At 56.6% G+C, this 54,635-nt stretch carries 40 protein-coding genes and 1 pseudogene; 12 read left to right on the forward strand and 29 right to left on the reverse strand.

Features of this window, described 5'->3' with window-relative positions; translation table 11 throughout:
• Window positions 1-86: 86 nt before the first annotated feature.
• The 3 genes from dxs to QMX98_RS09050 all read right to left on the reverse strand — a co-directional run bounded on the left by dxs (window position 87) and on the right by QMX98_RS09050 (window position 3,219).
• Window positions 87-1,985: a 1-deoxy-D-xylulose-5-phosphate synthase gene (gene dxs / locus QMX98_RS09040; protein ID WP_282410593.1), complete on the reverse strand. Its 1,899-nt coding sequence runs from the start codon at window positions 1,983-1,985 to the stop codon at window positions 87-89.
• 92 nt (window positions 1,986-2,077) lie between these two features.
• Window positions 2,078-2,980, reverse strand: coding sequence for a farnesyl diphosphate synthase (locus tag QMX98_RS09045; RefSeq protein WP_010467332.1), 903 nt, complete (start codon window positions 2,978-2,980; stop codon window positions 2,078-2,080).
• Window positions 2,977-3,219 (reverse strand): exodeoxyribonuclease VII small subunit, encoded by a 243-nt coding sequence (locus QMX98_RS09050; protein ID WP_007894317.1) that lies wholly within the window; start codon window positions 3,217-3,219, stop codon window positions 2,977-2,979. The genes QMX98_RS09045 and QMX98_RS09050 overlap by 4 nt, the downstream gene beginning before the upstream one ends.
• Window positions 3,220-3,727: 508 nt before the next feature.
• Between QMX98_RS09050 and QMX98_RS09055 the strand changes: the two genes are divergently transcribed.
• Genes QMX98_RS09055 through QMX98_RS09080 form a run of 6 tightly spaced genes read left to right on the forward strand, consistent with a single transcriptional unit; the run spans window position 3,728 to window position 13,906 of the window.
• Window positions 3,728-4,519: a DUF2135 domain-containing protein gene (locus QMX98_RS09055; protein WP_102593818.1), complete on the forward strand. Its 792-nt coding sequence runs from the start codon at window positions 3,728-3,730 to the stop codon at window positions 4,517-4,519.
• 37 nt (window positions 4,520-4,556) lie between these two features.
• Window positions 4,557-6,269, forward strand: coding sequence for a DUF2138 domain-containing protein (locus QMX98_RS09060; protein WP_282410594.1), 1,713 nt, complete (start codon window positions 4,557-4,559; stop codon window positions 6,267-6,269).
• 32 nt (window positions 6,270-6,301) lie between these two features.
• Window positions 6,302-6,904 (forward strand): DUF1175 family protein, encoded by a 603-nt coding sequence (locus tag QMX98_RS09065; RefSeq protein WP_186353740.1) that lies wholly within the window; start codon window positions 6,302-6,304, stop codon window positions 6,902-6,904.
• The gene (locus tag QMX98_RS09070; protein ID WP_282410621.1) at window positions 6,901-11,466 is read left to right on the forward strand and encodes an alpha-2-macroglobulin; all 4,566 of its coding nucleotides are present in this window, start codon (window positions 6,901-6,903) and stop codon (window positions 11,464-11,466) included. Before QMX98_RS09065 ends, QMX98_RS09070 begins: the two co-directional genes overlap by 4 nt.
• A gap of 1 nt (window position 11,467) precedes the next feature.
• Window positions 11,468-13,087 (forward strand): DUF2300 domain-containing protein, encoded by a 1,620-nt coding sequence (locus QMX98_RS09075; protein ID WP_282410595.1) that lies wholly within the window; start codon window positions 11,468-11,470, stop codon window positions 13,085-13,087.
• A 3-nt stretch (window positions 13,088-13,090) separates the two neighbouring features.
• Window positions 13,091-13,906 carry a DUF2135 domain-containing protein gene (locus tag QMX98_RS09080; protein ID WP_282410596.1) on the forward strand — a complete coding sequence of 272 codons (816 nt, stop codon included), beginning with the start codon at window positions 13,091-13,093 and terminating at the stop codon, window positions 13,904-13,906.
• A gap of 219 nt (window positions 13,907-14,125) precedes the next feature.
• On the opposite strand, the pseudogene QMX98_RS09085 reads toward QMX98_RS09080, so the two are convergent.
• Window positions 14,126-14,389, reverse strand: a pseudogene (locus QMX98_RS09085) (transposase domain-containing protein); the annotation flags it as partial.
• Between the two features lie 359 nt (window positions 14,390-14,748).
• Between QMX98_RS09085 and QMX98_RS09090 the strand changes: the two are divergent.
• Together QMX98_RS09090 and QMX98_RS09095 are read left to right on the forward strand one after the other, a co-directional pair.
• The gene (locus tag QMX98_RS09090) at window positions 14,749-17,568 is read left to right on the forward strand and encodes an AAA family ATPase (protein WP_282410597.1); all 2,820 of its coding nucleotides are present in this window, start codon (window positions 14,749-14,751) and stop codon (window positions 17,566-17,568) included.
• Complete coding sequence (locus QMX98_RS09095; RefSeq protein ID WP_282410598.1) at window positions 17,565-19,460, forward strand: hypothetical protein; 1,896 nt, start codon at window positions 17,565-17,567, stop codon at window positions 19,458-19,460. The genes QMX98_RS09090 and QMX98_RS09095 overlap by 4 nt, the downstream gene beginning before the upstream one ends.
• A gap of 243 nt (window positions 19,461-19,703) precedes the next feature.
• Here the strand turns inward: QMX98_RS09095 and QMX98_RS09100 are convergent, their stop codons facing one another.
• From QMX98_RS09100 to QMX98_RS09165, 14 genes are all read right to left on the reverse strand, one after another.
• The gene (locus QMX98_RS09100) at window positions 19,704-21,482 is read right to left on the reverse strand and encodes an Hsp70 family protein (protein ID WP_282410599.1); all 1,779 of its coding nucleotides are present in this window, start codon (window positions 21,480-21,482) and stop codon (window positions 19,704-19,706) included.
• A complete protein-coding gene (locus tag QMX98_RS09105; protein ID WP_282410600.1) occupies window positions 21,467-22,096 on the reverse strand; it encodes a hypothetical protein in 630 nt (209 codons plus the stop codon). Before QMX98_RS09105 ends, QMX98_RS09100 begins: the two co-directional genes overlap by 16 nt.
• A 230-nt stretch (window positions 22,097-22,326) precedes the next feature.
• The gene (locus tag QMX98_RS09110) at window positions 22,327-22,659 is read right to left on the reverse strand and encodes a hypothetical protein (RefSeq protein ID WP_282410601.1); all 333 of its coding nucleotides are present in this window, start codon (window positions 22,657-22,659) and stop codon (window positions 22,327-22,329) included.
• A gap of 3 nt (window positions 22,660-22,662) precedes the next feature.
• Window positions 22,663-23,730 (reverse strand): hypothetical protein, encoded by a 1,068-nt coding sequence (locus QMX98_RS09115; RefSeq protein ID WP_282410602.1) that lies wholly within the window; start codon window positions 23,728-23,730, stop codon window positions 22,663-22,665.
• A 191-nt stretch (window positions 23,731-23,921) separates the two neighbouring features.
• On the reverse strand, window positions 23,922-27,200 hold the full coding sequence (locus QMX98_RS09120; RefSeq protein WP_282410603.1) for a DEAD/DEAH box helicase family protein: 3,279 nt from the start codon (window positions 27,198-27,200) through the stop codon (window positions 23,922-23,924).
• 1 nt (window position 27,201) lies between these two features.
• Entirely contained in the window at window positions 27,202-30,561 is a 3,360-nt protein-coding gene (locus QMX98_RS09125) for a DNA methyltransferase (RefSeq protein ID WP_282410604.1), read from the reverse strand.
• A gap of 20 nt (window positions 30,562-30,581) precedes the next feature.
• Window positions 30,582-31,703 carry a Fic family protein gene (locus QMX98_RS09130; RefSeq protein ID WP_282410605.1) on the reverse strand — a complete coding sequence of 374 codons (1,122 nt, stop codon included), beginning with the start codon at window positions 31,701-31,703 and terminating at the stop codon, window positions 30,582-30,584.
• A 195-nt stretch (window positions 31,704-31,898) separates the two neighbouring features.
• On the reverse strand, window positions 31,899-34,799 hold the full coding sequence (locus QMX98_RS09135; RefSeq protein WP_282410606.1) for an SNF2-related protein: 2,901 nt from the start codon (window positions 34,797-34,799) through the stop codon (window positions 31,899-31,901).
• Window positions 34,800-34,874: 75 nt separating this feature from the next.
• Window positions 34,875-35,177, reverse strand: coding sequence for a hypothetical protein (locus QMX98_RS09140; RefSeq protein ID WP_282410607.1), 303 nt, complete (start codon window positions 35,175-35,177; stop codon window positions 34,875-34,877).
• Between the two features lie 204 nt (window positions 35,178-35,381).
• Window positions 35,382-35,879, reverse strand: coding sequence for a JAB domain-containing protein (locus QMX98_RS09145; RefSeq protein WP_282410608.1), 498 nt, complete (start codon window positions 35,877-35,879; stop codon window positions 35,382-35,384).
• A gap of 49 nt (window positions 35,880-35,928) precedes the next feature.
• Window positions 35,929-36,846, reverse strand: coding sequence for a hydrolase or metal-binding protein (locus QMX98_RS09150; RefSeq protein WP_282410609.1), 918 nt, complete (start codon window positions 36,844-36,846; stop codon window positions 35,929-35,931).
• Between the two features lie 103 nt (window positions 36,847-36,949).
• On the reverse strand, window positions 36,950-37,954 hold the full coding sequence (locus QMX98_RS09155; RefSeq protein ID WP_282410610.1) for a lambda-exonuclease family protein: 1,005 nt from the start codon (window positions 37,952-37,954) through the stop codon (window positions 36,950-36,952).
• Between the two features lie 81 nt (window positions 37,955-38,035).
• The gene (locus QMX98_RS09160) at window positions 38,036-39,004 is read right to left on the reverse strand and encodes a DUF932 domain-containing protein (RefSeq protein WP_282410611.1); all 969 of its coding nucleotides are present in this window, start codon (window positions 39,002-39,004) and stop codon (window positions 38,036-38,038) included.
• Window positions 39,005-39,075: 71 nt separating this feature from the next.
• Window positions 39,076-39,405: a hypothetical protein gene (locus QMX98_RS09165; protein WP_282410612.1), complete on the reverse strand. Its 330-nt coding sequence runs from the start codon at window positions 39,403-39,405 to the stop codon at window positions 39,076-39,078.
• 696 nt (window positions 39,406-40,101) lie between these two features.
• Here QMX98_RS09165 and QMX98_RS09170 point away from each other — a divergent pair.
• The 4 genes from QMX98_RS09170 to QMX98_RS09185 all read left to right on the forward strand — a co-directional run bounded on the left by QMX98_RS09170 (window position 40,102) and on the right by QMX98_RS09185 (window position 43,293).
• Window positions 40,102-40,794: an inovirus-type Gp2 protein gene (locus QMX98_RS09170; RefSeq protein ID WP_282410613.1), complete on the forward strand. Its 693-nt coding sequence runs from the start codon at window positions 40,102-40,104 to the stop codon at window positions 40,792-40,794.
• Window positions 40,795-40,877: 83 nt separating this feature from the next.
• Window positions 40,878-41,288: a helix-turn-helix domain-containing protein gene (locus QMX98_RS09175; RefSeq protein ID WP_282410614.1), complete on the forward strand. Its 411-nt coding sequence runs from the start codon at window positions 40,878-40,880 to the stop codon at window positions 41,286-41,288.
• A gap of 310 nt (window positions 41,289-41,598) precedes the next feature.
• Window positions 41,599-41,802 carry an AlpA family phage regulatory protein gene (locus tag QMX98_RS09180; RefSeq protein WP_282410622.1) on the forward strand — a complete coding sequence of 68 codons (204 nt, stop codon included), beginning with the start codon at window positions 41,599-41,601 and terminating at the stop codon, window positions 41,800-41,802.
• Between the two features lie 12 nt (window positions 41,803-41,814).
• Window positions 41,815-43,293, forward strand: coding sequence for a YfjI family protein (locus tag QMX98_RS09185; RefSeq protein WP_282410615.1), 1,479 nt, complete (start codon window positions 41,815-41,817; stop codon window positions 43,291-43,293).
• A gap of 186 nt (window positions 43,294-43,479) precedes the next feature.
• On the opposite strand, the gene QMX98_RS09190 is transcribed toward QMX98_RS09185, so the two are convergent.
• The 11 genes from QMX98_RS09190 to QMX98_RS09240 form a co-directional block, all read right to left on the reverse strand.
• The gene (locus QMX98_RS09190; RefSeq protein WP_282410616.1) at window positions 43,480-44,427 is read right to left on the reverse strand and encodes a hypothetical protein; all 948 of its coding nucleotides are present in this window, start codon (window positions 44,425-44,427) and stop codon (window positions 43,480-43,482) included.
• A 239-nt stretch (window positions 44,428-44,666) separates the two neighbouring features.
• Entirely contained in the window at window positions 44,667-45,890 is a 1,224-nt protein-coding gene (locus tag QMX98_RS09195) for a site-specific integrase (RefSeq protein ID WP_282410617.1), read from the reverse strand.
• Window positions 45,891-46,415: 525 nt separating this feature from the next.
• Complete coding sequence (locus tag QMX98_RS09200) at window positions 46,416-47,162, reverse strand: S24 family peptidase (protein WP_154914156.1); 747 nt, start codon at window positions 47,160-47,162, stop codon at window positions 46,416-46,418.
• A 230-nt stretch (window positions 47,163-47,392) separates the two neighbouring features.
• Window positions 47,393-47,920, reverse strand: coding sequence for an inorganic diphosphatase (gene ppa / locus QMX98_RS09205; RefSeq protein WP_008052339.1), 528 nt, complete (start codon window positions 47,918-47,920; stop codon window positions 47,393-47,395).
• 273 nt (window positions 47,921-48,193) lie between these two features.
• Entirely contained in the window at window positions 48,194-49,006 is an 813-nt protein-coding gene (locus QMX98_RS09210) for a zinc-dependent peptidase (RefSeq protein WP_282410618.1), read from the reverse strand.
• Between the two features lie 6 nt (window positions 49,007-49,012).
• Window positions 49,013-49,669, reverse strand: a complete 657-nt coding sequence (locus QMX98_RS09215; protein ID WP_010467341.1) for a DedA family protein — start codon at window positions 49,667-49,669, stop codon at window positions 49,013-49,015.
• A gap of 238 nt (window positions 49,670-49,907) precedes the next feature.
• Window positions 49,908-50,366, reverse strand: coding sequence for a GNAT family N-acetyltransferase (locus tag QMX98_RS09220; protein WP_010467342.1), 459 nt, complete (start codon window positions 50,364-50,366; stop codon window positions 49,908-49,910).
• A 120-nt stretch (window positions 50,367-50,486) separates the two neighbouring features.
• Window positions 50,487-51,311: an ethanolamine ammonia-lyase subunit EutC gene (gene eutC, locus QMX98_RS09225; protein WP_177346247.1), complete on the reverse strand. Its 825-nt coding sequence runs from the start codon at window positions 51,309-51,311 to the stop codon at window positions 50,487-50,489.
• Window positions 51,312-51,319: 8 nt separating this feature from the next.
• Window positions 51,320-52,714 (reverse strand): ethanolamine ammonia-lyase subunit EutB, encoded by a 1,395-nt coding sequence (locus QMX98_RS09230; protein WP_282410619.1) that lies wholly within the window; start codon window positions 52,712-52,714, stop codon window positions 51,320-51,322.
• A gap of 51 nt (window positions 52,715-52,765) precedes the next feature.
• Entirely contained in the window at window positions 52,766-54,214 is a 1,449-nt protein-coding gene (eat, locus tag QMX98_RS09235) for an ethanolamine permease (protein WP_077749222.1), read from the reverse strand.
• Window positions 54,215-54,327: 113 nt separating this feature from the next.
• Window positions 54,328-54,635: aldehyde dehydrogenase family protein (locus QMX98_RS09240; RefSeq protein WP_282410620.1), on the reverse strand; the 308-nt coding region annotated here is incomplete at its 5' end.

Consider the following 54,635-nt stretch of genomic DNA (forward strand, 5'->3'; position numbering starts at 1 on the left):
CGATGAGGGTGTGTCAGTCAAAGAAGAGGTGACTGGCAGACCGCTATCGCGAGCAGGCTCGCTCCCACAAGGGGTTTTGCATTTGTTCAGATGTTGAGTAGTTGCAGACGCTCACGAACCGAAGCCTCGATCCCGGCCTCATCCAGCCCGCACTCGGCCAGCATCTGCGCAGGCTTCGCGTGCTCGACGTAACTGTCCGGCAAGCCCAGATGCAGCATCGACTTGAGGATGTTTTCACGTGCCAGGAACTCGCTGACCGCGCCACCGGCGCCGCCCATGATCGCGTTCTCTTCGATCGTCACCAGTAACTCATGGCTGCCGGTAATGTCGCGAACCAGGTCTTCATCCAGCGGTTTGACGAAACGCATGTCGACCACGGTTGCATCCAGCGTCTCGGCGACTTTCAGCGCCTCGGCCAGTTGCACGCCGAACACCAGCAGGGCGACTTTGCTGCCCTGGCGACGAACCACGCCTTTGCCGATTTCAATCGGCTGCAAGTCTTTCTCGATCGTTGCATTCGGGCCGGTGCCGCGCGGATAACGCACCGCCGCCGGGCCGTTGAACAGGTGACCGGTGGTGAGCATTTTGCGCAATTCGTTTTCGTCGCTCGGGGTCATCACCAGCATGCCGGGGATGCAACGCAGGAACGACAGGTCGAAGCTGCCCGCATGGGTCGGGCCGTCTTCACCCACCAGCCCTGCGCGGTCGATGGCGAACAGCACGTCGAGGTTTTGTACCGCGACGTCATGGATCAGTTGATCGTAACCGCGTTGCAGGAAGGTCGAATAAATCGCCACAACAGGTTTCGCGCCTTCGCAGGCCATGCCGGCGGCGAGGGTCACGGCGTGTTGCTCGGCAATCGCCACGTCGAAGTAACGCAGCGGGAAACGCTCGCTGAACGCCACCAGATCGGAGCCTTCTTTCATCGCCGGGGTGATGCCCACCAAGCGCGGATCAGAGGCGGCCATGTCGCATAGCCATTCGCCGAACACACCGGAATACTTCGGCCCACCGGATTTCTTCGGTGCAGCGGCCGGCGCATCAACGGGCTCAAGCTTGGTGATGGCGTGGTAACCGATCGGGTCGATTTCCGCCGGGGCGAAGCCTTTGCCTTTCTTGGTGACGACGTGCAGAAACTGCGGGCCTTTCAGATCGCGCATGTTGCGCAGGGTGGCGATCAGGGTCGGCAGGTCGTGGCCATCGATCGGGCCGATGTAGTTCCAGCCCAGCTCTTCGAACAGCGTGCCGGGAACCAGCATGCCTTTGGCATATTCTTCGGTGCGACGGGCGATTTCCCAGGCGCCGGGCAGGCGCGACAGGACCTTTTTGCTGCCTTCACGCATGCTGGCGTAAGTGCGACTGGAAAGGATCTTCGCCAGGTAGTTCGACAGCCCGCCGACGTTGCGCGAGATCGACATGTCGTTGTCGTTGAGGATCACCAGCATGTTGGCGTTCACTTCCGGCGCATGGTTCAGCGCCTCGAAGGCCATGCCCGCGGTCAATGCGCCGTCGCCGATCACGGCAATGGCCTTGCGATCACTGTTCTGCAGGCGGGCGGCAATCGCCATGCCCAGCGCTGCGCTGATCGAAGTGCTGGAGTGGCCGACGCCAAAGGTGTCGTACTCGCTCTCGGAACGACGCGGGAAGGCTGCGACGCCGTCCTTTTGGCGCAGGGTGGCCATGCGCTCGCGACGGCCGGTGAGGATTTTGTGCGGATAGGCCTGATGACCCACGTCCCACACCAGCCGGTCGTCCGGGGTGTCGAAGACGTAATGCAACGCGATGGTCAGCTCGATGACGCCCAGGCCGGCACCGAAATGCCCGCCGGTCTGACCGACCGTGTAGAGCAATTCCAGGCGCAACTCATCGGCCAGGGTTTCCAGCTCGGCTTCGCCTAACCGGCGCAGGCCGTCCGGCGTGTTGGCACGGTCGAGCAGGGGCGTGGTCGGGCGATTGCGGGGAATCTCATGAAACGTCGTGGGCATCAGGCGAATCGTTATAGGTATAAAAGATGCGGCAGTTTACCTGATGCATCGCCCCCTGCCCACGCGTTGCTTTTAACTTGGCGGATACGCCGTCAGCTGCGCCGCTCGACGATGTAGCGGGCCAGATCGCGCAACGGCTCGGCTGCCGCGTCAAACGGTCGCAGTGCGTGCAGGGCCTGATCGCGCAGTTCCAGGGCGTAGGCCTTGGCCGCGTCGAGGCCGAGCAGGGCCGGGTAGGTCGGTTTGTCGCGCGCGATGTCGGCACCTTGGCGTTTGCCGAGGGTTTCGGTATCGCTTTCGACGTCGAGAATGTCGTCCTGCACCTGGAACGCCAGGCCGATGGCCTGTGCATAAGTCTGCAAGGACTTCAGTTCGTCCTTCTCGGCACGGCCGCTGGCCAGGGCGCCGAGTTTGACGCTGACCTCGATCAGCGCGCCGGTCTTGTGCCGGTGCATGGTTTCGAGGGCTTTTTGGTCAAGTTTCAGACCGACCGAACCAAGGTCGATGGCCTGACCGCCGACCATGCCGGCCGGGCCTGCCGCCAATGCCAGGGCGCTGACCATCTGCAGGCGGAGGTGATCTGAGGTGAGAGCCGCGTCCGACGTGCTCAGGCGCGGGTCGAGCAGGGCGCTGAACGCCAGGCTCTGCAAGCCGTCACCGGCAAGGATCGCGCAGGCTTCATCGAATTTTTTGTGAGTGGTCGGCTGGCCGCGACGCAGATCGTCGTCGTCCATGGCTGGCAGGTCGTCGTGTACCAGGGAATACGCGTGAATCAGCTCCACCGCGCAGGCCGCGCCGTTGGCTTGCTCAGCCTTGCCACCGAGCGCTTCGCACGCGGCGTAGGCCAGGAGCGGGCGAACCCGTTTGCCACCATTCATCACGCTGTAGCGCATGGCTTCGTACAACCGCGCGAGCTCAGGGCTCGGCGCGTTGAACAGGGTTTCCAGTGCAGCGTTGACGCGGGCCTGGCTGGTCGCCGAATACGCAGCAATCATTCCGGCTGATCCGCGTCGAAGGGTTCCTCGGCCAGCTCGCCATCACGCTCGAGCAGCACTTGAACCTTTTGCTCGGCCTGGGCCAGCGCCGCCTGGCAATCGCGGGTCAGACCGATGCCTTGCTCGAAAGCCGTCAGCGAGTCTTCCAGCGACAATTCGCCGTTCTCCAGTCGCTCCACCAGCGTTTGCAGGTCAGCGAGGGATTGTTCGAAATCCAGTGCAGCTTTTTTGCGGGCCATGGCGGCTATTTCCGGTTGACGTTAAACCGGCGCGACACTAGCAGACATGGGGGTTATGGGCAAATGAGGGCGGGTTTTTGAGCCTTGATCCCAAGTTGAAAACACCCCTTGTGGCGAGGGAGCTTGCTCCCGCTGGGTCGCGCAGCAGCCCCAAAACCATTTACCCAGGGTTTTCAGGAAGACCGCATTCAGCCATTTACGGCTGCTGCGCAGCCGAGCGGGAGCAGGCTCCCTCGCCACAAAGGAATGTCGCTTCTGTGAGTGATGGGGATTATTCGGCTCATCTCGTGAGCCGAATAAACTCGCTATTCGGCTCACGGACTCAAATGAGCGTGATTCCTACCGCAAATATAGATGTATCCGATTGTTAAAAAACCGCCAAATGGCTAACCTTCGCGCCTTCTACGACCCAATAGTCACGGGTCTTTCTGACGAAACGCAGTTTTAGGATCTGTAACGCGCCGAGGATCGGGTGCAAGGTTTCGTTATGCATGGCAGGAGGCGTCACATGCGTTCATTTCTTCTGGTGCTGATGGCGTTGGTCTTCGCGACCGCTGCCTGGGCCGAGCCGACGGCTGAGTTGTCGGAGCCGGTGGGCGGCTGGCGCTTCAACGGCCTGCTGGACCGCAGCGAATATCCTCAAGTCGCCTATCCGACGCCGCCCATCGACCGGGGCGTGCAGCGCAATCGCACGATGATCCAAGGCCAGCTCAAGGCCATCGGCACGCAACGCGGGCCTCATACGCTGGCCGTCAACGGCAATCCCCTGAATCTGTACACCGACGACCAGGGGCGATTCGCCCGGCCGTATGCGTTCGGCGCCGGTTCCAACAGCGTCGAAGTGCGCAGCTCTGAAGGCAAATCGCTCAAGCGCGTTCAATTCTATGAAGCCAACAACCTGCGCACCCCGGCGCGGATTCGCGTGGTGCTGGGTTGGGATGACCCGAAAGCCGAACTCGATCTGCACATCATTACCCCCGACGGCCAACACGCGTTCTGGGCTCGCCCGGCGATGAGCAATGGCGGCGGGTTGGATCCGGACGGCGTCGATGGCCCCGGCCCGGAAATGTTCACCATGACCGCGCCGATGCATGGCACCTATCTGGTTTACGTGAACTATTGGGGCAACTTCGGCAGCGGCGGCTATAACTTCGAGGAGACCAGCAACCAGAACGAGGTGATCACCTCGCAGATCAACCTGGTGCTCAACGAAAATACCGTCGACGAAAAACGCGAGACCTTCATCGTGCCCCTGCGGGCCATCGGTGACCTGCTGCTGGTCAAGACTTTCAACTATTAAGCATCCCGCTCCACGGATGACATCGGGTTTTGTGAACATGAGCGATAACACTGTTTCTCCGGCCGCCGAAACGCCAGCTGCCAAAACTCCTCGCCGCTGGCCGGCCGTTGTGATCGGGCTGTGTCTGGTCGCCGGCGTCGCGGCCGGCTTGGGCTGGTTCATGCACAAACCCAAGACGCCACCGGCCGAACTGGCCAGCGACAAACTGGGCATGAGCCGCCCGGACGGTCTGCTCGAAACCCATTCCCTGAGCCAATTGCCCAAAGACTTGCTGGCGGTGCCGTTCCTCAAGGAAACCCTGACCGAGGATTTCGTCTTCTATTACGAAGCGCATGCGGATCGCCTCGGCCTGATCGGCAGTCTGCGGCGGATCATTTACGAACATGACCTGAAGTTGCAGGACAGTTTGATCGAGCAGCTCTTCGATCAACCGGCGGATGTGGCGTTGTGGCGCGGGGCGGACGGCCGGCTGAAAGACTTTTTGTTGGTGATGGATCGCGGTGGGCTGGCCAAGGTGCTGGAGCCGCTGGCGAAAGTGGCGCTGGATGATTCGCAGCTGACCACCGTCGCCACAGTGAAAGTCGGCACCGACGATGTGACGCTTTATCAACTCACTTACAACGCCAGCAAGGCGCTGCTGTTCGCCTCCCATGGCGACAAACTGGTGGTGCTGTCCACCCCGACCAAACTCTACGATTCAGAAGGCGGAGCTTCGGAAGAACCGGGCAGCGTCTCGACCCAGTCCATCGCCGCCTTGCTCAACGGTGACAAACTGTTCCCCGAAGCCTTCGGCCTGCCACCGCGTGCGCCCGAGGTGAAACAACGCCTGTCGGTCAACGCGAGCGTCCTGGCCATGGGTTACCAGCGTTTCATCCCGAATTTCGCCGGCCTGCGCTTCGACATGGACGACAAGGGCTGGCACAGCTTCCTCGCCATGGACGAACTGGACAACCAGCCGGACTTCGATTTCAAACCGATCTGGCAAGCCATGCCAATGGGCGCCAGCGCTTGCGTGGCCCTGCCGCTCGCCGCCGAACAGCAGAAACCGCTGCTGGTGAAACTCGGCGCCGAAGAATCCGTCGCCCAGGCGCTGACCGAACACATGGCCGGGGCCGCCGGGCTGTGCTGGTACGCCGATTCGCGGTTGTACACGCCGTTGCTGGTGGCCAGCCTGAATGACGACGACAGCGCCAAACTCGACGGTGACTTGGGCAACCTGTTCGGCTCGATGGTTGGCGCCTATGAAGGCAACGTCGAAGAACACGCGTTCCCGGTGGTCGAGAAACAGGAAGGCCAAAGCCATCAGTGGCAGCGTCAGGTCAGCTCCAACTTCGGTCCCTACAAAGCCAAGGACGCCGAGAACCCTGACGCGATCACCGGCAAGGCGTTCATGAAAGTCAGCCTGGCGCGTCACGGTTCGACGTTGCTGTTCTCCCTCGATGACAAGCTCGTGGACAAGGCCCTCGGCACCCTCGACAAACGTTTCCCGCCGATGGCTGATGTGGTACCGAAAGACCTGCTGATGCCGGTCTACTTCGGCCCGGAATCCATGGCGCAACTGATGCAGCAGGAAACCCTCGACAGCCTGCCGCAGGACATGGAGCCGGTGTTCTACAACGCCGCGCAAACCTACTTGATCCCGAAACTGCGCAAGCTCGGCGGCTACGGCAAGTACGCCCTGACTTTGCCCGAAGGCAGCGAGCCTGACGGCCATTGGCAGTGGCTGCCGCTGGAGTGGAACGCGCTGTGACCGCACTTATCCGAGGCCTCGGCCTGCTGGCGATGTTGCTGGGCAGTCGCGCGTTTGCTGGAGAAGCCGCAGCGCTGGATCCGCAGCAGTCCCAGGTGTTTCGCGCTTGGTTCGTGCGCATCGCCCAGGAGCAGCTGACCCAAGGCCCCAGCCCGCGCTGGTATCAGCAGGACTGCGCCGGACTGGTGCGCTTCGCCGCCAACGAAGCGCTGAAAGTCCATGACGACAAATGGCTGCGCAGCAATGGCCTGAGCAACCGCTACCTGCCGCCGGAGCTGCAATTGAGCGAGGCCCAACGCAGCCTCGCCCAGCAGTGGCAGCAGGGCGGCGGCAAGGTCGGGCCCTACGTCAACGCGATCAAGTTGATTCAGTTCAACAGCCATCTGGTCGGTCGCGATCTGGCGCAAGCCCGACCCGGCGACCTGATGTTTTTCGATCAGGGCGACGACCAGCACCTGATGATCTGGATGGGCCGCTTCATTGCCTATCACACCGGCACCACCACCCCCACTGACAACGGCATGCGTTCCGCGAGCCTGCAGCAACTCATGACATGGAAGGACACCCGATGGATACCCGACGCAGCCAACCCCAACTTCATCGGCGTCTATCGACTGAACTTTCTCTCCCAATGATCGGTGCCCGCATGTTGCGTTTCCTGCCTCTGCTGTTGGTTTTGGTGCTGCCGTTTACGGCGGTCAACGCCGAAGACACCGTCGAGCCGAGCGGCTACACGCCGGTGGCCGGTGAAAGCTTTTTCCTGCTGGCGGACAGCAGTTTCGCCAGTGATGAACAGGCGATGGTGCGTCTCGAAGCGCCGGGACGCGATTACCGTCGGTTCCGCATGGAGCCTTACGGCGGCGCCGACATTCGCGTGTATCGGATCGACAAGCCGCTGGATTTCCTCAAGCGCCAGAAGAACCTGCACCGCGTGGTCAGCGACGGCCAGTTCAAGGGGGAAGGACTGTCGAATACGCTCGCGTACCTGTGGGACAACTGGTACCGCAAATCCCGTCGGGTGATGCAGCGGGCGTTTTCCTACGAGTCCCGTAAACAAGTCACCGAGGAAGTGCCGGAACTGAAGATGGGCTCCGCTATTGCCGCGCCAACGCCCTACGACGCTCAGCCGCAATTCGCGCTGATTCCGGGTTTGCCGGTGGTCAGCCAGTTCCGTTATCCGCTGTGGCAAGCCAAACCGATCCAGCCGCCAACCGGTGTGAATCTGGCCGGTTCTTCCAGTGAGTTCGTCAGCGTCGCGCCGGGCAACGTTTACATTCCGCTGGGCAATTTGAAACCCGGTCTGTACCTGGTGGAAGCGCTGATCGGCAAGTACCGTGCGACCACCATGGTGTTCGTTTCCAACACTGTGGCCGTGAGCAAGATTGCCGGTGATGAACTGGTGGTCTGGGCTGCGCGCAAGCACGAAGGCAGTTCGGTGCCGAAGGTCAATGTGCTGTGGACCGATGGCCTTGGCGTGATGAGCAGCGGCGCCACGGATGCCGATGGTTTGCTGCGCCTGAAACACGTCAGCCCCGAGCGTTCGTTCGTGATTGGCGAGGACGAAGAGGGTGGGGTGTTTGTCTCCGAGAACTTCTATTACGACAGTGAAATTTACGACACCAAACTCTATGCCTTCACCGATCGGCCGCTGTATCGGCCGGGGGATTGGGTGTCGCTGAAAATCGTCGGTCGCGAGTTCAAGAACGCCCGGGATTCCGTGGCACCGACCGCTGCCGACGTCAACGTGACGGTACTCGATGCCACCGGCACGGCACTGCAATCGCTGGCGCTGAAGCTTGATTCCAAGGCAGGCACCCAAGGCCGATTCCAGTTGCCGGATAACGCCGTGGCCGGCGGTTATGAACTGCGTTTCAGCTACAAGGACCAGGCCTACAGCAGCGCCTTCCGCGTGGCCGAATACATCAAGCCGCATTTCGAAATCTCGCTGAACCTGGCCAAGCAGGATTACCGAACCGGCGAACCGGTCAAGGGTAGCCTGGTGCTGCTGTACCCGGACGGCAAGCCGGTGGCGAACGCAAAATTGAGCCTGAGTCTGCGCGCCCAGCAACTGTCGATGGTCGACAACGAACTGCAATACCTCGGGCAATTCCCGGTGGAGCTGACCAGCACCGAACTGACCACCGACAGCAAAGGCAACGCGACCCTCGACCTGCCGGCCGCCGAGAAACCGAGCCGTTACATGCTCACCGTGTTTGCCAGCGATGGCGCGGCGTACCGGGTCAAGACCACCAAGGAAATCCTCATCGACCGTGGCGCCGCGAGTTTCCGCTTGAGTGCACCGCAGCGCTTCAGCGCAGTGGGTGACAAGGTTGCGTTCAGCTATTTGAATGAGGGTGGCAGCGAGCAGGCCAAAGCCGTCATGCCGGGCAGCTACAGTTGGGTGCGCCTTGAAGACCAGAGCACTGGCGAAGGCAAACTCGCCGCGACGGATAAAAGCTTCACCTTGGCCTTCGACCGTCCAGGCACCTACAACCTGACGTTGAAGGATGACCATGGCCGAGTCGTCGGCGCCACCGGCCATTCGGTGACCGGCGATGGCGTCAAAGCCGTGCCCGGCACCGTGGAAATCGTTCTCGACAAACCCGAGTACAAGGCGGGCGACGAAGCCCTGGCGTTGATCACTTTCCCTGAGCCCGTCAGCGATGCATTGCTGTCGCTGGAGCGTGACAAGGTCGAGTCCACGGCGTTGCTGTCCAAGGGCGGCGACTGGCTGAAGATGGAAAAACTCAGCGACACCCAATACCGCGCGCGCATCCCGGTGAAGGACACCTTCGCGCCGAACCTGACCTTCTCGGTGCTGTACACCAAGGGTGGTCAGTACAGCTTCCAGAACGCCGGGATCAAGGTGATCGCGCCGCAGATCGACGTGGCCATTGCCACCGATAAAGAGGCGTATCAGCCGGGCGATACCGTGTCGGTGGACCTGACTACCCAGTTCGCCGGCAAGCCGATTCCGGCACACCTGACGGTCAGCGTGGTCGATGAAATGGTCTACGCGCTGCAACCGGAAGTCGCGCCGACCATCGACCAATTCTTCTATCACCCACGCCGCAACAACGTGCGCACCAGCGCCAGCCTGTCGTTCATCAGCTACGACGTTGCGTTGCCGGGCAGCCCTGGCGCACCGGGTAAAGCCAACCGCAGCGAGCGCGGGGTGAAAGTGCTGGAGCGGCCGCGCCGGGAAGACGTCGACACCGCCGCGTGGGAACCTGAGTTGATCACCGACGCCAACGGCAAAACCCGCTTCACCTTCAAGATGCCGGACTCGCTGACCCGCTGGCGCATCACTGCCCGAGCCATTGCCGATGACGGCCAGGTCGGGCAGAAGAAGCAATTCCTGCGCTCGGAGAAACCGCTGTACTTGAAGTGGAGCGGACCGACCCAATTCCGCAATGGTGACAAACCGGATCTCGGTGTGTTCGCCTTCAGCCAGGCGGAAAAACCGGTCAAGGCCGAGTTGGTGATCCATTACGGCGGCGCCGAACAGCGCGTGCCGGTGACCCTGAACAACGGCATCAACTACATCGCGCTGCCGGCGTTCACGTTGACCTCCGGCGAGTGGACCGCCGAACTGGTGCAGGACGGCAAAACCGCCGACGCCCTCGCCGTGCGCCTGACCGCGACCGGCGAAGGCTGGCAGGTCACGCAAAGCCAAAGCCTGGACGTGGCCAGCGGTGACACGCCGTTGACCTTGCCGGTGGACGCGACGGATATTCGCCTGCGTCTGGATGACAGTCCGCAAGCGCTGTTCCGCTCGGCGCTCGATGATTTGCTGAGCTATCCGTACGGTGGCGTCGAACAAACCGCCAGCCGTTTGCTGCCATTGAGCATTGCGTACCCGACCTTGTCGTCGAACCCGCAGATCCGCGATCGCTTGCGCCTGATCATGCAAAACAGCCGTCTGCGCCTGGTGCAAATGGCCGGGCCGTCGGCGAGTTTCACCTGGTGGGGCATGGCCGGCGAGCCGGATGCGTTCCTCACTGCCTACGCCTATTACGCCGACTGGCACGCCAGCAAAGCGCTGGAACTGAGCCTGCCGCCGGAGCATTGGCAGCGGGTGCTGGAGGTGTATTCCAAGCAGGCGAAAAACACGCCGTTGCTGCAGCGTGCGCTGATTCTTTCGTTCGCCAGGCAGATGCAATTGCCGGTCAACACCTTGCTCAGTGGGTTGATGGATGACCTGGCGAAAGCAGGCGAGGGCAGCGCGGCGAATCTGATGGAAGATGGCGAGGACAGCCTTGTCATGAGCGATCCTGATTCGGCGCTTGGCTTGGCGACTGCTCGTGCGCTGACTGCCTCGTTGGCGAAGCAATCGAAGGTGACTCTGCCGGACGCATTCAATCGTCAACTGCCGGATGCCCAGCAGCGTTTGGCGGTCAGTTCTCAGCCATTTGCCGAAGCCTTGAACCTGTCGCTACAGCCCTTCGATCAGGCTCGTGCGCAAGCGTTGTTGCAGCGTTTGCTGCCGCAGCAATCGACCCTGGAGCGCGCTTTGGCGCTGACCTGGTTGCAACGCAGCATCGAGCAGGCCTCGCCCACCATCGCACTGGCGCCGGGTGAAGGCTGGAAAAAACAACACGGTGCTACCGGTGAAATGTACTGGACGTGGCAGGGCGCTTCACCCGTACCGGCGGTGTTGTCGCTGACCGGGACGCAAGAACGTCCGTTGCGAGCGGCATTGAGCTTCCAGACCAAACAACCACCGGTCGATCCGATGGCCGTGACCATCACCCGTCGCCTGTCGCGTCTGGTGCCGGGTGACGAAGCCTTCACCTTCAAACTGGAAGCCGTCGGCACCCAGCCGTTGTCCAGCGACAGCCTGTACCTGGACGAAGTGATCATCACCAGCAAAGCCGCCAAACCGCTGCGCTACGGCATGCTCGAAGTGCCGCTGCCACCGGGCGCCGATGTCGAACGCACGACGTGGGGCATCAAGTTGATGGGCAAGGCCGGCACGGAAGCTACCGCGTTGGAGAAAGCGCGTTTCGAGCCGGGCCAGATGGCTTATGCGATTCCGGTCGATGCCTTGAGCGGCGAACTGCGCCTGCGTCATCTGGTGCGCTTCTCGCAGAAAGGCCAATTCAACCTGCCGCCGGTGCGTTTCACTCAGGTCTACGCGCCGCAGCATCAAGCCCAGGAACAGAAACCGGCCCTCGGCCAGGCCACGGTCAACTGACATGACCCGACCGCTGGTCTGGTGGCTGCTGTGTTTGATCCCTGCGCTGGCGACAGCGCAGGAGGAGCCGCTGCGTCTGGGCTTCAAGGGTGAGTTGATTTCGTTAAGCCAGACTCAAGTGATTTCACGTGAGCCATTGCCTGCTGATGTGCAGGCACCGCTCGGCAGTTTGTGGAAGTTGTTTGTGTACGGCTGGCTGGTGGACACCGGCGCTCGTGAGCCCGCTTACGAGTGTCGCGGGCAGTCGAAAGAGGAAGTGTATTGCTGCGCTGCTGGCGGCAAGATCGAGCGCGATCAGGCGTTGGTGAAGTCATGTGGCTTGTACTTTGAGCCTGCGCGATTGGGTATTTCTGAGGCTGGCTGGCGGGATTATTGGCAAGCACGGCAGGCGCCGGAATGGTTGCTGAACCTACCTTCGTTGCAGCCTTCTACGCGAGTTTCCGTGGCTGAATTGCTGAAAGTGCTGGCCGTGATGCCGGCGCAGGATCAGGCGCGGCGGGTGTTGCTCGATGTGGTGCTAAGCGCCGCTGACGGCAATGTTGTCGGCGAACTCGGTGGCCGGTTGCGGGTGAAAACCTGGAGCTGGTTGGGCGATCAGGACCCTGCGTCGCGTCAGGGCGGGTTTGCCGGATGGACGGCGGACGGTACGCCGATCTGGGCGGGTGGCCGGGGGACCAGTCAAATGGTCTTGCGTCACTACGGAGGGGTGTTGGCTTCTGTGTTGCCGGTTGAGTGGCCTTTGGATGCGGGACGTTGCGTCGAAGTCGGTCTGTTTTCCCGTTATCCGATCGGGCGTGTTCTTGCGGGGGATCAGGTTGTTTCTTCCGGGGCTCTGCAGGGCGACTATCGCGTCGAATTCGCCAATGGCAATCAACTGGATATCCACAGCGACGGCGAACTGTTTTTGCTGAAGGGCAAACTCGTCGCTCGACTCGACCGTGAAGAATACGTCGCCCGCGTCCTGCAAAGGGAAGCCAAACCCGAACCCATTGAAGCCGCCAAAGCCCTGGCTGTCGCGATCAGAACCTATCTGCTACAAAACGCCACCCGCCACGGCGACTGCCTGAGCATCGACGACAGCAGCAACCGCCAACGCGTCGCCCCACGCCCGGCCACCGCCGAGTCACGTCACATCGCCGCCTGGACCAGCGACCTCGTCCTCGCCGGCACCAGCGTCACCTATCACTCCGACCAACCCGGCCCGGACAAACTCTCCTGGCAGCACGCCATCGAACAAGCCAACGCCGGCCAGCGCTACGACGCCATCCTGCTGCACGCCTACCCACGCGCCAGCCTCAGCCGCTGGGACAACCCCGTCGCCTCCTGCGAAGCTCTGCCCGCCGCGCAAGACTGGCTACTAAAGCAACGCCGCGGCTGGCGTGCGCAGTTGGAAAGCGAGGTCGGCTACAACGACGTCAGCACTTTCGCCGTCTGCCGCCTGGCCTTCGGGCGCCCCTACGTCGACCGCGAACGCCAGCGCATCTACGTGCGCGGCGTGCTGTCACTGCAAGACCGTCTCGACCTGACCCACGAATACCTGCACCTGGCCTTCGAAGCACACCCCAACGGCCAGGATGAAACCTACATCGAAGGGCTCGCCCGCCACCTCTTGCTGGAATAGGCCATGAAACTCCGTTATCCACAGGTCTTCCTGTTCCTTTGTTCTTTTTGTGTATTGCCCGCAGTTTTTGCGGCTGAGAGTGGCGTGAAACTCAATACGCCCGTTGGTGGTTGGCGCACTGGCGCGTCCGAAGGTGAAGGTGAAAACTTTCGTCAAACCGTTAACTATCCAGCCTCCTCGGTGAACACGCCGGTCGGCCAAGCCAATACCGCCCGTATCACCGGGCAGATCAACGCCACGCCAAAGTCCAGAGAACCTGGGCGGTTGATCGTCAACGGCGTCAGCATGCCGCTGAAGATTGATCCGTCTGGGCGTTTTGATCGACCGTTCTCGTTTCCCAATGGCAGCAACAGCGTTGAAGTTCGCAGCCCTGATGGGCAGCAACGGGCTCGGACGCAGTTTCTTAATGTCAGTGGTGGGGCTACGCCGGCCAAGTTGCGCGTGCTGCTGGCGTGGGACAGTGATGGGACGGATCTGGACCTGCACCTCATCACGCCTGATGGCGCCCACATCTGGTACGGCGACCGCGCTGTTCCCAATGGCGCTGCGCTCGATGTCGACGTGACGACGGGATACGGCCCGGAAATCTTCGCCATGCCGGCGCCAATCAAAGGCCAATACCTCGTCTATGTGAATTACTTCGGGGGTGGGTATCGGAGTGATGAGGACGGGCAGGAAGAGGCGGTTCAAGCGCTGACGACGGCGCAGGTGACGGTGATTACGGAGGAAGGGACGCCGAATGAGAAGATGGAGACGTTCCTGGTGCCGATGCGGGCGGTGGGGGAGTTGACGTTGGTTAAGGGGTTTAGTTATCCGTGAGGAATTGTGCAGCAGCTTGCTGCACTATTTACTTTTTCCGGGCATTAAAAAGCCGGCTTGTGGGCGGCGTTATTTTTGCGTTTCAGCCTTATTTTATTGACAATGTTAGCTTTCATTATTTTTGTCCCCCCATTTGTCCCCCCAGCCTGAATGCGCGTTTACTATCTCTCGGTTAGTACAGATTGCTACGTATGCGTCCGGCCATCACACCTTGCGTGACTAGACCGTTTGCCACGTATGCGGCAGCAATTGGTCGACTTCACTCACCAGCTGCGTCGGCAGGCGCGTGGGAACATTTTTCAGATACTCGTCCGGATCATGTCCATCCAGTAGAGCAGACTGGATCAAACTCATAATCGCAGCCGCCCGTTTGCCGCTGTGCAACGAACCTGCAAAGAGCCAGTTCTTGAGCCAAAGTGCCCACGGTCTAATTTGGTCCACCGCCCAATTATTATCAATGGGTACGGCTCCACCATCGAGGTAGTGCTGGATGATCATTCAGGCATGCAGTGTACTCATCACCGTTGCGGACACCATGCCCTTAATGCTGGAGTACGAAAGGTCTTTCCCAGTACTCTTTCGATATTTTTAGGTTACGCTTCGCACCATACTGCACCAAAGAAAAAACTGGACTAGCCGGCTTGTTTCTGAACCACAAGGCAGAGCGCAACATGACTCTGTAGGCGACCGCAGGTTGGTGAGACCAGCACCACGAAATGGTGAGATTATGGGTGAATGGCGAATAGTTTTACTGAGCTGCAACCCGCAAAACTGACACAGCAGCCTCCTATTCGCACAAAATCATGGATGTCCTTAAGGTTGTAGACGGATCAATACAACAAATGAATTCGAATAATTTTCATCCTCTAAAAGCTCACTGGCCCCTGTTGTATCAACATGCATCGTTTGCCGAACACTACGTGTTTTCAGACCCGCACACGGCCGCCATCAAACTGCGCTGTTTCGCTGAAGTTCTGGTTGGCACTCTCTACAGTGAGCTCAGGCTTCAGAGCGAACCGACCGATGGCTTTTATGAAAAGCTCAAATCGCCGGCATTCCGGGAGGTTGTCGGCGACGCCGTCCTCGAAAAACTCCACGCCCTTCGGATGCTTGGCAACAAAGCCGCCCACGGCAACTCGATGGGTGCGGATGTCGCCGTTCTGCTGATTGAGGAGGCGTACCTGATCGGCCAGTGGTTCTACAAGACCTACAGCGGGGAATGTCTCGACGGGTATCCGCCCTACACTGCTCCGACCAAACCCTCGGAGCCTCTGGCAGAACCAGGCAAGACAGGCGAAAACCTTGCCAAACAGTTGGCCGCTGCAAAAGAGGAATTGCGCCTTTTGGAGGCTGCGGAGAAAGCCACCCAAATCGCAACCCTACATCAGACGGTTGACGAGGCTAAACTCCGCGATTTCAAAAACTCAGCCGCGCGGATCAGCGAAACCATCGATTTCAAATCCTCGCGCACGCGCAGGCTGATAAGCATTAACGACGCCTTCGCTGGGTATTCATTGACAGACGGGCAAACGGAGCTGGTTAGCCGGCTGGAACGATTCCTCGACAACAATGAGCAAAGCGTGTTCCTCCTCAAAGGCTACGCGGGCACCGGAAAAACCTTCGTCACCAAGGGTTTGACCGAGTACTTTCGGGCGATAGGCCGAAACTACGTGCTTGCCGCCCCGACCGGCAAGGCGTCCAAAGTAATCGCCAGCAAGACAAAGTCGCCCGCTTACACGATGCACAAGACCATCTACTCGTTCGACGATATTTCCGAGTACCGCGACGCCGACATGGACGGAACCGAGACGTTCAAGTTCTACGCTAAAGTGGCGGTGAACAGCCTTTCAGCCGATACGGTCTACATAGTGGATGAGGCGTCCATGATTGCGGATGTCTACCAAGAGGCAGAATTCTTTCGTTTCGGCACGGGATACCTGCTGGCCGACTTCCTCAAGTTCGTGAACCTGGACCACAACGACCACAGCAAAAAGGTGATCTTCATCGGTGATGACGCGCAGTTGCCACCGGTGGGCATGAGCTTCTCGCCTGCTCTGGACGCGGATTACCTATTGCGAATGCATCACACGCGTTCGACCGGGTACGAACTGTCAGAGGTGGTTCGGCAAAAATCGGAAAGTGGCGTAATCGCAAACGCGATACCCATTCGAAAGTCTTTGCAAGCCAAGGTTTTCAATCAACTGAAGATCGATTTCGACCATCCCGACGTCCAGAAGGTGGAACACCAGGATCTGATGTTGCGCTACATCGAGTCCTGCGGGGGCAAGATCAACGGGGAATCCATAGTCATCGCGCATTCAAACTCCGATGTTGGGGACTACAACCGCCAAATCCGGGAGCATTTTTTTCCAGGCTGTCCGCAGATTATGCCCGGGGACAAGGTCATGGCCGTCTCCAACAGCGACGCCTGCGGGGTATTCATCTCCAACGGTGATTTCGGCTTGATCCGCCAGGTGCTTTCGTCCCCTGAGACACGAACCGTTAAGCTTAAAAGGAAAGCCCCTGACTCGGGAAAAGTCGAGGAAATACCGGTTGCGCTAACGTTTCGCGATGTAGTGGTCGGCTTTAAAGACCTGGAAGGCGTTGCCCGTTTTTTCCAGATAAAAATCCTGGAGGATCTGCTTTACAGCAAGGAGCCCGGCCTCTCGTCCGATCAGAACAAGGCACTCTATCTGGACTTCTGCATTCGCAATGATCGCATTGAGAGGAACAGCGCCGAGTTCAAACACAAACTGAAAACCGATCCATATTTCAACGCACTGAGACTCAAGTTCGGTTACGCGATCACCTGCCACAAAGCGCAAGGCAGCGAATGGAATCATGTGTTTGTGAAATCCAGGAGCCACCAAAACCAGCTGACAGCAGACTATTTCCGCTGGTTCTACACCGCCATCACGCGCACGGCAAAGAACCTTTATTTGCTCGATCCGCCGAACCTGCAACCGTGGAGCGGCATTAAAATCGTTTCGAATCCTGCTTTGGAGTTACTTCAAGCCCCGAACCCGCTGAAGGATTCTCTTGCCATGCCCGCCAGCCCACAGCAGCCGTCTGTGGCCCTTGCTCTGCAGGACTGCGACACATTTGGCATTCCCCCGACGGCGTCGTTTCTGCTCTCGTTGCTGGCCGAGGTCCTCAAGCTGATCGACGGCCATGGCATCGCCATTGAAGAGGTGCTCCACAATCAATACCAAGAGGTTTACCACTTCAAGCGAGAAGCAGAGTTTGCCCGGATAGACATCGCCTACAACGGCAAGAACAAGGTTACCGGCGTCGCTGCCCCCCGCCTTACGGATTTGGGCGCCGAGCTGACAGCTCTACTCGCTCCGCTCAAAGGCAAGCCGCTGTTTGCGGGCACAGACTCTCCGATTGTCGAGATGCGTTTCGCCAAGCCATTCCTGAACGATTTCCACGAGAAAGTTCTCAGCCTGTGCGGCGAGAGCGGCATTACCGTTCAGAAGGTTGTAGAGCAGCAATGGTGCCAGCGATACAGTTTTGCCAAAGATGGCGCGGTCGCCGTTTACGATGTCTGGTACAGCGCGAAAGACCAATTCACCATATGCCAGCCACTGATCAGCGCCTGCTCGCCAGGCTCGTTGGTCGGTGACGTCGGCTTACTTCTTACAAAAGGAATGCAGGGGTGATTACAAACAAGGAGGTTTTCGCCAAACGCAAAGAAGGTGCGATCGATGAAGCATATCGAATGGCACTGGAACTGATGGGGGCACCCCAGGTTGATGACTGGGATCGGAAAGCATTCTGCTGGACCCTGATCGACCTCATCAAGCGGGACGCCAAAAGCGGGAACCAAGAGGACCTGCCCCACTACCGCAAACAACTGGAAGACAGCAAAGTCTCCCTCTCAGACGAAGTGCTCGCCAAGGGGATTCGTAATGCCCTGGCGCTGTGCAATTCCCACGGGCAGCAGATCAGCCAGGCGAAAGCCTTCAGCAAGGAAGGCCAGCATGCGCAAGCAGCTGCCGTTTATCGCACGGTGTGGGCCGACGGCGCCGCCGACAAGGAAACCCAAACTGACCTTGGATGGGCGTTGTTCAAGCACTCCAAGGAGTTGATGGCGGCCGACAGCGTTAACCTCGCAGCCGTCAAGCGCAACCTGCACGACTATCTCAAGCTGGATATTGAAAAGCCTTCGCTGCTGCACACGTGCGTACTTCAACTTGCCGCGAAACTCGCAGGGCAGGACAAATTGAGCATGCTTGGCTTTTCGCGCCTGTGGAAATTGGAAAATCTGCGTGCGGAGGATTTCGAGCGCTACCGAGCGGAGGACGGCAAGGAATATCCGTCCTTGGCGGAGAAGGTCATCCAGCAGGCAGGTAAGGAGGCCAGCGCCTCAACCAACGCCGAAGACCAGAATTACATGATTCCCCATATCAACGCGGCAATCGAACGATTCCCCGACAACCTGTGGCTGAAACTCGACAAAGCGAAAGTGCTCTTGTCCTTGGGCGCGCATGACGAGGCCTTAACCTTCGGGCTCCAAGTCGCCAAGGCCAAGGCAAACGACTACTGGGCTTGGGGGTTGCTGGGGGATATCGTTTCTCGCAACGACCAGCAAGCGGCGCTCGGCTGTTACTGCAAGGCACTGTCCTGCCCCGCCGATGACAAATTCACGGGAAAAATCAGGCTCAAAGTCGCTCAACGAATGCTGGAATCCAATGACTTGTCCGCCGCCAAGCGCGAAATCGAGACGGTTATCGCTTCCAAGGAGAATGAGGGCTACAAAATCCCCGAAACCGCGGCTCAACTCGCTTCTCAGCCATGGTTTGCCGAAACGCAGGCCAGCGCTTCAAATCGCGCCTTCTATCAAACCCATGCGGCTGCTGGCGAAAGTCTGCTGTTCAGCAACTTGCCTTGGCTTGATGCCAACATTGGCGAAAAATTTACGGTTCCAGGCAAAGAGGACAAGCCAAAGCGCAGGTTATACCTCAAGACCACCTCTATCCCGACAGAGGTGACCATTTCCGAATCCAAGGTTGGACGCAAGAAGCTGGCTCCGGGCACTGCGGTGAGGATCAAAGGCGAGTTTGACGACAATCAGAGGTTCAGGTTTTTCGTGCTGGAAGACAGGCCATCCGAAACGCTTTGGGATATTTTTCCGGAAAAAACAGGTGTGATCGACCACGTCAATAAAGACAAACAAGTCCTGCACTTCATCGTCGACCGTGAGATAGAGGGTGTAATCCCTTTTTGCGAACTGTCCGGTTCTTTCGTCGAAGGAGACTCGATAGGTCTAAGGCTATCCCGATATACGTCAAAAAAAGGCCAGGGGTTTCGTGTGCATCAGGCTTGGTCGACCGACAAACAGCCAGATGCACATGTCAAAAAGACATTCTGTGAGCTGGTACGCGTATCCAACGGCATGGGTTTCACCGAATCCGACGTCTTCGTTGCACCCCCACTCGTGACAGAGCACGGAGTCGAGGATGGCCAGAAAATATCTGGCAGAGCCGTGCTGAGCTACAACAAGAAGCGGGCTTGCTGGGGGTGGAAAGCCGTTTCGATTGACGCGGAATGACTAGTCCGTTGCTGGGAAACTGCCAAAAGTTTAACTCGAGTCTCAGCTTTGTTAGTGGCCAATTGTCCCTGTATGTCGATTCCAGCCCCCACGTCAGTCGGTAGGTCCGGGAACTCCTGAGCTTCCCTTTTTCCCATCGAACTCATTTGGCGTCCTGCCGGTAAGCGTCTGCCTAACACACCTTGCGTGATTAAACGGCACACACCTGCGTGGCAACAGCTCGGCAATGCCATTACTGTTTCATCAACCCCGACAGCACTTTTCCGACCACTGCGCGCCGCAGTTGGAGCATGGCTGATATCTGACGTCTTCCTCCTTCTGCAGGGGTGTGAATTGTTTGCGCAGATAAATATGCTGATCGTTATAGGTCTTTAGTAACTCACCAGGAACGGTATCCCAGCGCTCGCAGTCATTGGTCACATTGGCCTGAACCACGAGTTGCTTTGGGCCTTTGATATCAATGCGCAGGTTCACGCGGTTTTTTTTTTGCTCCGCATTGGCGGGCTGTTCATTGACCACCAGCGAGAACTCAAGATCGTAGAACTGAGTCTCGACCGTATCCTTCTGGTCGTTGGAAATCGCGCGCGTATGCAGGATCAGGTTGTCGTCAATAGTCACGGTCAGCTCGATGCGCTCACCCAACGGCGGGAACGCCGGATTTACTTCCACTACCAGACTGCCATAGGTGGTTCTGGGGTCTGCAGCCGCAGACTTCTGGACCATTTGGGGGCGCTTGAAGGTAAAGATGGCCTTACCGTCACGCGGGTCAGAACAGTACATCGACTGCCTCTTCTGAATGGACTCACCGCGCAGTGGTAAGCGTGTTCCTTCATGAATGATGGTCAACAAAGAGTTCCTTGCCTCGACCAGTTCGAAGGGTTTTGCCAGTGCCAATTGCAGGTTGTCATGGGCGATCCAGGCGGCACCTTCTGAGATGATACGGTCGCCTTTTTCGGAAATGTGCAGGGCAGAAACACCGAAAATTTCTGTCAGCTTGCTCTTTATAAGCGGCATGTTGACTAGGCCGCCAGTCGCAAGGCAGAGCGATAGGGTTTGTGGGTCGACATCGGCCTTGTCAGGTGCGAGCAGGGCATCGATCTCATTGATGCCCTGGTTGATCAATCTGGTGCAGACTTTTTCAAGCTCATAGCGCGTGAGCCAGATATCGATTTCGGTTTCTTCGGCGCTCTCGCCTTGATAGTAATCTGGCAGAAAAATATGTGTTTTTTCACGCGTGGAGAGTGTGATCTTGGCACGTTCGCACTGGGTGAGCAGTTTGGCGCGCATTCCAGGGTTGACCGACAGCTTTTCCTCGGCGGTCCAACCAAATTTGGCCGCATGTTGATCGGTGACGTAGGAGAGGATGGCATCATCCAGATAGTCACCGCCAACCGAATTGTTGCCCCGGTTGAGGATCTGCACCAGAGCACCATTAACTACTTTGCACAATGTGAGATCCAGTGTTCCGCCACCCCAGTCAAATACTAGGATCATCCTGTCCTCATAGAAAGACAGGGCGTCGTGAGTGTTATCCAGATCCTTGAAATAGCCATACAGGGCCGCAAGCGGCTCATGTACAAAGGTATCGACATGCACGCCCGCCTGCAGCAGCGCTTCGCGCAAGTCCTGACGACCTCGTCCATCCAAGGCTACCGGGATGGTCACGACTGCGCGGGTAAGGTCGGCTACCTGCTCTTCGTCCGATGCGCGGGCATGTTCAATCAGGTGATTGATGTAGTCGGCAATCACGCCAACAGGTGTCATCACCCGTCCATCGACGTTCACATGCTCCTTACCCAGCAGTTTTTTCGGGCCGCGCACGGTATTACCCAGAACACCTATGCCCAGATGCTCTAGCTTGTCGCGTGCACGCCGGCCACAGATTACCTGGTCGCCCTCGTAACGCACTACCGAGGGATGCGGGCGCCCCGTGTCATCAAACGAGGAGATCTTGCTTTCGCGGGTAACGACAGAAATTAGGCTGTTGGTGGTGCCGAAGTCGATGCCTATTCTTTGAACCATTTGATATCCCTTTCGATGCTTTCTACAGCCAGTTCAATATGATGCGCGGCAACTTCCGTTTTCGGCTTTTCGCGTTGCAAGGCCGAGAGTGAGAGCTTAAGCGGTTCTAGCACATCTTCAGTCAGCAGGTTGAAAGCTCTTGCTTTGACCTGCCCAGTGTTGTCGCGCAAGTGGGTGCGTTTGGCCCGCTCGTCCAACTGCTGCTCCTCAAGCATGTGCTGCAGTTGGCTGATTTCCGCCTCCATTGCAGAAATTCGCTGAGCTTGCTCTGCAGTCGTCCGCTTATGTTCAGTTAGTCGCGTCCTGAGCCGCGCAGCTTCTTGCTCGCTATGCTCAAGTGCAGACTGCAGGCGTTTGCCATCGGTAATCTGCTCGTTTGCCCGTTGCTTGAAGTAGTCGAGCGTGTCGGCCAGCAAGCTCTCGTGCTTGGCATACCGCTCAGCTAGATAAAGGGCAACGTCACGATTGCTCCTATTACGTGATTGGCGTTTCTCAAGCAGCTCTGTGAAAAACACGATCGCCTGAGAGGGATCGCTTTTGCCGTTGGCAAGCAGCCAAAGCCCACCGATCAGTAGCAGATTGTCGCGCTGAATGGCTAGTTCGGTCGGGGTCAAGATTGTCGAACCAGCAAGGGTGTCTGTTGCGCTGTCTGTCAGCAGTGGTACAACTGGCAGGGCCCGCACATGTTCGATCCGCCTGCTGTATAGCGCTGTAATGGCATTGCACAGGAACCGTTGCGGGGTGGAGTCGAGACCCTTATCTCCGTCCAAAATATCCTGAAACAGGTCATGCGACTCACGATGCCAGTTGATCCACAGAACGCTGGCAAGCCGAACACAAAAAGTCAGTAAAACATGACGCTGTGCGCCGTCACGACATTTGCTGGTAGCGCCAGCGCATTGAGTTGCGGGTCAGTTTTCCTCGCATCCTGAGCCACTTTATCCGCCAGATGAGCATCTAGTTCAGCGGCGGCTTGGCAACTGACTATGGCTCTGAAGTCGGCCTGGCTCAGGATAGCTGGCTTGATGTTCTTATCTTTGTCCACGCTGATTGCGAAGATCTGCGAAATAATCTCTGCGATCGGTTTGGCCTCTGTAGCTGGCTTCTTTTTTCTAGCCGGCTTGGCCTCAGCTGCCTGCTGTTGTGGCAATGCAGTATCTGATTCATGTCCGGTCATGGATCATTTCTCTCCAGTAAGGGTGTTGAACACGTCATCATGCCTGAGCTTTTTGCGGTACTTTTCGACCGAGGCCATGTCCTCGACCACCACCGCTTTACGGAAACACAGGTAGTTGAGCTTGCTGGTATCCTGCAGCGACCGGTACTTGGCGGGTAACCAAGTGATTCGTTCCTCGATATCTGCCAGCGTCGAATCGGAAAAGGATGGAATCAGATTCGCAAGAATGAACTCAGAGGACTGATCCACAGGCAGTTGCGCATCTGGCGATGCGAATGTACTACTGACTAAATCGTCACCGCAGAAAAAGGCGATAGTCCTGTCCAGATCTGGTAGACCTGAGGCTCTCTGCATCAAACTGAAGTCGTTTCTATTGAAACGGATCACGGCGCGCACAGCCGCTGCAAGCGGCGTAGTGTAATCTCTCAGAGAATCCAGTGCCTGATTGAAGCGTTTGTCGAAATCTTCGAACGTGGTGATGTCAGATAGGTGGTCTTTGGCTTTCAAACCGTGGAGGTAGCGCACCAGTCCGTCTACGTATCGGCTGACGGTGTCGCAGTATTTGACGGAGGCAGTGAATGCCTCGAGCAAAGGATCGGCAATACTGCCGGTAGAAAATTGCGCCCTGAAGGCCTGATCAACCTCAGCCAGTTGCTGAGGGTCGGCAATGCACACTTCAATCTTGAGGCTCTTTTCCAGCGTCTCATTGGCATAGGTGACACTAAAAAAGCCCCTACTTACTGACTTCAAAGCCTGAGTCAGTTCAGTGATAGAGCCAAGTGGCTGGCCGTTGAGTTCAATCTTGCTAACATTGCGTGCACCAATGTCGCCAAGCTGGATCGGTGCATTGATCAGCAGGCGTGTGGCGCCGAGCTCACGGTCACGATAGAACATGGTTGGATTGAGCAGTGGGTGCTCAAGTTCGTGCTGTTCGCGTACGGCAATCGACTTGAAAACCTGGTTGCAATAACGGCATGTATAGCGAGTCGGCAAGGCCGAGGAGCCTGGCTCAGTGCCTCTTTCCCATAATCGGTCCAGACCTGTTTCCTGAATCCATCCCAACGTTGGCATACCGGCTCCTTGATTCGCGAGTGCATCTGTCGTAGACCCAACTCCGAGATTAGGCAAAATGCCATCGTTCTGTCCATGACTGTTAGCTGGTTAGCCCTCTTAACAGACAGCCTGGAACCATCGAATGAGTACGGTCACTCATCGAAGTGATGGGCCAGAAATGCCCATCACTTCAAGAAAGAGATAGGGGATTAAGGTCGCACCAACGCCATCACCTTGCTGATGTAGTCTTGCTCGCCAATGAAGAAAACATGCAGAGCGTTCAAATCAGGTACCGGTAGCCCTTGTTGGCTCCACAGGTGCTCGATTCGCATGCGGTTTGTATTCGGCGACAGGATGATCGACTCCAGCTTAACGTCTGGGTCACTCAAGCGCGCTTCCAGATCCTTAATGTTCTGCGAGAGCTGAATTTTGTCGCTGCCGGGACCTTCGTGTTCTAGCCCATGAGGATCAATGAAACAGATGCGTTGGCTGCCATCCGCCTTCATGCACCAGAGTATGAAGTCAGGATAAAAATTACCGGCCTCAAAGAAGCCAACGCCCTGCTTGACCAGGTTGCGCAGCAGGAAAATACGTTCGCCGCGTTCGGCAAGGTTTGCTTCGTGGGCTTCCAGCCAGAGGCGCAAATCGTCGACGAATTGGAACTCGGACTTATTGAGGGCGACGGGTTGGATCTTCACTTTCTCACTGGAAAGCAGTGGCTCGTAAAGGTGCGCTGCAAGCTTCAGGCCTTGTACATGCCCATGATCACGCCAGCCAACCTGCGCTAGCTCTTCCTTCAGTGCCTTGATATCGTCGATAAGGTATTGCTCTGTTGCCTCGACGATCAGTTGGTAGTTAATGTCGTCGGCCGGCAGGTTGGCGTTGTCGCGTGCCAGCAGAACCAGCTCCATACGCGGATCGAGATATTTGCGCTTTTGGTGATTGAAGCAGCGCTCCAGCGCGCCGCTGAGCAGTTCGAAGGCTATCGACTGCCAGTGGCGCAGGTTTGCCATCGAGGGTGCCCACCAATGCGCTGGCACTAGGATGCGATACCAATCCGGTGTCTCCAGCAGAGGGCGTAGTGCTTCAGCTTTTACGATTACGTTATCCAGGTGTCGCTGGCGACGGAAGCGCTCAAGGTCAAACCACAGTTTGTCCCAGTCGAGCATTGAAAGGCGTAGGGCATCGAAGTTGCGATATGGGTTTACAACCGCTTCGGGCGACTGGCCTGCTATTTCTGCAGCCTGGATCATCTGCAGTCGAGGAAAACGATCAACTACAAATGGCATCCCGCCCTTGATCAAACCAGGAGGGAGGGCATCTATGCTGATATTCACGATAGGGCCGTGCTTCCGGAAATCGTATTGCTCTTGGGTATCTTTGCGGAACTTGGAGCGGAGAATCTTCAGCTTTTTGCCAAAATCATGGGTGACGTTAAGGGTGATTTCCTCGACATGAGGCGCATCGTTCGGCGGTAGACCTTCGCTTTCGAGGAAATCACGGAAGGTCGCCATAAAGTCAGCCTGCACACCGAACACGTTCAGCGTTTCCAGGAAGTGAATATCCCGTGGTGGGTTCACTTGCTGATAGCGGCTGGTACGCATCAGGCTCATCTCTTTGCCTTTCAAACGCACGCCGCGCCCGAACAGCTGAATGATTTGTGCTCCTTCACTTTGGCCCATGCGCATAAGGCCGAGGCTGGATACCCGCCAGCAGTCCCAGCCTTCGATGAACTTCTTTGAGCCGACCAGCATGTGAATTGGGGAGGTTGGTTTATGTACATCGCCGAACACTGGCTCGCCAAATTCACTGGGTCGTACCTCGGCCAGGGAGTGCTTGTGTTCCAGTTCGTCCTGCACATGCTTGGCCAGCGCCGCCGCATCGCCGACGTTGATGACGCCAAAGGGTTGATCGGCTTCACCAACCTTCAGCAGCAACTCGCCGCTGTCGCCTTTAACGCGCTCGACCACTAGGTGACCGCCGCCAGGGGCATGGAACAGACGCTGGCAGATGTCGGAATAGAACTGTGCTGCGCTTTGCTTCAAGCCCTTCAGGTAAGGGAAGGACTGCACGAAGATGTCGCGGCCTTGAGCATCGAGCAGGCCGGTCTGCTGGCTGTTGCCATTGAGCACGGTATGGATGAGAGTGGTAAAGGCTTCACGGTGGGCGAGGAAGCGCGCCAGGAAATCGAGAATCTGCGCCACATCGGATGGCGATACGCTTTCCTCATCGACCTTGCGCCCGGTGACGCTGGCACCGACAAAGACCCACAACGGCTTTTCCAGGTTGTAGCCGGTGTAGCGATTACCCGCCTCGGTGAACATGCGTAGCTGCTGATAAAACCCCAACAGGGCAGCGGTCAGATAGGTGTCCTTGTGAGCCAGCTCATCCCTAGGCAGGTTGAAGATGCGGTAGTCCTTGCCGTAGCCGTCCGCATAGAAATAGCGGTAGCTGTAATCGAACAGCACTGCTTTGGCGTAGCTTTCAGCCAACACGCGGTCGTTGGCTGCCTTGACTGCCTGCTTGAAGGTGGCGGAATACTCAAAGGTGAAGCCCTTGGCCGCCAACTTGTCGCGCTTACTTTTCCAGTCGCTGCCGCTCATGCCACGATGGCCTTCGTCCACTAGCAGCAGGTTGCCATCGCCAAAGCTGTCGACGGCCATTTGTTTGACCTTTTGTTCGTCCGCCAGTTTGGTGATTTCAGTCAGCAGCGGCACGTCGAGGGCGCTTTGCCCGCGTGAGATCAGGTCGCTTTCCTGGCGGAGTGGCTCCGGGTAAAAACCGTTCTCGCGCAGCTCTCGCTCGTGCTGCTCGGACAAGCGTTCGTTCGGCGACAGCACAATGACCCGGCTGAAAGCATCGGCCTGCCCGGTCGCCCGCGCATGCTGGGCAAACTGCAGTAAATTCACATGCATGAGCAGCGTCTTGCCGCTGCCCGTGGCGTTTTGCAGGCAGAGCTTGTTCAGGTCTTCAATAGCGTACGCGCCGATGCCCGTTTCGCGACCTTGGCCTTGGTGATGCAGGTTGAAACGCTCGATAAACTCATTTAGTACCGCACAGAGGCCCTGGCGGTCGTTGAAATAACGGTCGAGGTAGATTTCAACAAACAACAGAGTCAGCCACTGAAAGTACTTCCAGGCGATTTCTCCTTTGTGCTTACGCCGGGCATTGATGGCTCGCGTATGCGCTACCAGGTTGGCGTCATAACGCTCCAGCTCGACCGGGGTCAATGTCGCATTGGCAGGCAGGTGCGAAATCAGCTTCGCCAGAAAGCGGTGCTTGCCGTCCGGGCCGATGCCCGGCTCGGCGGTACGCAGTGATTTAGCGATTATCTCCAGTGGCCGCACAGTGCGGCCTTCATCCTTGTGAGTCACCAGCGGGTCGATACCAAACAGGCTTATGAGGTACTGATTGAGTACCAACGCATCCTGAAAGTGACTGGCTACCAGTGGTGGCTGAACTTTGTTTTTACGCGGGGCGCGGGCCATCTCAAGCGTCCTCCCACATGCGCTGGGCGAAGGCTTCTTCGATCAGACGCACGCGTGTGGCGGCATCGCCATCGCTGGGCAGAGCATGATTGCCACTGATGTAGATATAGGCGTATTCACTTTCACGCGGGTTGATGCCGCGCTTGTTCAGCCATGCTTCCAGCGCGGCTTGATCGCGACCGGAGTCGCCAGTCAGCTTACGCCAGATCACCAGCACACGCTCCCGCGACAAATCGTCTCCCGGTACGCGGAGGATGTGGCCTTCCACAGCACGGAACCAGAACTCGCCATCGTCTCGTTCCTTGATGGAGCTGGAACGCCAGCGCGTATCCTGGTCTTTGGGTAGCTCCGGGTCAGTTTCACGAACCAGTTCAATGGCATAGCGGCGCGGTTGGTCGAGGTGGGCGACATGCAGACCAATCAGCCAGTTGAAGGTTTCCACCAAGTCGATGGTTTTCTCCACTTGGGCATCGCTGCCAGGCTGCTTGACCTTGAGTTTGTAGGACGTGGGATCAGTAAACTCACGCACATTGAGCAGGCTTGGGCTGCCGGCGGTTTCAAATTCCAGCCAGTACTTGAGCAGATATTCGCGTGCCATCTCAACGGAATCAGGTGCGCTGATATTCAGGCGCGGAGTGTCTGGCAGTTGCAGATTGTTTAGCGTGTCCTCGAAAGACTCTAAGCGAATATACTTCAGGCAATGGCTAATACCTTCCCGAGACACGGGTTTTCCTTCGCTCCAGTCTTTGGAGTAGGCCGCTTTCTGAATGCGAGGTTTTAACACCGTGTCGAAATAGGCCCCCATCTCAACTAGGACATACTTTCGATTGCCGCCATCTTCTCTGTTGAGATTTATTACGGCATGCCCAGTTGTCCCTGAACCGCCAAAATAATCGAGTGCAAATTGCGAGCTGCCTAAGCCTGATACACGCAAACAATCCTCTACGGCATATATTGACTTAGGGTATGTAAACGGGGTTGCACCAACAAAAAAATGTTTTAGAACGCCTGTTCCATGCTCAGTGGCCGAGTACTTTGCATCAATCCAGTTGGTGGGGGGGAGTACACCATCTGAGCCTGGGCGAAATTTATAGTAAATAGTAATGCTGCCATCATCGTTAGTTTTTGCCTTATAGTTTTCGGGTGTTCCTTTGACATTGCTGGGCTTTCCTCTCCAAGTCCTTTCACCGCCTGAGTCGTCAATCGGGAAGACAGCTACTTCACCTTGTTTTGGCGATTCTATGTCAGTCCATATTCTTTTGTCTTCATCCCAGCTCATATTGGGGGCGCGAATAGACTCCCCCATCACGTATAAGGGATAGAAAAGAGATGGTCGGTCTTTTCGCTCTGAGTTTGATCCCCTTTTTCTAAAGAGCTCCCACATAAAATTGCCATTTTCATCTTCCTGCTTGTAGCGTGCTGACTGCTTTTCGCTACGAGGAAGCTTTTCCAGTTCGCCTACAGAAGTATTTCTGGCGAAAATTGCGTACTCATGTGCTTGCGCTAAACCACTCGGAACGGGACGGCCAGACGGGTTGATACGGACGGCAATAGTACCGAGCAGGTTATCCTGACCGAATTGCTGCTCAATAAGGTAGCTGAGCTCACGTTGCTGATAATCATCAATTGTGGCGCACAAAACACCGTCGATGCTCATCAGGGCTGGAGTAATGGCAAGCCGATCTGCCATAAGTGAGCACCAAGAGGAGCTGCGATAGCCGTTCTTGTATGCAATAGGCCCAGCATCTGTATTGTAGGGCGGGTCGATATAAACGGCTTTTATCTGCTTGTTTAATCGGGTTTGTACAAGATTAAGAGCCTGGAAGTTATCGCCGTGTAATAAAATTCCGTTGCAGCTCTCATCAATATCTACCAAGCTCGCAAGCAGCTGTGCTTTTTTATCTTCGCCAAGAAAGCGGGTGTCGATACTCAAAAATGGGTTGGCTTTCAAAAAGTCCACAGTGAGAGGCTCACTGTACCCGGGTTGTGCCATGTCTGCCTTGATTTCATCAATGGCAAATAATTTCACCCACTCTTCCCGCTGCTGTTCATTGATTGCAATTTCTGGATAGAAACTTTCCGGGATGCGATCCAGGGTGATACAGTACTGGGACTCGATAACGAATTTTTTCTTGAGCCAGAGCTTTTTCTGAAAGTCTTCGAGTTGTGCGAGAAAGTCGACAATGCGACGTGCAATCTTGCGCAGCACGCGTAGCTTTTTCAGGTATTCATCCACGCGCGGAGCATCGGCTGCCTCGATGTCGTCGAGGCGAATGATCTCGTTCTTTATATAGAAGTCCAGTTCGCGGCGCAGGAAGCCACCTAGGTTTTTATGGATGAAGTAGTCCATGGTGTTGCGCGCCGTGAACTGGCCCAGATACTTGGCTAGTAAGGTGCGTGTTGGCTGCTTATCGGTGGGGGCTGGCGCAAATAGCGGCTCTTCAAAGGCGCGAAGCTCAGGGTGTTTGAAAACTAGATTGGCGAGTTGCTCACCTACTACCTGTTCGGCCTCCGCCAGACGTTTCTGTTGCCAAGTGCTGGCTTGGCCAGACTTCGTGCTGTCAGGGCGGTAGTCGAACTGCACGACGAGCTCCGGTAGACCTCTATCGTTGGTTTCCAGCTTCAGCGGTCCTGCCGCGTGGATTATAAAGAAGCGCTCCTCGCCTTCCTTGACGTTGTTGTGTTCACCCTCTGCTGCTGCGGCCAGGCGGAAATGCACCTTCAGCGGGGTTGTGGCTGCTGGTTGGAATTCGAAGCCGCTTTGCGGGCCTTGTTCCTTGGCCTGGGCTGCGATGAGGTCAAAGGTGAAATTGCTGAGCGCTTCGCTCGATTTGATGTAGTACTGGTCTTTGTTGGCCCAGTGCAACATGACTTCGCGGCCATCGTAGGGCACGGCATAGGGTGCGGCGCGGCTGTCGTTTTCGGCAACGAAGTAGCGCTTCGACATGAAGTCGCCCTTGTCGTAATAGCGGCTGAAGAATCGGTACAAGTGTTCGTACACTTGGGCATCGTCAGCCAGTACGCCACCACCATCGCGTGCGTGCTGCTGGGCAAGCTCGTATTCTTTACCGACCTTGGTACCGCGATATTCAGGCTTCATTTCACCCGTGGGTAGGAAGGCGTCTTCTCCCAGCGTCTCGGTGACTTTTACGCGGGCGGCTTCAAGGGTGTCATGGGCGTTGTTTTGCGATTGGCTGGCAAAGTGGGCGTCTATCTCGCTGCCCAGTTCGTTATCGATAAAGCTTTTGATCTGCGCGCTACGGGCGTGAAGGATGCGGTACAGACCGAAGTCGAGCTCTGGTTGATTCAGTTGGAAGAGATCACCCAGCAGGGCGATAAATTGGTCTTTGTGCTTGCTCATATGTACTTCTCAAAAATGGGTCAGGCGTAGTGCTTGAAGTCGTTGCTGTCGCGAATCAGAAGTTGCATTAGCTTGGGATGGATAAAGAGCTTTTCCTTACCGACCTGCACTTCTTGCAGAACACCGATGGCGACCAGCTCTTTGAGGTAGCGAGAGGCGGCCTGGCGCTGGGCAATCTGTTTGTCGACGACGTTGCTGATGCGGCAGTAGGGTTGCTCGAAAATCACGTCCACCAGCTCGCGGGAATAGGTTTTTGGCAGCTGTTCCCGAACGAATTGGGTGGTGTGTTCGGATAGGCTGCGGATGGCGGCAATTTTGGCGCTGGTCCAGCGAGCAGTTTCTTCCACGGCGCTGAGCATGTACAGCAGCCAGGGTTCCCAAGCTTGCTCACAGGTTACATCGAGCAGCAGACGGTAGTATTCGGCTCGGTGGGCGATGATGTAACGGCTAAGGTAGAGAATCGGCAGATTCAGCAAACCTTCCTGGATCAGGTACAGGGTGTTGAGCACCCGCCCGGTACGGCCATTGCCGTCGGTGAACGGGTGAATGGCTTCGAACTGATAATGGCCGACGGCCATGCGCACCAGTGGGTCCAGGTCAGTCTCGTTGTGCAGGAAACGCTCCCAGTTGGCGAGCAGGTCACGCAAGCGATCTTCGCCCTCCGGTGGGGTGTAGATGATCTCTCCGGTACGGTCATTGGCCAATTGGGTACCTGGCACCCGGCGTATATCCATGTTCACGCCTTTGAGCGTGCGACAAATCTCGACTGCCGTGCCGGTGGAGAGTGGGCGCTCGGCCAGCGACTGGTAGCCATGTTGCAGGGCCTTGCGGTAGCGCAAGGCTTCCTTGGTTGCGGGGTCGGCATGGTTGTCGCCATCTTGGGCGTGCTGGAAGATCAAATCCGTGGTGGTGACGATACTTTCGATCTCCGAGCTGTCCTTGGCTTCCAGCAGCGGGATGGTGTTGATCAGCATTGTCTGGTTAGGGATCAACTCGGCCGCCTGTTTCAATTCGGCCAAGGCTGTGCGCGCCTTAATGCAGAGTTTGAGCACTGCGCGGGTTTCAAGCTCAGCTGCCGGCGGCAAGGGCGGAAGCTGGTTATAGGGCTTGTCGGCCTGCCAAGGGAAGTGGGATGCAGTCATGGATTGGAGCCTAGTCCTTGGGATATCCATCTAAAAGCAAGGGCGCTCTGATGAGCGCCCTTTTCGTGGCGTCAGTGTAAACATGTGTGCTTTACGTGTCGCTAATTTTTGATTTCTGCGACATGTTTTGTTCTTGGGTCGCTAGTGGCGACATGTTTGCGAAACGTGTTCTTGAAATTGAGTTTTAGCGACATATCAGGCGACTGCCCAGCGAATGGTAAAGAGCGCTTGAGAACGGCTGGAACGGTGCAAGCGTTTCTCAAGTGCTTCGATGAGTGCATCACGACGTGCTTCGATCTCGTCCTCCACGGAGAAGATTTCTTGGCGCTGGCGGCGTTGTTCGCCTTCCACTTTGCGAATGTCGTCCTGGAGACGGCGTGCCTCGTCCATACTCTGGGCGGTACGGGCTTGCCGCTTTAGGCCTTTCAACTTGAGCTTGGTGTCTTGTAGTGCCTGCTCGGCAGAAAAGATGCGGTCTTCGGCCCAGGCATCCAGTTTTTCACGCTCCTGCTGGAAAAATTTGTCGTTTTGCTCCAGCGCCTGGCTCAATGCTGCATCGAGCTGGCGACGGGCGTTGCCATGCAGATCATCTGGAGGTGTGGCCTGGGCCGGCGTGGCCGTGGCATAAAGCTGGAAGAGCTTCTCGCAGGTTTCCTGGTCAAGCAACTCACCGGTATCTGCCATAGCGGTGAAAATCAGGTGTTCCTCACGCTGGAAGCTGTCGAGTTCCAGCAAGTTGAGTTGCAGCCAGCCCTGCTGACCGACCAATTGCTCGATCACGCTGATGCGAGGGTTACGGTCTTCCTGCCATTGCGCATAACTGAAGCGCAGAGTGGCTGTAGGGACAGGAGCACTACGTCCCTGATCGAGTACGTATTCACCCAATGGGTGCGTCAGGCGGTAGATTCGGGTGTTTTCAATCTGAGCTTGTTTTGCCAGCTCGCCCTTGCGAATGAGCTGGTAGTGCCCGGTTGCGATCTGGGGGAGGGGCGGTAGGCTGAGGTCGAAGGTCAGTAGCTTGCTGTCGAACCTTGCTTGTTCTGCCAGGATGTATTGGGTCAGCTGCCAAAAAAGACGCGTGATTCTATCTAGTTGGCTTTCAGCGCGTTCTTTGTGGGTTTTGAGCAGGCTGTGGATGTCAGCGTCGAAATTTTCCAACAGGAGCTTTTCGGTTTCCAGCATGCGTGCCTGGATATCCGCATCCAGTTCCGTGCGCAGTCTGGCGAAAGCTGCGTCGATCTCTTGAGGCGTGCGGCAGCGGTCGTAGATTTCGGCAATGCGTTTCTCGAAGTCGATGCCGACTTCGATCCTGCCGAGTACTTGGTCAGACGCACCGAAGACACCATCGAACAGCTGAAACTTGTCCTGCAGTAGCTCCAGTACGCGCTGGTCTGCGGCATTGCGTTGGTTAAGGAAATTGATCACAACTACGTCAAAGCGCTGCCCGTAGCGATGGCAGCGACCAATGCGTTGCTCTACGCGCTGGGGGTTCCAGGGCAGGTCGTAGTTCACCACCAGGGAGCAGAACTGTAGGTTCACACCTTCGGCGGCCGCCTCGGTGGCAATCAGGATTTCGGCATTATCTCGGAAGTGGTCGATCAGCGCGGTGCGGCGGTCGATGGCAGGAGAGCCGGTGACTCGGTCGCTGCCATGGTAACGAGCCAGCCAGCGCTGATAGATGCCGGTAGCGGCTTCACCCTGATTGCCACCGCTGAAGGTGACAATCTTGCCGGCGTGACCATGAGCCTCGAGAAAGCGGGCCAGGTATTCCTGGGTGCGGCGGGATTCAGTGAAGATCACCGCCTTACGCGGTGCGCCCATACCGGACATACGTGCGAAGCCTTGTTCCAACGCGTTCAGCAGTGCGAAGGATTTTTGGTCTTCACGAATGTTGTGAGCGATCTCGATATAAACGTCGAGCTCTGCGATTTCTTTACTCAGCAGCTCGAAGTCGACTCTGCTGGCTGAGTCATGGGTCTCGTAGTTGGCCGACTCTTCCGCTGCTTCGAGAAGGTCTTCCTCCAGGTCGTCTTCTTCAATCAGGTGTTCGAACCATTCCTCATCGATGCTCTGGCGATCCAGCAGTTTCTGCAGGCGTGCTTTGATGGCTTGCAGTGTGGCGACGACAGCTTCCGTGGACGAGGCCAGCAGCTTGCGCAGAATAAGGGCCACGAGATGCTTCTGGCGCTGTGGGAAACCATAGCTGAAGTCGCGGTGCAGATACGCGGAGATGAGGTCGTAAAGCCTCTGCTCGTCATCGCTCGGGGTAAATGGTGTGGTCAGTGCATGGCGCTGGGTATAGGGCACGTACTCAAGTACATCCCTACGCAGGGTGCGCTTGATAAAGTGTTGCAAGCGACGGCGTAAAGCTGCCAGGTCACCATCAGTGTTGTTGTACTGAGCACGAAAGCTGCGCTCATCGCCGAAGATGTCCTCGTCAATCAGCGAGCTGAGACCATACAGCTCCATGAGTGAGTTCTGCAGCGGTGTGGCAGTTAGTAAGAGCTTGCGTCGCCCGGCCAGTGAGCGCTTGAGGGATTGCCCCGTTTCGTTGCTTTTTCGGTGGGCATTACGCAGCTTGTGGGCTTCATCGATGACGACTAAATCCCAGGGGATATTGCCTAGCTGCTCCTCCATACGCGCAGCGAAGTGGAGTGACATGATGCTGATAACGTCGCGGTCCAACGGATCGTAAATGCCGTCTTGGCGAAGCTGTTTCCAGGTGCGGGCATCCAGCACTTGGGCGGGCAAATTGAATTTGTCGGAAAGCTCCTGCGCCCATTGCTTGCGCAGTGCCGCAGGGCAGATAACCAAGAGGCGGCGACGGCGTTCGGCCCAGAGCTGTCCTAAGACCAGGGCGGCTTCAATCGTTTTACCCAGACCGACTTCATCAGCCAGCATCACGCCTTTGCTCAGTGGGTTTTGCAGGGCAAAAAGGGCGGCATCAATCTGATGAGGGTTGAGGTCGACACTGGCATCGAAAAGCGACTGGGAAAGCCGGTCCTCCTCGCTGGCTGCACGGCGACGTGTTAGCTCCCAAGCAAAATACTTGGCGTGGTGAGGGGTGAGCGTACCTTTCGATTCAATAGTCGGCATTGATTGCTCTCTGTTGTTCCTATTAGCCCGTTTTGCTTTTAGGTGTCTGGATATGCAGACTTTTAGATAAAGCGACTATAGCCAGTGGGCCGGGAGTTCGAGGGCATAGTTTTTGGCTACCCTCTCTAAGGCAGTCAGTATTTCTTGGTGTCGAGCGGTATCAGCAGGCTGCCACGTTGAGCGGCGATCCAACAAGGATTTCAGCTCACTCAGATTGTGCATCCCCAAACGATGGAGGTTGCCCCAGCTCGGGATACCAAAAAGGTTGTAAATCACTACGGTAGCGTCACGCTCACTGGCGAGGCGCTTGTTGCCTGTCAGCTTTTCGGCGGCTTCCTCGGCGTCATCTCGGTCGTCGTAGGTATTGAGTAACTTCATGGGGGCCTTGAGTTGAGGTTTTGAGAAATTGTACTAGCTGCCATTGCTTCCATGCCTATCCCTTCAAGGCCATTTGTTCCGTATCACCTCATTCCAGCGCGGATAACACAAAAAAAGATGCTTTTATTACAGGCCCCATGTGCCGATGACCACCCCAGGATTGGCCAAGGATGGTCTGTCGGGCGGGATGATAAAGCTCTCGGGTTAATAGCTGCCTTGGTCGGCCAGTGATATGCAGCCTTCACGGCCCACCACTACATGATCCAATGTCTGAGCGCCAATCATGTTGAGAGCATTCTTGAGGGTAATGGTCAGTACGCAATTGGCTTGGCTGGGCTCGGAATCGCTAGAAGGACGGTTGTGCACTAGGATCACGGCTGCTGCGTTATGCTCCAGGGAGATCTTGACCGCCTCTCGAGGTGAAACGCAGGCAACTTCCAATTCACCCCTGAATAGTTCCTTGAAGCCTATAACCCGGTGCTCGGTATCGAGCAGTAACAAAGCAAAGACCTCGTAATCATGGAATTGCAGCAGGGTTTGTAGGTGACTGAAGACGAGTCTACGCTCGGTCAACGCCCGTCCTTTAGACAGACGATACATCGCGAGTTGTTGAGCCATTTGCAGGATGTCGGCCTCGGTGACCGGTGATTCCATGACGTAGGTGCCGGATGCCTCTCCAGCCCGGAGTTTGTGATATTTCATGACGGTATTCCTGTGCGAATGCGTGTGAAATAAAAGAGGAGGCGCGCGGTTACTGGACGCTGGGCTTGCCGTTGTGCCGCATGGCCTGGGATTCCAGTTTTTGGGCAAGTGAGGGTTTGGCAGGCTCTCCCAGTTGGGATTGGGGCTCTGTGTTGCTAGGTTGATCTTCAGTGGCAGGGAAGAATTCCTCGACAATGCCGGTGTCGTCCCCACTGTCTTCAAAGGCCCCATTGTTTAAGCCCTGGCGGGCCGCACGGTCCAAGGCTGGTTGATCGAACCCCGCACTGAGGCGGGCCTCATCGGTGTGCTGGGCCTCGATTAATGCCTCCTCCAGCGAAAGGCCACTTCTGATCGTGATATCGACGTAGAAAATCGGCGTGCCATGGCTTTGTCGGGTGGATTTACCGCGCAGACGCAACTCCAGCGGTAGGCAGGCCAGGCGATTGCCGGAGATTGCGCTGAAGTACTGCAGACGTGCCGCCAGGGTGCGGATGCTGTTAAAGCCGGTGGTATGAAATACAAAGCTGCCCAGCGGATCATCATCGCCAATCACCACGTTCAGCCGTCCGTAAGGCTTGCAGGCATTGCCTTGAGCCAGTGAACAGCCATCCGGTGACGGGCAGGGCAACGATTGAATGCCGTCCTTGGTCAGACGCTTGCAGGTCTCACCATTGCCTACGCACAAAGGCCTGGCAGTGTTTCGGTCGAACAAGGTGTAGTCAGCGCGAAAGTTTAGATCCGGCTCGTTGAACAGCAGCCGCATCGGAATGCTGCGCAGCTTGCCGCCTTGGCCATTGCGCAGTTCTTCGTTAAGGGGATGCAGCAACCAGCCGTCGCGGTTTTGAACTTGGGAGGTCAGGGTGAACTGATCATCTTTCTCCGGCAGACGTTTGCCGTTTTTCTCAACGACCTTGCCGATGGAAATGCGCCCGAGCACGGGCGGGGTGATAGCTAAGCCTTTGAGCATGGGAGTTCTCCTGCATCTGAAATAAAAACGCCGCCGAGACCGCGCTAACGGCCAGGGTGGCGTTGGAAAAGGGCATGGGAATAAGGGAGAAGCGAACAAACGTTCAGGCCAGCAGAAAACGCCGACTGCCGGTTTTGGTGGTTGCGTAGCGCACTTGCAGATGGGGCTTCTCTTTCAACAAGCGGGGGATATCTAGGGCCATGCTGTCTTTGGCTTTCTTCCAAGTGATGCAGCCAGTGGCGAAGGTCGCCCGACTGGCATCGCCCATGGCCTGTTGTAATTTTTGCTTGAGCTGAGCTTCCAGCTTCTCCTGCTGTGCAATTGACTCGCGCACGCTCTGCAGTGCAGTAAAGGTCGTACAGAGCAGCATGTCCTGGCTGAAGTCCACGCTCTGCCCACTGTCCTGTGGATAGAGACAGCGCAACGCCTGCTCCGCTGAGGCAGATCCGTCTGCCGGCGGCGGGGTATCACTGACGACGTAATCCCAGAACAGCTGCTCCAAGTCGATCAGCCGAGCAATCAGTGAGTCGTTGCGATCAATGCGATGGATCTCCAGGTGCTGACCACCGAGCAGTACAGCCACATCAGCGGCCTGCTTGCCGGTGACGGCGAGCTGGTGCATGACTTGCAACTGCACATACTCGGGCACACCCTCTTTCCAGAGGCGTGCGCCGTTTATGCCGGCGGTTTTGCATTCGAGAATCTGCACTTCTGGGGCGCCGACCACCTCACGGTCGATGTTGGCCAACATCCAGGGCAGTTTGGGATCAGGATGCTGCAGCACCGCATTGACCCGGCGCACCCGATGACCACTGCGCCGGGTGTAATGTGTTGCGACAATCGGCTCCAGGATGTTGCCCCAGTAAGCTGGGCTTTCTTCATCCTGTGGATCGATCTTGGGAAGTGAGGTGTCACGCCCGGTTTTCTCCAGCCACAGCTCCAGCTGGGACTTGTAAGGGTTCAGGCCCACGGCAGCGGCAGCATCCGAGCTGCCGATGCCTTGTTTACGCACGGCCAACCAGTCCTCACGCGGCAGTTGTTTAGTCCCCACCAGGCGTAAGGCAGGACGGGGTTTGCTGCTGGGGTGTTGCAGAGTTTGTGTGCTCATGATGTTTTCCTGTGCGGCATAAAAAACGCCCGGCCAGCAGAAGCTGGCCAGGCGCTTTAATAGTTGAGTTAGTGAGTGGCGCTAGGCGGCGAGTTGCAGTGCGGCCTGCAGGGCGCGTTGTTTGATGACAGCCCCTTGGCCAAACCAGGCGGAGTCCATGCGGTATTCAGTACTGCGGGCACGCCGCTCGTGATCAACGTACTCGGTCACAGCATTGAGCAAGCCCCAGGCAGTTCCTTGAGCCGACATCAGTGTGGCGCCACGCCCCTGACCTTCATACAGGCTCTGCACCTTGCGCAGCGCTCGCTCGTTAGGAAGTACTGCTGGTAGCGGACTGTTGGGGTTGACATCACACAACACGTTCATGAAAAACCCCAAGGCCTCATGCCACTGAACCTTGCGTTCAGACAGCATGCGCATCCGGTGCATAAAGGCGTCCCATTGCGAGACGGCGATACCTAACTGCTTCTTCACCACCTGCGGATCAAAGCGGGTGTTATGAGGCACTTTGATCGCCCGGGTCGTACCATCAAGAGCGATGGTCAGGGTGTTGTTGCAGACCACCCGTACCGTGGTCGGGGTGGCGGTGGTGGCCAGTGTCCCGTCACAGGACGTCGCCAATAACAGATAGCCGTTGACCTGATCGTTGCCTTTCAACTCGGTCGTTTGACCGGTGCGTGCCAAGGCCCAAAACTTGCGGCCACCCTTCAGCACGCCAGCGGTTTCCAGCTCGTAGCCGGAGACTTCGGTCAGATCCCGATAGAACTCCAGAACTTCACGCGGATGTACGATTTGGTAGCGGCTGGACACGACCGAGAGTGGTGCTTTGGTATCGGAGCGGTACAGCACTTTTTGTTCCGGGAACGAGTGGATGGTGCCCAGTGGGCCGATGCTGTCGGCCTTGAAGTGAACATGGCTTTCTTTAATCTGCCAGTCCATGCCCGCTTCGCGCTGCCAGACTTCGAGCGGTTGTTGGGGCGACAGGCGACTGCCCAGGCCATGCCAGGGTGTTGCGCCAACGTAAGCCATTTGTTCAACGAGATGAGCCATGGGAATGATTCCTTGCGAATGAATGGAAAAGAGCGTCGTTTCATCAGCAAACGATGCCTGTTCACAACGGCTTAACGGTTGACGCTGAAGTTGTAACCACAATGCAGGCATTGGTAGTTGTTCAGCACCTTGTCATCCATCTGTGCGCCCAGCGTGGACCCGGCTATCCCGCCAGCCACGCCGCCAAACAGTCCACCGAGCAGCGCTCCGGCAATACTGCCTATTGCGATCCCAACTGGCCCACCAACCACGCCCAATACTGCACCGACTTCTGCGCCCGACAGCGCTCCGGCAGCACCGCTGGCGGCACCACCTGCAGCACCGATCAAGCCACCTGCTTGTTTACCGATGTTTTTCGTAACGACTCGTCCTGAGTGACAACTTGGGCAAGGGGTATACATAAAAATTCCTCTGAAATGTCGAGCGTGTTAAGCGAATTGCAGGCACGCCAAATCCCCGACAGCATCGATACCGTAGGGTGTTCATGGGAGTAATATAGATCTGAGATTTTTTTGATTAGTCTTGTATCTCACAGTCATCTACGGCAGAGGCGCAACAGAAACAGTCGTTTTAAGCTCCGTAACGAAGTGGCTACGGCAGTGCTGTAACTTTTTACAGGGCTACGGTATGAAGTGTCTATATGACTACAAATCGCCGACGGCACACACCTGTCGGTTCATACGCTCTTATTTCGACTGAGAATGGAATCTTTTTACGAGTATTGAAATTAGCTTTCTCGCTGGAGTGCTCGGGGATAAATTTTCATGCGGCTTATTTCTCCCGAGTATGTGCGGGTACGGCATTGCTGTGGTTACGGTTAAAGTAGTATGTGTCTAGCACGCTCTGTAATTGTGACTAATAATTAGTATGGTTGTCATTGAGTGTTCAGTCTTCCATAGCGTTCACCTAATGGATGTGTGCTGAGAGATAACTACAAACCTAGCTCGCCATAAGCAGCAATAACGTATGGCGTGACTACAAGTCAAAGCCATTTAAAAGTTGTAATCAGCGTATAAGCCGAAGCAAGGTGCCGAATTGCACCTGGTGTTGTGTTCCTCTCGGTAGCACCCTAATGCACTGCCCACAGGAAATCGATCATGTTTCAGCATCAACCAAAACGTCATCCCAGCAATACTGGTCTGAAGTTACATTACGACAACAAATACCGTGGGTTCACCGTGCAGCAGCAGTTGGCCCATGGTCCGTTGATTGAGAACTACCTAGAGCGTGGCTTGGAAACTTTGCAGCACTGTCTCTCGGTACAGTCCCGTACCTTAGTCTGTCGGGTGGATTTACGTTATCCCGTTGGGTTGATGCCTTCCGATGCGCTCATCAGCAATGAAGTAATGACTCGTTTCTTCTACCAGTTAAGTAAAGAGCTGGCTTGGGCGGAGACTAAGTACTCGACTGAAATTCGCTACATCTGGTGTCGGGAGCGCAACAGCAGCGAGGCGCCCCATTATCACCTCATGCTATTGCTCAACTACGACGCCATTGGAGGCTTAGGTAACTACGGGCCTAGCGCAGACGGCACTTACAGCAGGGATAATTTGTTTCATCGCATCGTGCGCGCTTGGGGTTGGGCAATTGGGTGTGCTGCACACGACATGTCAGGGTTGGTACATGCCTGCCAAGACAAACTCAGTGGCCAGGTTTATCAATGTCTGGAGCGGCGCTTTCCTGATTCACTCAAACAAGTGGTCTACGCCATGAGCTATTTGTGCAAGGAATACAGCAAGTCACAGGAGCTGGGGCAGGGATTTTCCGTGTTTACCACCAGTAGGGTTTAAGCATGGCCTGATAGGTATTCAGTATGCCTATTCTATGGTGCGGCAATGCCGCACTGTTTCTCACTAGAAAAGGAGTCTTTCGCATGAGCTACAGCGAGCATTGGCGCCGTGAGTTTCTCACTCGGCATCCTGAGTATGAAAGTCAGTCACAGGTACGTTCACTAGAGGCAGTACAGCCACCTGCGCCTGTAAGTTTCGTATTTCCCTTATATACTTTTACAACGGCTAACTCTGAGCTTTCGAAGCAACTTCCTCAGCAAGGGCCAAGGAGACAACATAATCCCACGCAGGACCGCTCGATATCTTCAGACGTCCTCAGGCAAGTATGTTGTTTACGTCAACGACTGAAGCTAACTCAGCAGGCGCTCGCCAAACAGTTGGGGATCAGCTCTCGCACGCTGCAGGACTGGGAGCAGGGTCGACGACAGCCAAGCGGACCTGGTAGGGCCTTACTACTGCAATGGGTTGACCAGCAGGCAGCTCATGGCTGCTGAATTATTCACGCTAACGGTGCAGCCGAAAGGGAGTCTTGAGCGGAGGTAGGGGGAGTGCGGCTGCTATTTTTGCTATTAGTAGCAGGAGTAGCAGCTGCAGTGGACCCTGGCAGATTCGATGGGGTGAAATCGCCAAGCACAAAATGTACGGTGATGTCTATAGATCTGCTTAGGGTGGATGTGGCGTTTAGCACCTTCGACGACTTGGGGTGGCAGGGGCTTTAAAGTCCTTCTCATCGAATCCGTAGCCGAAGAGGGTGTAGAAATGATCAAAGAAAACAGTAATAAACTAATGTTAAGAATTTTGCGCATGCGGCAATTGCGAGAGCGTCTCGGGCTGAGTGCGTCGACCATCTACGATCGCTTAAATCCAATGTCGCCCAGGTACGACTGCAGTTTTCCCAGGCCGATTAAGTTGGGGGCGTCAGCTGTAGGTTGGATTGAGGAAGATGTTTGTCGGTGGATTGAGTCCCGAATTGCAGAAAGCCGAAATGTTTACAGCGTGAATTCTTGAGAGGGGTGGTTTATGAGTTTTTCTAATGGTGTGTCAAGTTGGCTTCCTGTTCCAGGAGGCGCGTTTCCAAGGTCTATGGCTTTGCCGATTATCGGGGGAGCAGTAGATGAAGCTGGGCGCAATATAATGGCCCCGCGAGCACTTATTTATTCAGCTGCGCTAACAGCCATAGCGACTGCGGCTCAAGGTTCAATTGATGTCTGTAAACCAAATGGCCAAATTGTTCCGGCATCACTAATGCTGCTCACGGTGGCCAACTCTGGGGAGCGAAAGTCGACCGCAGAGAATGTATTTATGGGAGGGGTTCGGCGCTTTCAGGATGAGATGGATGTGATTTATCAAACAGAGCTCTCTGATTGGCGTGCGAAACAGTCGATCTGGGACGCTCGTCGAAAGGCTATCTTGAAAGAAGCTCTTCTATTGGATCAAGCGGAGGGTGGTGATCCGAATAAACAACTCATGGAGCATCAAGCCTGTACGCCGATCAAACCTAGGCGCTTCAAGTTGCTGTACGAAGATGCTACGTCAGAGGCGTTGTTTCTTGGCTTGCACCAGAACATTCCAGTAGCTGGACTTATCTCCAGTGAGGGCGGTGGCGTGCTGACGGGTAAGGCATTCAATGACCTCTCAAAACAGAATGCGCTATGGAGCGGGGATGTCATAACGGTTGATCGTGTGACGGCTGAAAGTTATGAGGTCAGAGGACGGTTGACGGTATCGTTAATGGTTCAAGAAAGTTCATTTTTTAGCTATATGGAGAAACACGGTGAAAAATCACGTGGATCTGGCTTGTGGGCTAGGTTTTTGGTTTGCAGTCCAGAGTCTACTCAGGGGACTCGGTTTATTGCGGAAGGCGCCGCGCCTTGGGATTGTTGTGACAGGTTTTCTGAGCGCGTCGGCGAGATACTTAAAAGCAGTGTTGAGTTTCTAGCTGATTCCAATAAGTCGAAGTTGGTGGTTAGGTTTTCTCAGGCGGCGATTCACCGGTGGGTCAGTATTTTTAATGGGGTGGAGTCGCAGATTAGGCCGGAGGGGCGATATTTTGGTATGGGGGATCATGCGTCCAAGTTGGCAGATAATATCGCAAGGGTAGCTGCTTTATTTCATTTCTTCGAAAAAAAAGATGGAGAAATAGCTGTGGAAACCTTGGAGGCAGCTATCGATGTTTGCTTTTGGTACTCTGACGAGTTTTTACGGATGTTTACGCCACAACCTCAAGAAGAAGTTGATGCTCAGAAATTGGATGCTTGGCTGCAGAAAAAGCGAGAGTCTGGTGAGAGATTTGTGCCAAAAACCTCAATTGAGAGATTTGGGCCCAATCCGGTGCGTGAAGTGAAGCGTCTAGATCCTGCTATAGAAGTGCTCGTGGCGCAGAGGAAGGTCTTGTTGTCAAAGGTTGGAAAGGTGGTGTGTCTTGATATATTTCCTGAGCGCTCGATGAGCAACTATACTACTAGAAGTGTTCTTAATCCTTTTAAAACTTCAATTTAGCGGGTGCATAGGGCCGAATGGTGTCGTGTAGCCTAAGGAGAAAGCTGGTGGATATATGTTGGCGCGTATGGCCATGAGCTAGTAATCCGCAATCGTCAGCCATTACTGGGCGATCGTATGCCTGTTACTGTTTGTGAATTGAGAACGCCACCGTCACGGTGGCGTTCTCATTTAGATTAATATCTCTCATTGGGCGTTTTGAATGACGTCATCTACAGAGCGGGCCTCTGTTAGCCGCTCTAGGTAGATTTGCAGTTGATCCATATCGCCAGTGGTCTCCAACGTTTCAATTGCTGACCTCGGCAGCGCTCCAAAGCGCTGCTTAAGTTGCAAAGCTAACGCTGTTCTCACACCTTCAATCCGCCCCGTGGTACGTGCTGCGTCGACATCCATCTGGCGCGCTTCTTCCGTGTCTCGCGAGGGAAATGAATGACGCAGGATATGCCCGAGTCTTTCGCGGTCTGTTTGCCGCTGGTTGCCGCGTTTACCGATGTTGGCAAAGTCGAACAGAAGATCGCGAACCTCATGCTTCAAATCGTTGATATTCGTGATATCAAGAATTTCGAATTCGCGGTTGGCTTTGTAAATGCGCGTGGCCATCGTATCGGCGACTTCGGTCTTATTACTATTCGCGAGGACAGGTTTGTTGTAGAGCATGCCCTTGACCATGGTGCGAATAAGTTGGGATGTCATCTTGCTGGAGGGTTGCTGGTTTTTAGCGTGGCCTCCCCGGGCCGCGCGTACACCATAGTGTTTGCCCTCTAGGTTCTTGAGTACTTCTAGCGTCGCCAGGTGCCGATTGGCCAGCATCAAGGCCGTGATCATTTCCTGCAAGTAATGCTCATAGGCGGCGGTTGGGGTCGGCGTACTCTGTGGTGGCAGGTGTTTGTCGTGAATAAACTTCACGTAGACTGCTTGACGCAGGGCAGTATCGGCATGTTCGACCAACTGTTCTTCAATCGCGACTTGGCCCTGCCGGATAGTCAGGTCGACCTGTTTATCCTGGCGAGGTTGTATCTCAAAACTTTCCATCCTTTCATACAGCGACTGCAATTGTTGATTTCGTGCGGGGGCAGGGGTGCCTAGCTGATTGAACACGCTCTCTACGACATTTCCAGCTTGAGTGAGCAGCATTGCCAGCGTGCCTACGTTCGGTCTTTCTGGGCTAGTCTGGCTGTAATTTCGGAATGACACGGGCACATCCCTATCCTGGATATTGAAGCGACAGGGTAGCAGCGATGCTTAGACTGCGGTGCGTTTCAGTGCTCGTGCTTCAGGCATGTTTTCGTATGGGCGACTATCGATTTCTATCCTATCGAGGTAGTGGTGGCGCATTGCTGGTGCGCCTCCAGCTAATCTATGCTTGTCTACCCTTAGCTATCATTGAGTGTTTGCAGTGGTTCATTAGGGGTCAAGTATTGAGCCCATTCGGTCATCAGGGCACGTCGTTTATCTAGAAAATCAGTGCGAGAGTAAGCGCCTTCTGTTTGGTCGCGCTCGTCGTGAGCGAGTGCCATTTCGCAAACTTCCCGAGGGTAGTTCGTGCACTCACCTGCCCAGTCACGAAATGACGAACGAAAGCCGTGTCGGGTGATGTGTTTGTAGTCCATGGTATGTAGAAGTGTGCGTATGGCGTTTGCATGCATCACTCCTGACTTACCCTGACCAGGGAATAGATAGGGGCTTCCTTCAATTCGAGGAATACTTTTCACCAGCGTCACAACCTCCTCGGTAAGCGGAATTACGAAAGCTATCCGCATTTTCATTCGCTCATCTGGCAGTGACCAAGTGCCCTCTTCCAAATCAAACTCATCCCAACGAGCGAATCTCACCATATGCGCACGTGCGCTGGTCATGATTAGCAATTGAGTTGCTAGCGATGCTGGCGTGCTGTTTGCGCTGAGGCGTGCCATCAGTGCAGGTACGTCCTGCCACCGCAATGCTTCAAAGTGTTCGCGCTTCCGAGCCTTCTTCTTTTCAGCACGACTCAGCAGGTTTTCGAGATGTCCACGCCAGCGAGCGGGGTTTTCACCCAGTCGCAGACTACGTGCTTTGGCAGCATCCAGGATCTGTTCAATTTGTCCGCGTAACTCGTCGGCGGTTCTGGTCTTGCTGGTCCAGATTGGTTGCAACACCTTGAGCACCTGAGACGTACCGATTTCCTCGGCTGACAGTTTGCCTATGTGGTCAAACGCATACAGCTCCAGCTTCCTCAGCCATCCTTTGCGCCACTTGTCTGACCAGGTACCCCCGTGTGCCTCGCAGTACTCTTTCGCGAGAGTCTCGAATTTCAGCTGTTTTGCCTCGCTCATACGCTGAGCTTCGCGTTGGGCAGCGCGCTCAATGTCGCGAGCGGCTAGAGGGTCTACGCCGTCGCTCAACTGGCTTCGTTTATTGCTGGCGTCTTGTCTCGCTTTCTTGAGAGTGACCTCAGGAAAGGAGCCTAAGCCCATCTCTCTGCGACGGCCTGCCAGTTGGAAGCGAAGCAGCCAGGATTTACGCCCGGTAGGCTTGACGACCAAGCGAAGTCCATCACCATCTTCATAGGTGCCAGGTTCGGTCAGGTTTTCGACTTGTTTTGGATTCAGTTTACCCATTGGATTTCCCCTGTAGTCCCTTTTGTCCCCCCACCTGTCCCCCCACTTCATCGTCGGATGAGATCAAATGGCGTTGAATGCCATCGGACAGGGGAATGCCTGAAAGCCCCGGAATAGCTAGGCTATCAGCTGGGCTCTCGGATGGGATAGGGTTTTTTTGGACAATTAAAAAGCCGGCTTGTGGCCGGCTTCTCGGGGACTGGCTTGGTTCATTTTTGGTAAACCTCACCAGCCTTCAAAACGTACACCCGGATCTTGCGTCCGGCTGTGGGACTCGGCGAGAAAGTCATCTGCCTTGTCGGTGCGATCAGAGCCGCGGGGCGGGGTGATGCGCAAATGTGGGGCGCAGCATACTGATTTTTTTGAGGAATTCCCAGTGCGGTGTGCGTCTTAGAGCTATCGGAGCTCGGGATTAAGTGACCCGCCCGGAATTTTAGCGTGAGTGTTCCGCCCTCATCGCGAGCAGGCTCGCTCTCACATGGATTGCGCAGTACCTGTGGGAGCGCTCGCGAGTACGGCGCGGTGCTACAAAAACGGCACCGCCGGCCGCCGTTTGTTCAGGGTCGACCACCAGAACACCCACCCCAACACCCTGATGTTCTGCTTATCAATCTGCTCGGCATTGAAGATTTCATCCGGGTGTTCAGCTTTGTTGTAGCTGCGCAGCCGCAGGGCGTTGCCCGGCATCCGGTGCAGGTATTTGATTCGCAGCATCCCGTCGTGCTCGATGGCATAGATTTCCCCGTCAATCACTTTGGTCAGTCCGCGGTCGATGGCGAGGGTCGAGCCGTCCTCAATGCGCTCGCCCATGCCGTTGCCGATCATGTGGACGCAGAAGACATCCGTGTATTTGATTTCCAGGGAGTCGAGGTGGCTTTTGGGCAGACGGATGAATTGGCCGGGGTCTTCGGCGACGTGGGTTTTACAGGACCCCGGGGCGATGGGTAGTTCCTTGAAGAGGGGCAGTTTGACGTCGGAGGGCTCGACCACCGTGTAGATGCCGCGAATGGCCTGGGCGTCGAAGGTGTTGCCGGCCTCGTCGAGAAGGCGCAGGTGTTTGGAGTCTTGTGGGCCTTCACCTGTTTTGAGCCAGTCACTGTTTACCGAGAGTAATCTGGAGACCTCTTCCATGCGGTAGGCGGGCACACCGCGGGTGTACCAGTTATGGATATTTTGCGGCTCCGTGTCGAAGAAAGCGGCAAAACCTGTCGTCGTTATTTTCGCTTTTTCGAGGAGCGCTTTAAACCGTGGGCCGCTAGTGTTCTTTTTCATAAACACGAGTCTACGGCTGCTGCGCCGGGCTTTGAATAAACGAGCCGTTCAAATTTCGAGGGAAATTTACGACCGGATGTAAGACGTATTTGGAACAAATTAAACAAGAAAAAACGTAGCGTTCTGAAATTAAACGCTGCGTTTAAAAGGCCCTTGATAGACGCCCACAAAAAACCCCGGATCAACCGGGGTTTTTTTCAAGTCGTCACAGGCGCGAGGCTAGTGGCGTCTCAGCCTTTGTAGGCAGCAACCGACTTGGTGATAGCGTCGCGAGCGGCATCTGCACCGGCCCAGCCTTCGATTTTCACCCATTTGCCTTTTTCGAGATCTTTGTAGTTCGCGAAGAAGTGCTCGATCTGCTGAATCAGCAGGGGTGGCAGGTCGGTGTATTCCTTCACGTCGACGTACAGCTGGGACAGCTTGTCGTGTGGGACTGCGATGACTTTGGCATCGCCGCCGCCGTCGTCGGTCATGTTCAGGATGCCGACCGGACGAGCGCGGATCACCGAGCCTGGCGCTACCGGGTAAGGGGTAACGACCAGCACGTCGAGGGGGTCACCGTCGTCGGCCAGGGTGTTCGGGATGTAACCGTAGTTGGCCGGGTAGAACATCGGGGTGGCCATGAAACGGTCAACGAACAGGCAATCGCTGTCTTTGTCGATTTCGTACTTGATCGGCGCGTGGTTGGCCGGGATCTCGATCGCGACGTAGATGTCGTTCGGCAGGTCTTTGCCAGCCGGAATCTTGCTGTAGCTCATTGGGCGGTGCCCCCGTTAGTTGACCAAAAACACTTGGCCGGATTGACCAAAAAGTGGCGGCGATTATAGGCATATTCCGCCACCGTTGCTATGTGCCAGAGGTCGTGTAGACCCGAGTGCCCAGCCTCACCGATACTGTTGCTTTTTGACGGCGTCCGTTGCGGTCATGCTGCGTTGCCGCTCCTCGCCATAGCCAGCTATGACTCGTCGCGGCGCCTTGCCTGACCACAACGACCACTCGTCAAAAGAGCAACGTATCGGTGAGGCTGGGCACTAGTCGTGTGCCTGATAGACCGGGTTCTCGGCCAGAAGTTGCCGTAGCCGGGCCAGCGGGTCCTGGCGGTAAAACAGCTTCAGTTGCTCGTAGACCTGAGGATACGCCTCGTGCAGCAAATCCGGAGCGCTGAAGAAGTATTCGCTGGTGACGGCGAAGAATTCGGCGGGGTTTTCCGCCGCATAGGGATCGATGGCCGTTTCGGCGTCCGGATTGCGGTCAAGGTGCCGATTGAGGTCGTCGTAGGCGTGTTGCATGACCTTGGCCCACTCGCTGACCCGCATGTCGGGGTGCAGCGGCGGCAAGCCGTTGGCGTCGCCGTTGAGCATGTCGAGTTTGTGCGCGAGCTCGTGGATCACCAGGTTGTAGCCTTCCCAGCCGCCGCTGGCCATCACGCCGGGCCAGGCAAGGATGATCGGGCCTTGCTGCCAGGCTTCGCCGCTGTGTTCGCCGTCCCACTCGTGTTCGACACCGCTGGCATCGCGATGCCGTTGGGGGCTGAGGAAGTCGTCGGGGTAGAGGACGATTTCGTGGAAACCCTGATACCAGTTCAGATCGCCCAAGTGCAGTAGTGGCAGTTGCGCTTGAGCGGCGAGCAACAGGCGTTGTTCCTGATGGAGTTCGACGCCGGGCAGGGCGGTCAGGTGTTTATCTTCCAGGAACAGCACGCAGGCTTCACGCAGCCATTGGTCTTCGGCGGCGCTGATGCCGTCAAGAAAACTCAAGTGATGGCGCACCCCCTGCCACACGTCGTCGGCAATCGGGTGTCTGGCCAGGATGCGCCGGCGACGCCAGGCGCTCAGGGACCACATCGCGGGTCAGCGCGATTGGGTTTTGGACGCGGCGTTGCCGAAACGGCTGCGGACCACGCCGATGATCATCGGTACCAGCGACAGCAGGATGATGGCCACCACCAGCAGCGAAAGGTTTTTCTTGATGAACGGCACGTTGCCGAAGAAGTAACCCAAGGTCACCAGACCGCCGACCCACAGAATGGTGCCGAGGACACTGAAGGCAAAGAAACGCGGGTAAGGCATTTTGGCGACGCCGGCGACGAACGGTGCAAAGGTGCGGATGATCGGCAGGAAGCGCGCCAGGGTCACGGTCTTGCCACCGTGCTTGTCATAGAAATCGTGGGTCTGTTGCAGGTAGTCGCGACGGAAGATTTTCGAGTTCGGGTTGCTGAACAGGCGTTCGCCCGCTGTTCGGCCGATGACATAGTTGGTGCTGTCACCGAGGATCGCTGCGAGCATCAGCAAACCGCCCAGCAACACCGGGTCCATGCCGCCGCCGGCCGCAACGGCGCCCGCGATGAACAGCAGCGAATCGCCCGGCAGGAAGGGCATCACCACCAGACCGGTTTCGCAGAAGATCACCAGAAACAGGATGGCGTAGATCCATGGCCCGTAGTTGTTCACCAGCAAATCGAGGTAAACATCGAGATGCAGGATAAGGTCGATCGGGTTGAAATCCATGGAGGGGCACCTGTGGTGACGGCCGGACTCAGCAGGCCTGTGCGGATGACTTCGCGAAAGCCTACAGACGAGTGTAGTTTTTCTTACAAGCCGAAAAGGCCGGCATTATACGGGCTGAGTGGTGAAACGCGCGTCGAGATTGTAGCGGGGGATGTCTATGGCGCGGCCGGAAGTCTGGTGACAATAAATAACCCTTTCTGTGATGAACGAGCGCGCTCCCTCATCACAGAAGTCAGGATCAGAGCTCGTCGCTGATCGGCAATACGTAGTTCTTGAACTCGGTGTCTTCCTTGAACCCGATGGATTCGTAGGTTTTCTGCGCCACTTCGTTGTTGCTGCTGGTGGAAACGCGCATGCGCACGGCATTGGTTTCCTTGGCCATTTTCTTCGCGGTGCGAATCAGGTTGTCGGCCACCAGCTGACGGCGGGCGTCTTCGGCGACATAGATGTCGTTGAGGATCCACACGCGCTTGAGCGAAAGGGACGAAAAGCTCGGGTACAACTGACAGAAACCCATCAGCTTGTCTTTGTCATCGGCCAGCGCCAGATAGATCACCGATTCCTTGCGGCGCAGACGTTTTTCAAGGAATGCCCGGGAGGAGTCTGGATAAGCCAAGGAGCCATAAAACTCGCGATATTTGACGAACAACGGGGTCAGCAGGTCCAGGTGTTCGAGGGTCGCTTGAATAATCCGCATCGATAGGTCTCGTCTTCAAGTGGCTGTCTTCACGTGCTCTGACGGCGAACGGTTCTTCACTCGGGCAGCCGTGCATCGATCCTGCCTGAAACCGGAACAGAAACGCAATGCGGAAACGGTTCAGGCATTCGGCGGGCTCAGTAGGAAATTACCTTTCATGTCCGCACCTGCGTCCGACTCCAGCGTCTGAACCTGGGCTTCGTCCTTCAGATTGACCCCCGACAGCTGGCGGCGGCAAGCCTCGCGCATCAGGTACAGCAAGCGGTGTGCCGCCATTGCGTAGCTCAGGCCCTCGAGCCGGACATTGGAGATGCAATTGCGGTAGGCGTCCGTCAGCCCGACCTTTGGATTGTAGGTGAAATATAAACCCAGGCTGTCCGGCGAACTGAGACCCGGGCGTTCACCGATCAGGATCACCACCATTTTTGCGCCGAGCAGTTCGCCAATCTCGTCGGCCACCGCGACCCGCCCTTGTTCCACCAGCACCACCGGTGAAACGGACCAGCCTTCAGCCTCGATTTGCTCCTGCATCCGCGCCAGAAACGGCAAGGTATGGCGATGAACGGCCAGCGCCGACAAGCCATCGGCGACCACGATCACCAGATCCACGCCACCCGGGTTCGCCTGCGCGTATTCGCGCAGGGTCTGCGCCGATTCATCGCTCAACTTTCGCCCCAGATCAGGGCGCTGCAAGTAAGTGTCCCGGTTCGTGGCGGCGCTGTGCAGCAGCAAACTCTCGCGTCCAGCCTCGGCCAGTTGCGAGCTGAGCCCGGCATGATCGAACGGCAAGTGCACCGCGTCCCGGGCTTGTGCGTGGGCGTACTGGAAATCCAGTTGCGCGCTGGTCGGCATGCTGGTGCCGGTGCGGCCCAGGGCAATCCGCGCCGGGGTCAGGCGACGCAGCTCCAGCAACGGATTCTCTGGGTCAACAGGTGGTTTATCCATTTCAACGCTCATCCCAATTGCGCCATGGCTTGACGGAAGGCCGGCGGCAGGCTGTCGCCGAAGTGAATCTTGCCATCCGCCTGGGTCAGGATGCCCATTCTCGCCAGCCATTGTTCGAACTCCGGCGCCGGTTTCAGGCCCAGGGTCTGGCGGGCGTAAAGGGCGTCGTGGAACGAGGTGGTCTGGTAGTTGAGCATGATGTCATCGGAGCCGGGGATGCCCATGATGAAGTTGATCCCGGCGACGCCCAGCAGGGTCAGCAACGTGTCCATGTCGTCCTGATCGGCTTCGGCGTGGTTGGTGTAGCAGATGTCGCAGCCCATCGGTACGCCGAGCAGCTTGCCGCAGAAGTGATCTTCAAGGCCGGCGCGGATGATCTGTTTACCGTTGTAGAGGTATTCCGGGCCGATGAATCCTACGACGGTGTTGACCAAAAACGGCTTGAAATGACGCGCCACAGCGTAGGCACGGGTCTCGCAGGTCTGTTGATCGATGCCGTGGTGGGCGTTGGCTGACAGGGCACTGCCCTGGCCGGTCTCGAAATACATCAGGTTCTGGCCCATGGTGCCGCGATTCAGGCTCAGCCCGGCGTCGTAACCTTCCTGCAGGACATTCAGGTTGATGCCGAAACTGGCGTTGGCCGCTTCGGTGCCGGCGATCGACTGGAACACCAGGTCCAGCGGAACCCCGCGATTGATCGCCTCGATGGAGGTGGTGACGTGGGTCAGCACACAGGCCTGGGTCGGGATTTCGTAGCGCTGAATGATTGCGTCGAGCATTTCCAGCATGGCGCAGATCGACGCGATGCTGTCGGTGGCCGGATTGATGCCGATCATCGCGTCCCCGTTTCCATACAGCAGGCCGTCGAGAATGCTCGCCGCAATGCCGGCCGGTTCGTCGGTGGGGTGGTTGGGTTGCAGGCGCGTGGATAAACGCCCGCGCAAGCCCATCGTGCCGCGGAATTTCGTGACCACGCGGATTTTCTGCGCCACCAGCACCAGATCCTGCACACGCATGATCTTGGAGACAGCGGCGACCATCTCCGGGGTCAGCCCGGGCGCCAGGGTGCGCAGGCTCTGTTCGTCGGCCGCGTCGCTCAGCAGCCAGTCGCGGAAGCCGCCGACGGTGAGGTGGCTGACGGCCATGAACGCATGTTTGTCGTGAGTGTCGATGATCAGTCGGGTGACCTCATCGGCCTCGTAAGGAATCAGTACTTCCTGCAGGAAGTGAGTCAGCGGAATGTCAGCCAGGGCCATTTGCGCCGCTACGCGCTCGCCATCGTTGAGGGCGGCGACGCCGGCCAGAAAATCCCCGGAGCGCGCCGGACTGGCCTTGGCCATGACGTCCTTGAGGCTGTCGAAACGGAAGGTCAGGGCGCCGACCGAGTGAGCAAAACTTGCCATACAGATTCTCCGTGACGGCGCAGGCAGGGCCTGCGCCGTAATTTCTGGCCGTTAGTGCAGGGCTTTTTCAGCGTTCTGAATGGCCGCGAATTCTTCTTCGGGCGTGCCTGCTACCAAGTGATGCCGACTGTAGAAAGCAAAGTAAGCAATTAACACTCCATAGATGATCGCAGCGCCAATCACTACGCGTGGGTCTACCAGAAAACCCGCTACTACGGCGATGCAAGCCAGCACCAACGCTACACCGGAGGTGAAAATACCGCCGGGCGTGCGATAGGGCCGATCCATTTTGGGGCGTCGAATGCGCAGTGTGATGTGCGCCGCCATCATCAGGACGTAGGAAATGGTCGCACCGAACACCGCTACCAGAATCAGCAAGTCACCCTGACCGGTCAGTGACAAGCCGAATCCGATGATGCCGGGGATAATCAGAGCCAGTACGGGCGCCTTGCTCTTGTTGGTTTCTGACAGTTTGCGCGGCAGGTAGCCGGCGCGGGACAGCGCGAAGATCTGTCGCGAATAGGCGTAGATGATCGAGAAGAAACTGGCAATCAGCCCGGCCAGGCCCACCAGATTGACGAAGTGGCCCATCCAGGTCGAGCCGCCATAGGCCTTGCTCAATGCTTCGACCAACGGATTGCCCGAGGTCAGCAGTGCATTGGCGCCCGCACCGCCCGGGCCGATGACCAGAATCAGCAGGGCAAAGCTCACCAGCACCAGCATGGCGCCGATCAAGCCGCGAGGCAGGTCGCGTTTCGGGTTTTTGGTTTCTTCTGCTGCCAACGGCACGCCTTCGACAGCGAGGAAGAACCAGATCGCGTAAGGAATTGCCGCCCAAACGCCGACGTAGCCGAAAGGCAGGAAGCTGCTGGCGCCCTTGGCGTCAGTCACTGGGATGTCGAGGAGATTGGCGACGTCGAAGTGCGGCACCATCGACACCAGGAACACGCCCAATGCCAGCGCGGCGATGGCGGTGATAACGAACATCAGTTTCAGGGCTTCGCCGACCCCGAAAATGTGAATGGCGATAAAGATGATGTAGAACGCCAGGTAAATCATCCAGCCACCAATGCCGAACAGTGACTCGCAATAGGCGCCGATAAACACCGCGATCGCCGCCGGAGCGATGGCGTATTCGATCAGGATCGCGGTGCCGGTCAGAAAACCGCCCCACGGTCCGAATGCGCTACGGGCAAAACCATAGCCGCCACCCGCGGTAGGGATCATCGACGACAGTTCCGCCAAGGAGAAGCACATGCACAGGTACATGGTCGCCATCAGTAACGTAGCGAGAAACATGCCGCCCCAGCCACCCTGGGCCAGGCCGAAGTTCCAACCCGCGTAATCGCCGGAGATGACGTAGGCCACGCCCAGACCCACCAGCAGGACCCAGCCTGCTGCACCTTTTTTCAGTTCCCGTTGTTGGAAATAGTCGGAGCCGACTTTTTCAAAGTCGACCGAGGAGGTAGCCGGCTGCACGCTGGCTTGATCGCTAGGCATAGGTTTCACCTGTTCTTATTGTTTTTGACCGGCGTGGTTGCCGGGTGGGAGCGAAGGCCCAATGTGCAGGCAAGCCCACTCCCAAGGAGAGTGGCTTGCCTGCGACAGTCGGTTTAGAAGAAGCCCAACGGATTGATGTCGTAGCTCACCAGCAGGTTTTTGGTCTGCTGATAGTGATCGAGCATCATCTTGTGGGTTTCACGGCCGACGCCGGACTTCTTGTAACCACCGAACGCGGCATGCGCCGGGTACAGGTGGTAGCAGTTGGTCCACACACGACCGGCCTTGATCGCTCGGCCCATGCGGTAGGCGCGGTTGATGTCGCGGGTCCAGAGGCCGGCACCCAGGCCGAACTCGGTGTCGTTGGCGATGGCCAGGGCTTCGGCTTCGTCCTTGAAGGTGGTGATGCTCACCACCGGGC

It is taken from the genome of Pseudomonas sp. PS02303 (assembly GCF_029959925.1).
Taxonomy (GTDB): domain Bacteria; phylum Pseudomonadota; class Gammaproteobacteria; order Pseudomonadales; family Pseudomonadaceae; genus Aquipseudomonas; species Aquipseudomonas mandelii.

Excerpts from the sequence above, each read along its gene's own strand:
- eutC (WP_177346247.1), bottom strand. The coding sequence starts at position 51,311 with ATGGATAAACCACCTGTTGACCCAGAGAATCCGTTGCTGGAGCTGCGT.
- QMX98_RS09120 (WP_282410603.1), bottom strand. The coding sequence starts at position 27,200 with ATGGCCCGCGCCCCGCGTAAAAACAAAGTTCAGCCACCACTGGTAGCC.
- QMX98_RS09115 (WP_282410602.1), bottom strand. The coding sequence starts at position 23,730 with ATGCCAACGTTGGGATGGATTCAGGAAACAGGTCTGGACCGATTATGG.
- QMX98_RS09230 (WP_282410619.1), bottom strand. The coding sequence starts at position 52,714 with ATGGCAAGTTTTGCTCACTCGGTCGGCGCCCTGACCTTCCGTTTCGAC.
- QMX98_RS09125 (WP_282410604.1), bottom strand. The coding sequence starts at position 30,561 with ATGAGCAAGCACAAAGACCAATTTATCGCCCTGCTGGGTGATCTCTTC.
- QMX98_RS09180 (WP_282410622.1), top strand. The coding sequence starts at position 41,599 with ATGCGGCAATTGCGAGAGCGTCTCGGGCTGAGTGCGTCGACCATCTAC.
- QMX98_RS09160 (WP_282410611.1), bottom strand. The coding sequence starts at position 39,004 with ATGGCTCATCTCGTTGAACAAATGGCTTACGTTGGCGCAACACCCTGG.
- QMX98_RS09145 (WP_282410608.1), bottom strand. The coding sequence starts at position 35,879 with ATGAAATATCACAAACTCCGGGCTGGAGAGGCATCCGGCACCTACGTC.
- eat (WP_077749222.1), bottom strand. The coding sequence starts at position 54,214 with ATGCCTAGCGATCAAGCCAGCGTGCAGCCGGCTACCTCCTCGGTCGAC.
- QMX98_RS09070 (WP_282410621.1), top strand. The coding sequence starts at position 6,901 with ATGATCGGTGCCCGCATGTTGCGTTTCCTGCCTCTGCTGTTGGTTTTG.
- QMX98_RS09055 (WP_102593818.1), top strand. The coding sequence starts at position 3,728 with ATGCGTTCATTTCTTCTGGTGCTGATGGCGTTGGTCTTCGCGACCGCT.
- ppa (WP_008052339.1), bottom strand. The coding sequence starts at position 47,920 with ATGAGCTACAGCAAGATTCCGGCTGGCAAAGACCTGCCGAACGACATC.
- QMX98_RS09135 (WP_282410606.1), bottom strand. The coding sequence starts at position 34,799 with ATGCCGACTATTGAATCGAAAGGTACGCTCACCCCTCACCACGCCAAG.
- QMX98_RS09140 (WP_282410607.1), bottom strand. The coding sequence starts at position 35,177 with ATGAAGTTACTCAATACCTACGACGACCGAGATGACGCCGAGGAAGCC.
- QMX98_RS09220 (WP_010467342.1), bottom strand. The coding sequence starts at position 50,366 with ATGCGGATTATTCAAGCGACCCTCGAACACCTGGACCTGCTGACCCCG.
- QMX98_RS09150 (WP_282410609.1), bottom strand. The coding sequence starts at position 36,846 with ATGCTCAAAGGCTTAGCTATCACCCCGCCCGTGCTCGGGCGCATTTCC.
- QMX98_RS09215 (WP_010467341.1), bottom strand. The coding sequence starts at position 49,669 with ATGGATTTCAACCCGATCGACCTTATCCTGCATCTCGATGTTTACCTC.
- QMX98_RS09155 (WP_282410610.1), bottom strand. The coding sequence starts at position 37,954 with ATGAGCACACAAACTCTGCAACACCCCAGCAGCAAACCCCGTCCTGCC.
- QMX98_RS09210 (WP_282410618.1), bottom strand. The coding sequence starts at position 49,006 with ATGTGGTCCCTGAGCGCCTGGCGTCGCCGGCGCATCCTGGCCAGACAC.
- QMX98_RS09190 (WP_282410616.1), bottom strand. The coding sequence starts at position 44,427 with ATGCTGCTCACTCAAGCTGGAAATGTCGTAGAGAGCGTGTTCAATCAG.
- QMX98_RS09110 (WP_282410601.1), bottom strand. The coding sequence starts at position 22,659 with ATGACCGGACATGAATCAGATACTGCATTGCCACAACAGCAGGCAGCT.
- QMX98_RS09200 (WP_154914156.1), bottom strand. The coding sequence starts at position 47,162 with ATGAAAAAGAACACTAGCGGCCCACGGTTTAAAGCGCTCCTCGAAAAA.
- QMX98_RS09175 (WP_282410614.1), top strand. The coding sequence starts at position 40,878 with ATGAGCTACAGCGAGCATTGGCGCCGTGAGTTTCTCACTCGGCATCCT.
- QMX98_RS09050 (WP_007894317.1), bottom strand. The coding sequence starts at position 3,219 with ATGGCCCGCAAAAAAGCTGCACTGGATTTCGAACAATCCCTCGCTGAC.
- QMX98_RS09090 (WP_282410597.1), top strand. The coding sequence starts at position 14,749 with ATGAATTCGAATAATTTTCATCCTCTAAAAGCTCACTGGCCCCTGTTG.
- QMX98_RS09165 (WP_282410612.1), bottom strand. The coding sequence starts at position 39,405 with ATGTATACCCCTTGCCCAAGTTGTCACTCAGGACGAGTCGTTACGAAA.
- QMX98_RS09065 (WP_186353740.1), top strand. The coding sequence starts at position 6,302 with ATGTTGCTGGGCAGTCGCGCGTTTGCTGGAGAAGCCGCAGCGCTGGAT.
- QMX98_RS09100 (WP_282410599.1), bottom strand. The coding sequence starts at position 21,482 with ATGGTTCAAAGAATAGGCATCGACTTCGGCACCACCAACAGCCTAATT.
- QMX98_RS09130 (WP_282410605.1), bottom strand. The coding sequence starts at position 31,703 with ATGACTGCATCCCACTTCCCTTGGCAGGCCGACAAGCCCTATAACCAG.
- QMX98_RS09045 (WP_010467332.1), bottom strand. The coding sequence starts at position 2,980 with ATGATTGCTGCGTATTCGGCGACCAGCCAGGCCCGCGTCAACGCTGCA.
- QMX98_RS09060 (WP_282410594.1), top strand. The coding sequence starts at position 4,557 with ATGAGCGATAACACTGTTTCTCCGGCCGCCGAAACGCCAGCTGCCAAA.
- QMX98_RS09080 (WP_282410596.1), top strand. The coding sequence starts at position 13,091 with ATGAAACTCCGTTATCCACAGGTCTTCCTGTTCCTTTGTTCTTTTTGT.
- QMX98_RS09185 (WP_282410615.1), top strand. The coding sequence starts at position 41,815 with ATGAGTTTTTCTAATGGTGTGTCAAGTTGGCTTCCTGTTCCAGGAGGC.
- QMX98_RS09075 (WP_282410595.1), top strand. The coding sequence starts at position 11,468 with ATGACCCGACCGCTGGTCTGGTGGCTGCTGTGTTTGATCCCTGCGCTG.
- QMX98_RS09195 (WP_282410617.1), bottom strand. The coding sequence starts at position 45,890 with ATGGGTAAACTGAATCCAAAACAAGTCGAAAACCTGACCGAACCTGGC.
- QMX98_RS09170 (WP_282410613.1), top strand. The coding sequence starts at position 40,102 with ATGTTTCAGCATCAACCAAAACGTCATCCCAGCAATACTGGTCTGAAG.
- dxs (WP_282410593.1), bottom strand. The coding sequence starts at position 1,985 with ATGCCCACGACGTTTCATGAGATTCCCCGCAATCGCCCGACCACGCCC.